General features: G+C 63.4%; 54 protein-coding genes and 1 riboswitch (2 of these 55 only partly in view). Of the genes, 22 read left to right on the forward strand and 32 right to left on the reverse strand.

Annotated features, from left to right (window positions below):
• Window positions 1-595: the 3' end of an ABC transporter substrate-binding protein gene (locus NKI25_RS19925; protein WP_352569314.1), read on the forward strand. It extends 665 nt beyond the left edge of the window; 595 of the gene's 1,260 nt are visible here — the last part of the coding sequence; the start codon falls outside the window, past its left edge; its stop codon occupies window positions 593-595.
• Here the strand turns inward: NKI25_RS19925 and NKI25_RS19930 are convergent.
• The 4 genes from NKI25_RS19930 to NKI25_RS19945 form a co-directional block, all read right to left on the reverse strand.
• Window positions 567-1,586 carry a sigma-70 family RNA polymerase sigma factor gene (locus NKI25_RS19930; RefSeq protein ID WP_352999142.1) on the reverse strand — a complete coding sequence of 340 codons (1,020 nt, stop codon included), beginning with the start codon at window positions 1,584-1,586 and terminating at the stop codon, window positions 567-569. The two genes, NKI25_RS19925 and NKI25_RS19930, sit on opposite strands and share 29 nt — an antisense overlap.
• A gap of 10 nt (window positions 1,587-1,596) precedes the next feature.
• Window positions 1,597-1,875 (reverse strand): dihydrofolate reductase family protein, encoded by a 279-nt coding sequence (locus NKI25_RS19935; protein WP_352621251.1) that lies wholly within the window; start codon window positions 1,873-1,875, stop codon window positions 1,597-1,599.
• Window positions 1,797-2,135: a dihydrofolate reductase family protein gene (locus NKI25_RS19940; RefSeq protein WP_352621262.1), complete on the reverse strand. Its 339-nt coding sequence runs from the start codon at window positions 2,133-2,135 to the stop codon at window positions 1,797-1,799. The genes NKI25_RS19935 and NKI25_RS19940 overlap by 79 nt, the downstream gene beginning before the upstream one ends.
• A 158-nt stretch (window positions 2,136-2,293) precedes the next feature.
• Window positions 2,294-2,833 carry an Lrp/AsnC family transcriptional regulator gene (locus NKI25_RS19945; protein WP_352621046.1) on the reverse strand — a complete coding sequence of 180 codons (540 nt, stop codon included), beginning with the start codon at window positions 2,831-2,833 and terminating at the stop codon, window positions 2,294-2,296.
• A 48-nt stretch (window positions 2,834-2,881) separates the two neighbouring features.
• Here NKI25_RS19945 and NKI25_RS19950 point away from each other — a divergent pair, with 48 nt between their 5' ends.
• On the forward strand, window positions 2,882-4,057 hold the full coding sequence (locus NKI25_RS19950) for an MFS transporter (protein WP_352621048.1): 1,176 nt from the start codon (window positions 2,882-2,884) through the stop codon (window positions 4,055-4,057).
• A 49-nt stretch (window positions 4,058-4,106) separates the two neighbouring features.
• Window positions 4,107-4,535 (forward strand): GNAT family N-acetyltransferase, encoded by a 429-nt coding sequence (locus NKI25_RS19955; RefSeq protein WP_352621050.1) that lies wholly within the window; start codon window positions 4,107-4,109, stop codon window positions 4,533-4,535.
• Here NKI25_RS19955 and NKI25_RS19960 read toward each other — a convergent pair whose 3' ends face one another.
• The 9 genes from NKI25_RS19960 to murA all read right to left on the reverse strand — a co-directional run bounded on the left by NKI25_RS19960 (window position 4,536) and on the right by murA (window position 15,193).
• Complete coding sequence (locus NKI25_RS19960; protein ID WP_352999145.1) at window positions 4,536-5,666, reverse strand: anhydro-N-acetylmuramic acid kinase; 1,131 nt, start codon at window positions 5,664-5,666, stop codon at window positions 4,536-4,538.
• 5 nt (window positions 5,667-5,671) lie between these two features.
• Window positions 5,672-6,673, reverse strand: a complete 1,002-nt coding sequence (locus NKI25_RS19965; protein WP_352999147.1) for a serine hydrolase domain-containing protein — start codon at window positions 6,671-6,673, stop codon at window positions 5,672-5,674.
• Window positions 6,674-6,742: 69 nt separating this feature from the next.
• On the reverse strand, window positions 6,743-8,491 hold the full coding sequence (locus NKI25_RS19970; protein WP_352999148.1) for an ABC transporter ATP-binding protein: 1,749 nt from the start codon (window positions 8,489-8,491) through the stop codon (window positions 6,743-6,745).
• The gene (locus NKI25_RS19975) at window positions 8,488-9,327 is read right to left on the reverse strand and encodes an ABC transporter permease (protein WP_352999149.1); all 840 of its coding nucleotides are present in this window, start codon (window positions 9,325-9,327) and stop codon (window positions 8,488-8,490) included. Before NKI25_RS19975 ends, NKI25_RS19970 begins: the two co-directional genes overlap by 4 nt.
• On the reverse strand, window positions 9,327-10,286 hold the full coding sequence (locus NKI25_RS19980) for an ABC transporter permease (RefSeq protein WP_352452397.1): 960 nt from the start codon (window positions 10,284-10,286) through the stop codon (window positions 9,327-9,329). The genes NKI25_RS19975 and NKI25_RS19980 overlap by 1 nt, the downstream gene beginning before the upstream one ends.
• A 34-nt stretch (window positions 10,287-10,320) precedes the next feature.
• Complete coding sequence (locus NKI25_RS19985) at window positions 10,321-11,841, reverse strand: ABC transporter substrate-binding protein (protein WP_352621058.1); 1,521 nt, start codon at window positions 11,839-11,841, stop codon at window positions 10,321-10,323.
• A 99-nt stretch (window positions 11,842-11,940) separates the two neighbouring features.
• Window positions 11,941-12,864, reverse strand: a complete 924-nt coding sequence (gene murQ / locus NKI25_RS19990; RefSeq protein ID WP_352999180.1) for an N-acetylmuramic acid 6-phosphate etherase — start codon at window positions 12,862-12,864, stop codon at window positions 11,941-11,943.
• A gap of 185 nt (window positions 12,865-13,049) precedes the next feature.
• Window positions 13,050-13,940 carry a glucosamine kinase nucleotide-binding domain-containing protein gene (locus NKI25_RS19995; RefSeq protein WP_352999152.1) on the reverse strand — a complete coding sequence of 297 codons (891 nt, stop codon included), beginning with the start codon at window positions 13,938-13,940 and terminating at the stop codon, window positions 13,050-13,052.
• A complete protein-coding gene (gene murA / locus NKI25_RS20000; RefSeq protein ID WP_352621062.1) occupies window positions 13,937-15,193 on the reverse strand; it encodes a UDP-N-acetylglucosamine 1-carboxyvinyltransferase in 1,257 nt (418 codons plus the stop codon). Before murA ends, NKI25_RS19995 begins: the two co-directional genes overlap by 4 nt.
• Window positions 15,194-15,379: 186 nt before the next feature.
• On the opposite strand from murA, the gene NKI25_RS20005 reads away from it, so the two are divergent.
• The 3 genes from NKI25_RS20005 to NKI25_RS20015 all read left to right on the forward strand — a co-directional run bounded on the left by NKI25_RS20005 (window position 15,380) and on the right by NKI25_RS20015 (window position 18,522).
• Entirely contained in the window at window positions 15,380-16,228 is an 849-nt protein-coding gene (locus tag NKI25_RS20005; protein WP_352999154.1) for a MurR/RpiR family transcriptional regulator, read from the forward strand.
• 242 nt (window positions 16,229-16,470) lie between these two features.
• Complete coding sequence (locus NKI25_RS20010; RefSeq protein WP_352999156.1) at window positions 16,471-17,580, forward strand: carbohydrate kinase; 1,110 nt, start codon at window positions 16,471-16,473, stop codon at window positions 17,578-17,580.
• Window positions 17,581-17,592: 12 nt separating this feature from the next.
• Window positions 17,593-18,522, forward strand: a complete 930-nt coding sequence (locus NKI25_RS20015; RefSeq protein WP_352999158.1) for a pseudouridine-5'-phosphate glycosidase — start codon at window positions 17,593-17,595, stop codon at window positions 18,520-18,522.
• A gap of 35 nt (window positions 18,523-18,557) precedes the next feature.
• Here NKI25_RS20015 and NKI25_RS20020 read toward each other — a convergent pair whose 3' ends face one another.
• The 7 genes from NKI25_RS20020 to NKI25_RS20050 all read right to left on the reverse strand — a co-directional run bounded on the left by NKI25_RS20020 (window position 18,558) and on the right by NKI25_RS20050 (window position 26,537).
• Window positions 18,558-19,973 (reverse strand): FAD-binding oxidoreductase, encoded by a 1,416-nt coding sequence (locus tag NKI25_RS20020; RefSeq protein ID WP_352999159.1) that lies wholly within the window; start codon window positions 19,971-19,973, stop codon window positions 18,558-18,560.
• An 80-nt stretch (window positions 19,974-20,053) separates the two neighbouring features.
• Window positions 20,054-21,334: an amylo-alpha-1,6-glucosidase gene (locus NKI25_RS20025; RefSeq protein ID WP_352621070.1), complete on the reverse strand. Its 1,281-nt coding sequence runs from the start codon at window positions 21,332-21,334 to the stop codon at window positions 20,054-20,056.
• 32 nt (window positions 21,335-21,366) lie between these two features.
• Complete coding sequence (locus NKI25_RS20030) at window positions 21,367-22,407, reverse strand: ABC transporter ATP-binding protein (protein ID WP_352999161.1); 1,041 nt, start codon at window positions 22,405-22,407, stop codon at window positions 21,367-21,369.
• Between the two features lie 21 nt (window positions 22,408-22,428).
• Complete coding sequence (locus tag NKI25_RS20035) at window positions 22,429-23,271, reverse strand: carbohydrate ABC transporter permease (protein ID WP_352621074.1); 843 nt, start codon at window positions 23,269-23,271, stop codon at window positions 22,429-22,431.
• Window positions 23,268-24,113 (reverse strand): carbohydrate ABC transporter permease, encoded by an 846-nt coding sequence (locus NKI25_RS20040; RefSeq protein ID WP_352621076.1) that lies wholly within the window; start codon window positions 24,111-24,113, stop codon window positions 23,268-23,270. The genes NKI25_RS20035 and NKI25_RS20040 overlap by 4 nt, the downstream gene beginning before the upstream one ends.
• A gap of 75 nt (window positions 24,114-24,188) precedes the next feature.
• Entirely contained in the window at window positions 24,189-25,457 is a 1,269-nt protein-coding gene (locus NKI25_RS20045; RefSeq protein ID WP_352999162.1) for an ABC transporter substrate-binding protein, read from the reverse strand.
• A 36-nt stretch (window positions 25,458-25,493) separates the two neighbouring features.
• Window positions 25,494-26,537, reverse strand: coding sequence for a LacI family DNA-binding transcriptional regulator (locus NKI25_RS20050; RefSeq protein WP_352452412.1), 1,044 nt, complete (start codon window positions 26,535-26,537; stop codon window positions 25,494-25,496).
• A 222-nt stretch (window positions 26,538-26,759) separates the two neighbouring features.
• Here NKI25_RS20050 and NKI25_RS20055 point away from each other — a divergent pair, with 222 nt between their 5' ends.
• The 10 genes from NKI25_RS20055 (at window position 26,760) to NKI25_RS20100 (ending at window position 38,496) form a co-directional block, all read left to right on the forward strand.
• Entirely contained in the window at window positions 26,760-27,734 is a 975-nt protein-coding gene (locus NKI25_RS20055) for a sugar-binding transcriptional regulator (RefSeq protein WP_352999164.1), read from the forward strand.
• A gap of 44 nt (window positions 27,735-27,778) precedes the next feature.
• The gene (locus NKI25_RS20060; RefSeq protein ID WP_352455241.1) at window positions 27,779-29,224 is read left to right on the forward strand and encodes an ABC transporter substrate-binding protein; all 1,446 of its coding nucleotides are present in this window, start codon (window positions 27,779-27,781) and stop codon (window positions 29,222-29,224) included.
• 152 nt (window positions 29,225-29,376) lie between these two features.
• Window positions 29,377-30,300 (forward strand): carbohydrate ABC transporter permease, encoded by a 924-nt coding sequence (locus NKI25_RS20065; protein ID WP_352452414.1) that lies wholly within the window; start codon window positions 29,377-29,379, stop codon window positions 30,298-30,300.
• A 9-nt stretch (window positions 30,301-30,309) separates the two neighbouring features.
• Window positions 30,310-31,167, forward strand: a complete 858-nt coding sequence (locus NKI25_RS20070; RefSeq protein WP_023676025.1) for a carbohydrate ABC transporter permease — start codon at window positions 30,310-30,312, stop codon at window positions 31,165-31,167.
• A gap of 4 nt (window positions 31,168-31,171) precedes the next feature.
• Window positions 31,172-32,290, forward strand: a complete 1,119-nt coding sequence (locus NKI25_RS20075) for an ABC transporter ATP-binding protein (RefSeq protein ID WP_023676024.1) — start codon at window positions 31,172-31,174, stop codon at window positions 32,288-32,290.
• Entirely contained in the window at window positions 32,287-33,411 is a 1,125-nt protein-coding gene (locus NKI25_RS20080) for an ABC transporter ATP-binding protein (protein ID WP_352621084.1), read from the forward strand. The genes NKI25_RS20075 and NKI25_RS20080 overlap by 4 nt, the downstream gene beginning before the upstream one ends.
• Entirely contained in the window at window positions 33,411-34,973 is a 1,563-nt protein-coding gene (locus NKI25_RS20085) for an FGGY-family carbohydrate kinase (protein WP_352590274.1), read from the forward strand. The genes NKI25_RS20080 and NKI25_RS20085 overlap by 1 nt, the downstream gene beginning before the upstream one ends.
• A gap of 7 nt (window positions 34,974-34,980) precedes the next feature.
• The gene (locus NKI25_RS20090; RefSeq protein WP_352621088.1) at window positions 34,981-36,021 is read left to right on the forward strand and encodes a 2-hydroxyacid dehydrogenase; all 1,041 of its coding nucleotides are present in this window, start codon (window positions 34,981-34,983) and stop codon (window positions 36,019-36,021) included.
• 19 nt (window positions 36,022-36,040) lie between these two features.
• Window positions 36,041-37,558 carry a glycerol-3-phosphate dehydrogenase gene (locus NKI25_RS20095; protein WP_352782093.1) on the forward strand — a complete coding sequence of 506 codons (1,518 nt, stop codon included), beginning with the start codon at window positions 36,041-36,043 and terminating at the stop codon, window positions 37,556-37,558.
• A complete protein-coding gene (locus NKI25_RS20100; RefSeq protein WP_023676019.1) occupies window positions 37,558-38,496 on the forward strand; it encodes a sugar phosphate isomerase/epimerase family protein in 939 nt (312 codons plus the stop codon). The genes NKI25_RS20095 and NKI25_RS20100 overlap by 1 nt, the downstream gene beginning before the upstream one ends.
• Before the next feature lie 47 nt (window positions 38,497-38,543).
• Here the strand turns inward: NKI25_RS20100 and fba are convergent, their stop codons facing one another.
• Window positions 38,544-39,608, reverse strand: coding sequence for a class II fructose-bisphosphate aldolase (gene fba, locus NKI25_RS20105; protein WP_023676018.1), 1,065 nt, complete (start codon window positions 39,606-39,608; stop codon window positions 38,544-38,546).
• 256 nt (window positions 39,609-39,864) lie between these two features.
• Between fba and NKI25_RS20110 the strand changes: the two genes are divergently transcribed.
• The 3 genes from NKI25_RS20110 to derI are packed head-to-tail and all read left to right on the forward strand — an operon-like array spanning window position 39,865 to window position 41,868.
• A complete protein-coding gene (locus NKI25_RS20110; RefSeq protein ID WP_352621091.1) occupies window positions 39,865-40,629 on the forward strand; it encodes a DeoR/GlpR family DNA-binding transcription regulator in 765 nt (254 codons plus the stop codon).
• A 10-nt stretch (window positions 40,630-40,639) separates the two neighbouring features.
• The gene (locus NKI25_RS20115; RefSeq protein ID WP_352621093.1) at window positions 40,640-41,398 is read left to right on the forward strand and encodes a triose-phosphate isomerase; all 759 of its coding nucleotides are present in this window, start codon (window positions 40,640-40,642) and stop codon (window positions 41,396-41,398) included.
• Window positions 41,399-41,424: 26 nt separating this feature from the next.
• Window positions 41,425-41,868 carry a D-erythrulose-4-phosphate isomerase gene (gene derI, locus NKI25_RS20120; protein WP_023676015.1) on the forward strand — a complete coding sequence of 148 codons (444 nt, stop codon included), beginning with the start codon at window positions 41,425-41,427 and terminating at the stop codon, window positions 41,866-41,868.
• On the opposite strand, the gene dhaL is transcribed toward derI, so the two are convergent.
• The 10 genes from dhaL to mtnK form a co-directional block, all read right to left on the reverse strand.
• Window positions 41,865-42,503, reverse strand: coding sequence for a dihydroxyacetone kinase subunit DhaL (gene dhaL / locus NKI25_RS20125; protein ID WP_352999167.1), 639 nt, complete (start codon window positions 42,501-42,503; stop codon window positions 41,865-41,867). The two genes, derI and dhaL, sit on opposite strands and share 4 nt — an antisense overlap.
• A gap of 9 nt (window positions 42,504-42,512) precedes the next feature.
• Window positions 42,513-43,520, reverse strand: coding sequence for a dihydroxyacetone kinase subunit DhaK (locus NKI25_RS20130; protein ID WP_352621097.1), 1,008 nt, complete (start codon window positions 43,518-43,520; stop codon window positions 42,513-42,515).
• Window positions 43,521-43,586: 66 nt separating this feature from the next.
• The gene (locus NKI25_RS20135) at window positions 43,587-44,060 is read right to left on the reverse strand and encodes a 6,7-dimethyl-8-ribityllumazine synthase (protein ID WP_352621099.1); all 474 of its coding nucleotides are present in this window, start codon (window positions 44,058-44,060) and stop codon (window positions 43,587-43,589) included.
• A 77-nt stretch (window positions 44,061-44,137) separates the two neighbouring features.
• Window positions 44,138-44,284: riboswitch (FMN riboswitch) on the reverse strand.
• Between the two features lie 116 nt (window positions 44,285-44,400).
• Entirely contained in the window at window positions 44,401-46,662 is a 2,262-nt protein-coding gene (locus tag NKI25_RS20140) for a xanthine dehydrogenase family protein molybdopterin-binding subunit (protein ID WP_352621256.1), read from the reverse strand.
• Window positions 46,663-46,808: 146 nt separating this feature from the next.
• Entirely contained in the window at window positions 46,809-47,279 is a 471-nt protein-coding gene (locus NKI25_RS20145) for a nuclear transport factor 2 family protein (protein WP_023676010.1), read from the reverse strand.
• Window positions 47,280-47,350: 71 nt separating this feature from the next.
• Entirely contained in the window at window positions 47,351-48,337 is a 987-nt protein-coding gene (locus NKI25_RS20150) for an FAD binding domain-containing protein (RefSeq protein ID WP_352999169.1), read from the reverse strand.
• Between the two features lie 3 nt (window positions 48,338-48,340).
• A complete protein-coding gene (locus tag NKI25_RS20155; protein ID WP_023676008.1) occupies window positions 48,341-49,000 on the reverse strand; it encodes a 2Fe-2S iron-sulfur cluster-binding protein in 660 nt (219 codons plus the stop codon).
• Window positions 49,001-49,130: 130 nt separating this feature from the next.
• Window positions 49,131-50,015: a helix-turn-helix domain-containing protein gene (locus NKI25_RS20160; protein WP_031211585.1), complete on the reverse strand. Its 885-nt coding sequence runs from the start codon at window positions 50,013-50,015 to the stop codon at window positions 49,131-49,133.
• A 181-nt stretch (window positions 50,016-50,196) separates the two neighbouring features.
• Window positions 50,197-51,291 (reverse strand): S-methyl-5-thioribose-1-phosphate isomerase, encoded by a 1,095-nt coding sequence (gene mtnA, locus NKI25_RS20165; protein WP_352455228.1) that lies wholly within the window; start codon window positions 51,289-51,291, stop codon window positions 50,197-50,199.
• On the reverse strand, window positions 51,288-52,559 hold the full coding sequence (gene mtnK / locus NKI25_RS20170; RefSeq protein ID WP_352590258.1) for an S-methyl-5-thioribose kinase: 1,272 nt from the start codon (window positions 52,557-52,559) through the stop codon (window positions 51,288-51,290). The genes mtnA and mtnK overlap by 4 nt, the downstream gene beginning before the upstream one ends.
• A gap of 135 nt (window positions 52,560-52,694) precedes the next feature.
• Here mtnK and NKI25_RS20175 point away from each other — a divergent pair, with 135 nt between their 5' ends.
• From NKI25_RS20175 to NKI25_RS20185, 3 genes are all read left to right on the forward strand, one after another.
• Complete coding sequence (locus NKI25_RS20175; RefSeq protein WP_352590255.1) at window positions 52,695-54,206, forward strand: sugar ABC transporter ATP-binding protein; 1,512 nt, start codon at window positions 52,695-52,697, stop codon at window positions 54,204-54,206.
• A gap of 83 nt (window positions 54,207-54,289) precedes the next feature.
• Window positions 54,290-55,285, forward strand: coding sequence for an ABC transporter permease (locus tag NKI25_RS20180; RefSeq protein ID WP_023676003.1), 996 nt, complete (start codon window positions 54,290-54,292; stop codon window positions 55,283-55,285).
• A gap of 46 nt (window positions 55,286-55,331) precedes the next feature.
• Window positions 55,332-56,387, forward strand: coding sequence for a substrate-binding domain-containing protein (locus NKI25_RS20185; protein WP_352455225.1), 1,056 nt, complete (start codon window positions 55,332-55,334; stop codon window positions 56,385-56,387).
• Window positions 56,388-56,455: 68 nt separating this feature from the next.
• Here NKI25_RS20185 and NKI25_RS20190 read toward each other — a convergent pair whose 3' ends face one another.
• Window positions 56,456-56,896: the final stretch of a bifunctional aldolase/short-chain dehydrogenase gene (locus NKI25_RS20190; protein WP_352999171.1), read on the reverse strand. The gene runs 1,617 nt beyond the window's last position; 441 of the gene's 2,058 nt are visible here — the last part of the coding sequence; its start codon lies off the right edge, out of view; its stop codon occupies window positions 56,456-56,458.

Below are 56,896 nucleotides of genomic sequence, written 5' to 3' on the forward strand. Positions count from 1 at the left end.
TGGCGAGCCCGACGGGCTTTATCTCGTCAGCACGCCTGTCGACGGCGCAACCATCGCCCGCACCTGGATTTCGCAGGGCGGTGTCCAGAAATTCCTGCTCAATGACGGCATGAACAGCCCGGACTTCATCGAATCCGTTGGCGCGGATTACCTGAAGGATGCGTACGGCACTTCCTCCGGCACCAGCCCGACCGCATCGACCGAGTATTTCACCAAGAACTACAAGGAATTTTCGGGCATCGAACCGTCGAACCCGGCGGCCGACCGGTCCTATGATGCCGGCGCCATCGTCGGCTTGGCCATCGCGATTGCCGGCTCCGAGGATCCGGCCAAGATCAAGGAGGCGATGTACAAGGCGGTCGACCCGGCCGGCACGCCGATCTATGCCGGCAAGGACGAGTTCGCCAAGGCGCTCGGCCTGATCAAGGATGGCAAGCCGATCCGCTACGAAGGCGTCATCGGCCCGGTCGCCTTCGACAAATACGGCGACATCACCGGCCCGTTCCGCCTCTGGAAGATCGTCGACGGCAAGGTGACGACCGACGGCGAAATGACCACGGATGACGTCAACGCCCTGCAGGCGAAGCTTCAGTAAGCCGCCTATGTCTTGTTCGGCATCGATCCCATTCCATTGAGGTTGATGCCGGACACTTGCATGTCCTGCTGCTGGCTAGGCCGGCCTGGAAACGACCACCGCACCAGCCGCCGATGATCCAGGGGCATGCATAGTAATCAGTGATGCGATTTTTGATCCCGCCGGCGGCTTCGATCCGAACCGGATGGGCAGGCTTCCGACCGTCTTCGCCATGGTGGAGCACGAGCAGCACCGCCTGGCCATCGATCTCGCCAATCGCCATTTTCCAGGTCGTCGAGGCTCTTTCATATTCGACGAAGTAAGGTGATTCCGACAGCCTGCCATTGAAGCAATCCGCGACACGCAATTGTGCGTCGGCGCTGGTCAACGCCCGAACCCCGTCCCAGTCGCGGCGGTTGAACAGTTCGACATAGCGGCTGAGCAATTCCAGGAGTTCCGGATCGCGTTGGGGCTCCGAACGGACGATTGGCTCGCCTGACAAGGCGGCCAATTTCGAACGGCCACGGCTCAACGCAGCCTTGACGCCACCCACGGTCGAGCCGACGAGGTCGGCGATCTCTTCCAGCGAATAGTCGAAGACGTCCTTGAGCAGGACGCAGGCGCGTTCTTTGGGCGGCAGGTGGATCACCAGCCGTTCGATCGCGCGATCCGCGCCCTGGCCCGCCGGCTCGACCGGCAGGATGATCTCGTCTTCGGCGAAATTGGCCTCCGCATGCAGACGCACCTGCCGGCTTCGCAGAAAATCGATGCAGCGATTATGTGCAATGCGAAACAGCCAGGGGCGAAGAGCACTCGCATCGTCCAGCTTCTCGATCTTCCGATAGGCCTCGAACAGCGCCTCTTGCATCACGTCTTCGGCGTCGAGCGTTGAACCGGTCATGCGTGCACAGTAGCGGTGCAGCCGTCCACGCAAATGCGCGACTGTCTCCAGAAAACCGGCGTAACGGACGTCGAAAAGCCCGGTCGGGTCAAGTCTTGGCTGCATCTTCATGGCATACGGATCATAGCGGGACATAGGTCAACGTAATGACGCCGTTCTTGAAACGGTGCGTATCTATAAGCTCCAGCCTGACCAGGGACGGGTCGACATCCTGGAAAGCGCGTTTGCCATGGCCGACGCGGGTCGGCACGATCGAGAGCTGATACTCGTCGACAAGCCTGTTGGCGAGCAGCGTCTGGTCGAGATTGCTCACTCCGTACTTCAAAATGTTGCCGCCGGCCTGCCGCTTGATCCTGGCAATTTCGGCAGCGATGTCGCCTTCGATCGCGACGCGTTCCAGCTCACTTCCTTGAGGCTGCGCGACGCGACGAGCTTCTTCAGCCCGTTCATGCGGTCCATGTACTTGCTGCCTTTGACCTGCGGCCAACGCGCCGAAAACATTTCATAGGTGACGCGGCCGAGCAGGAAAAAATCCGCCTCGCCGGCCTTTTCATAGGAGTGTTCCTTCATCTCCTCGTCGAAGAACGGTGACGCCCATTCCATTGGTGCTTCGATAACGCCGTCCAGCGAAATGAAGCTGCCTACGATCAATTTTCTCATCGCGTGTCTCCGGTTGCGCAACAGGCATCCCGTCGGATCCAAGAACCGGCGCAAACGAACCGGCCCGACGGATGACCACAGGATGCAGTGCCTAAGACGTTTCCGGTTCGACTTTGGATACGCGTGAGGACCGTTTGAGCTAATGAGGACCGTTTGAGCTAATAAAGCGGCTTGGCCATGTGCCGGGGCGTCGGCCACTCCGTCGTTATCCCCGGCTGCACCGGCCGCTCGAGATAAGTCGAGAGCACGACGTAGCTTCGCGTCGAGGTGACGCCGCGTGTTTCGTAGAGGCGCGACAGTAGGCCCTCGAGCGCCCGCGTGTCCTCGGTGCGGACCTTGATCAGCATGCATGTGTCGCCGGCCACCGAATGGATCTCCTCGACTTCGGGGTGTTCGGAGATTGCCATCAGCTCCGGCGTCTTTCCCCACCCCTTTGTGTCGATATGGACAAAGGCAAGCAGCGGCTTGTGCACCGCCTTGGGATCGATGATGACCGCGGTGTTGCGGATGGCGCCGCTGCGCCGCAGGCGCTTGACGCGTTCATGGGCTGCCGGCGGTGAAAGGCCGACGCGGTCGCCGAGCTCGGCATAGCTGATCGTGGCGTCGTCGACCAGAACGCCTAATATTTTTCGGTCGGTTGCATCGATATCGCGGGCGGCGGGCCTGTTCTGCGGAATGCCATCTGTTTCTTCATCCATATTAAAATTCCCGATTGATGCAGAATTTAATACGGCCATTATTGCCATATGTCGAACACTGATCAAGTCGCCACATTTACGGCAAGGCCGCCTATCCCGGCGCTCGCTTACCTCCTCACCGGATGCATTGCCGTGATCGGCTCGAACTCGCTGGTGCTCGGTCCGATCGCACCGGCGGTGGCCGAGTCCTTCGGCACAAGCGTGCCGGCGGTTATGATCGCGTCCGCCGCGTTCGGGCTCGGGACGTCGGCGAGCGCCTTGTTCCTGGCGCGCTATATCGACCGGCTTGGTGCCCGCCGCATGCTGCAAGGAGCGTTGCTGCTGCTGGCGATAGCGCTCGTCGCCAGCGCTGCTGCGCCGACGGTGACGGCGCTGGTCGCGGCCCAGCTTCTCGCCGGCATCGCTGCAGGTGTCGCCATGCCGGCAATCTACGCCAGCTCCGCCGCGATTGCACCGCCCGGCCGCGAAAGCGGCACCATAGGCGTCGTGCTGACCGGCTGGACGCTGAGCATGGTCGCCGGGGTTTCGCTGTCGGCCGTAGTTGCCGACCTGGTACATTGGCGCGCCGTTTTCGCGGCGGTCGCGGTGCTCGCAGCACTCGCATTGGCAAGCCTGGCGCTGACGTCGCTGAGCGATGTCAGGAAGAGCGGCCCGGCGCCGACGCCGCTGGGCGCCTTGAGCGTCCCCGGCATAGTGCCGCTTCTGGTTGCCTGCGCCGCATTCATGACCGCGTTCTACGGTGTCTATGGCTATCTTGGCGATCACCTTCACAATGGCTTGGGACGGCCGGTCAGCGCCAACGGGCTGGCCGCGCTCGCTTATGGCGCCGGATTTGGTGCGGCGGCACTTCTTGACGGCGTTATCGACCGCCTGGGCGCGCGGCGTGTCATGCCATTTGCCTACCTGCTCGTCGCGGCCGTCTATGTCGCGATTGCCGCGGCGAGCAGTAGTTTCCATCTGACTATAGCGATGATAGCCGTCTGGGGCCTTGCCAATCATTTCGGGCTGAACGTCCTGGTGATGCGCCTGTCCGCGCTCGATCCTGCGCGGCGCGGCACGATCATGGGCTTGAACAGCGCGGTGACCTATCTCGCGGTGTTCGTCGGCACCACGGCGTTCGGACCGCTTTATTCCACATTCGGTCTTGCGGCGTCGGCGGTGGTTGCAGCCTTGCTCATGCTGATCGCTGCTGTTGCAGCGGCGTGGCGTTCGCCGAAGCTATAGCGCAGCAAGTCTTGCGTCTCGGCCCCGTCCTTCGATAGATGCTTGGTGGATGGACAATACAACGCTTGAGACAACCGCCGATCCCTTGCCGCACGAGCTGGCTTTTCTCGGAGAGCAGCTTGCGGCGTTCAACGACAGTGATGTCGGCGCCTCCTGCAGGAAGGCATTGGCCGTGTTCGTGCGCGACGAGCACGGCGCTATTGTCGCCGGCATCTCGGGATATACAGCCTGGGGCTGGCTCTATGTGCAATGGCTCTGGGTCGATGAAAAACTGCGCGGTCACCGCATGGCTGGCAGGATGCTCGAGGCGGCCGAGAGGGAGGCGATCGCGCGCGACTGTCACGGCGCCTGGATCGACACGTTCAATCCCAAGGCCGCCAAGGCCTATGAGCGCCAGGGCTATTTGCCCTTCGGCGTGCTTGCCGATTTCCCCATTGGCCGCAGCCGTGTCTTCCTGCAGAAGAAATTGTTGGCTTAGTTAGCCGGCAAGGCGTCCGCCGCGCATCGGCTGGGGCACGCCGGTCGTACTGGGGAAGCTGATCGGCAAGCCTCTGAGCACGCGCACTGCCAGGAACGCAAAACACTCCGCCTCCACCGCATCGCCCTTCCAGCCAAGCGCCTCGGCCGGAACCGCTTCGACGCCAGCGCGGCTGGCAAGCATGGCCATGATCGTTGGGTTGTGTCGACCGCCACCGCTGACCACCAGCCGCTTCGGCCGGCGCGGCAGAAGATCGAGCGCCTTGCCGACGGCGGCCGCGGTGAAGGCCGTCAGCAGGGCTGCGCCATCCTCGGCGTTCATTCCGTCCGCCATCGAGGCGCCGAAATCGAAACGGTCCAGCGATTTCGGGTAGGGGTTGGTCAAATACGGGTGCTGCAGGAGCTTGGCCAGCCGTGCCTCGTCGACCGTCCCGGCGCGGGCCAGCGCGCCGTCGCGGTCCATTTCGCCGAGCCCCTTCGATTTGATGAAATCGTTCAGCGGTGCGTTGGCGGGCCCGGTGTCGAAGGCAACAACATTGTCCGTGCCGTCCCACCAGGTGATGTTGGCGACGCCGCCGAGATTGAGCACCGCCGTGTCGCCGCTGGCGTCGGCTTCGCGCAGCAGCGCGGCGTGATAGGCGGCCGACAGCGGCGCACCCTGGCCGCCGGCGCGCATGTCGGCCGAGCGGAAGTCATAGGCGACTTTGGTGCCAAGGATGGCATGCATCAGCTCGCCGTCGCCGAGTTGGCGGGTCTGGCCCAGTCGGCCCACTTGCGGGGCACGGTGCAGCACGGTCTGGCCATGGAAGCCGACGACGCCGATATCGGCCATGGTCAGACCGTGACTTTCGACAAGATCCTTGACCGCGGCGGATTGGGCGCGCGTCAGCGCCTCCTCTGCCTCACGAAAAATCGCCGGTTCCGGTCCGGTGAAATTCCAGATCCTGGCCTGGCGCAACGTCTCCTCCAACAGACTGCGGATCGACCTGGGGTAAGGCGCCAGCGTGTAGGTACCGAAATCCACGATCCGTTCGCCGTCGGTCTTGATCAGCGCGACGTCGATATTGCCGTCCAGCACGGTGCCGGTCATCAGGCCGACGGCCCACATGGGTTCGCCATTTTTCGCAATCATGGTTGTCAGGCTCCGTTGACGAGATCGCCGACCGCTTGGCGAAGCGCTGCGATCCCGCTGTTGAAATGACGTGTCGGATGGATCCGGTTGGTGAGCAAGGTCCAGGCACTGCATTTGTCGAAGTCGACCCACAGCCCGACACCGGTAAAGCCGGTATGCCCGATGGTTTCGGGGCTGCATAACCGGCCGCCGGACCAGCCTTCGTAGGGTCGCTCGCAGCCATGGGTGCGGGTTGCCGACAAGGGCGTGCGCATCAGCGCGATCGAACGCTGCGACGCGCCGGTCCCGTCCAGCAGCCCTTGCGCAAAGTCGAGGACCGAAGCCGCCGTTCCGAACAGGCCGGCGTGACCGGCACCTTGCAAGGCCGAGCAATTGTCGTCGTGGACTTCGCCGCAGAGCACGCGATGGCGCCATGTGCAGTCTTCGGTCGCCGCCGCTTGATCCGGTTCGGCGGAGAACGCGAAGCCCGGACCGGAATCTATGTCGCGAATGGTCTTGCCAGACAGGCGCTCCAGGACGAAGCCGAGCAGGATGAAGTTGATATCGGAATAGACCGGCTCGCCAGCCTGCCATTCGCGCTGCAGGATGAAGGCGCGCAGCAGCTCGGGGTCGCGCCCATAGGTGTAGATTGGCGCGACGGCGGGAAACGGTGTCTGATGGCCGAGACACTGGCGAAACGTTACGTTCCGTTCCCAGGCTTTTTCGTCATATTGGCGAAGGTCGGACAGGACGGAAATCAGCGGCGCGTCGAGGTCGATGACGCCTTCTTCCGCCAGTGCCAGGATACGCGACGTGGTGAAGATGACTTTGGTCAGGGATGCCAGGTCGAACCATGTCCCGACATGCATCGGCCGTATCTTGGGCACGACTTGGGCTGAGCCGATTGCCCGGACGATGCGTTCGCCGTCCCCGTCAACTATGCCGAGCACGCCGCCCGGAATGCGCGATGCGGCCACGGCCGCTTCGAGCGGGACGAATGCGCGGGAGAAGAGATCATGGTCGATCAACTACGCCTCCGTTTGGAAGGCAGCGATGGGGCTGTCCCTCCGGCCTTTCATATCCTTGGGCGACAATCATCACGCTTCCACCCGTGCTCTATGATCCGGCCCGAATTGCTGCCAATTGGCCGGGCCCGGCTCAAACCCCAGCGGACGCACGAGCGAGGGGACCTGGCGCGTGTCCAGCTCGAAACGTTCATGCCGCCGGTCTATAGTAGGAACGGCCGCGATAAGCTGTTTGGTATAGGAGTGCTTCGGCTCCGAGAGCACCGATCTGGCATCGCCGATCTCGACAATCTGGCCGGCATAGATGACCGCGATGCGATGGGCGATCCGCTCGACGACAGCCATGTCATGCGAGATGAACAGATAGGCCAGCCCGAATTCACGCTGCAGCTCGATCAAAAGCTCCAACACCCTGGCCTGCACCGACACATCGAGCGCCGAAACCGCTTCGTCGAGGACGACAACCGAAGGATTGAGCATCAGCGCGCGAGCGATGCACAGGCGTTGCCGCTGGCCGCCGGAGAATTCGTGCGGATAGCGCTGCAGGCTGTTTTCCGGAAGGCCGACGCGTTTCAGCAGCGCGGCCATTTTCGCCCGCGTTTCAGCAGTTATCCGTCCGCCGGTAGCGATCACCGGCTCCGCGAGGAGGTTTTCGACGGTGAGTCTGGGATTAAGCGAGCCGTAGGGATTCTGGAACACCATCTGCACGGGAAGGGCGCTCTGCCCGACGGCGACCTTGCGCGCGCTGGCCGAGATTGTGCCGCGCGTCGAGCGCACCAGCCCCAGAATCGCGCGGGCGGTGGTGGACTTTCCGGAACCGCTCTCGCCGACGACCGCCAATGTCTCGCCCGGCATTAGCTCGAAATCCACACCGTCCACGGCATGGACGGCACCGCTGGTACGGCTGAGAAAACCACCCTTGACCGGAAATCGCACTACGAGGCCATCGACCTTCAGCGCCGGCTCGGCAGCTTTTTGCTTTTCGCGTTGCGCGTCCCTGCGTGTCGCGCTGCCGCCGGCGAAATGCGGAACCGCATGTAGCAGATGCCGCGTATAGGGATGCTGCGGATCGTCCAATATCTGGTTCAATGCGCCCTGCTCGACAGCTTCTCCGCCTTGCATCACCATCACCTTGTCGGCGATGCCTGCAACCAGACCGATGTCGTGGGTGATGAAGATCATCGACATCCCGGTTTCCTGCTTCAACTCGGCGAGCAGCGCCATGATCTGCGCCTGCACCGTAACATCCAGCGCCGTCGTTGGCTCGTCGGCAATGAGCAGGCGCGGGTTGCACGCGAGCGCCATGGCGATCATCACCCGCTGCAGCATGCCGCCCGACAGCTGGTTGGGCGTGTATTTCAACCGCCGTGCAGCGTCGGGAATACGCACGCGGTTGAGCGCGTCCTTGGCCGCCGCCGTTGCTTGTCGTCCGGTCAGGCCGCGATGCAGGCGAAATGATTCCTCGATCTGCCAGCCAATGGTCAGCACCGGATTGAGCGAGCTCATCGGCTCCTGGAAGATCATGCCGATTTCGCCGCCGCGGATCTTCGTCAATTGCGGCTCGGCTGCGGCGGTCAGGTCGAAGGTGCTGCCGTCGGCCCGCCTCAGCTTGATCGACCCGCCGGTGATGCGGCCGCCGCCATAATCGACAAGGCGATTGATCGACAGCGCCGTAACCGATTTGCCCGAGCCGCTTTCGCCGACGATGGCCAGCGTTTCGCCGTCGGCGAGATCGAAGCTGACGCCGCGCACGACCTCATTGGCTTGCGGGTTGCGACCGAAGCCGACGCGCAATCCGCTGACGGACAGCAGCGGGATCATGCGATCGATCTCCGCATCTTCGGGTCGAGGACATCGCGCAACGTATCGCCGAGCAGGTTGAAACCGAGAATGCCGATCATGATCGCCACGCCCGGGAAGATCATCAGCCAGGGAGCTGTCTCCATCAGATTGCGGCTGTCGCTCAGCATCAGGCCGAGCGACGCGGCGGGCGGCTGCGTGCCGAGCCCGAGGAAGCTTAAGCCGGCTTCGGTCAGCAGTGCCCAGGCCAGCGCCAGCGTCACCTGAACCGTCAGTGGCGCCACCAGATTGAGCAGCAGATGCCGTGTTACGATATAGCCCGCACTGCTGCCGAACGTGCGGGCCGCGTCGACGAACTCGCGCGCCTTGAGCGACAGAGCCGGACCTCGCACGACGCGCGTGAAGATCGGTGTGTAGACGATGGCGATGGCAATGACGCTGGTCGAGGTTCCCGGTCCCGCAACCGCGACGATCAGCAGCGCCAGCAGGATCGCCGGGAACGCCAGCACAACGTCCATGATGCGCATCACCAGGCCGTCCCAGCGGCGCCCGAACCAGGCTGCCGCCAGCCCGAGCACGGTGCCGGCCAGTGTCGCGACGGCGACCGAAAAGAAGGCCACGATGAAGGACTGGCCGATCCCGGTCATCAGGCGGCTTGCGACATCGCGGCCGAATAGGTCCGTGCCCATCCAGTAGGTGCTATCAGGCGCATGCAGCCGTTCGACCCGGTGCTGCGTCAGCGGATTGTGCGGCGTCAGCCCCAGCATGCCAAGCACGGCAAGCAGCAGATAAAGCGCAACGATCGCACCGCCGATGCGGCCGCTGGGATGCGCAAATATAGCCCGCAATGTCGCCATCAGTGCTCGCTTAGCCGGATACGCGGATCGAGCGCGACATAGGCGAGGTCGACGAGGAGATTGACGATCATGAAGTTGAAGGCGATGAACAGCACGCTTCCCTGCACCAGCGCGTAGTCGCGTTGCAGGATGGCATCCAGCACCATGCGGCCGAGACCGGGCAGCGCATAGATCTGCTCGACGATGACAGCTCCGCCCAGGAGGTAGCCGAACTCTATGCCGCTCAGCGTCACGACGGGGATGAGCGCGTTGGGCAAAGCATGCCGCCAGATGACGCCGCGCGCCGAAACGCCCTTGCTGCGCGCCGTCCTGACATAGTCGTCGCTGAGCACGTCGAGCATCGCCGAACGCGATATGCGGGTCACCGAAGCCGCGAAGGCAAATCCAAGCGTGACCGCAGGCAGCAACAGCTGGCCGAGATTGCGCAGCGGATCCTGCCACAGCGGCGAAAACTCGCCCATCGCCGGCAAAACGCCAAACCCCGCCGATAGCGTGTAGATGATCAGCAGGGCAAGGACGAAGTTCGGCGTCGACTGCCCGATCATTGCGACAACGCGCACGCCGAGGTCGGACAGCTTTTCGTTATGGGTGGCGGCAAAGATCCCCGCCGGCATGCCGACAAGCAGGGCGATGACCATCGACAGCAGGGCGAGTTCCAACGTTAGCGGGAAACGCTCGAGGATGACGTCGAGCACCGGCCTGCCATAGGTGGACGAAATGCCGAGATTACCTTGGAAAAGACCAAGCAGCCAGCGCCAGTATTGGATGAACCAGGGCTGGTCGATGCCGAAATAAGCTGCAAGCGCATCGCGCTGCTGCGGCGTCAGCAGGCCGGCTTCGGTCCCCAGCATTGCCGTGATCGAATCGCCCGGAACCATCCGGATCGCCAGGAACACCACGATGGACACGCCAAGCAGGACGAGAGGGAAGGTCGCCAGTCGCCGCATCAGATAGTTCACGCGAACAATATCCTCTCGTCCGGCATCAAAGCAGCTACTGGATCGTCACCTTGGCGAGGCTGAACAGCGAACCTGTCGGCACCGGTTCGAATCCTGCGATATTCTTCTGCTGTGCCGTGTAGCTGTAGGACGTGTAGAGCCAGATCCAGGGCGACATCTCAGTGATGTGCTTCTCGAAGTCGGCGAAGATCGCTTTGCGCGCTGCCGGGTCGGTCTCGGTGCGGCCCTTCTGCATAAGACTGTCCAGCGTGTCGTCGATATAGTTCGCCACCTTCTGCAGATTGCCCGTCTTGGTCCAGTAGCGGTTGTACATAGTGTAGGGATCGGCCCTGCCGCCGTTCAGCGCGACGGCCATGTCGAAATCGCCCTTCAGCCAGGCGTCGACATAGACGTTGAGCTCCATCATCTTGATGTCGAGCTTGACGCCGATTTCTGCGAGTTGCGACTGGATGACCTGGGCTTCCGCCGCTGCCGTCGGCGGCTCGCCGGTGGCGCCGATCACGGTCGCCGAAAAGCCGTCGGCATAGCCGGCTTGGGCCATCAACTGCTTGGCCTTCTCAATGTCGCGCTTATAGCAGAACAACTGCTTCGGATCGGTCGCCAGTGCCGGGATGGTCAGCGGGCCGGTGATCTTGCCTTCGCCGAGCGAGGCGGTGTCCAGCACTTCCTGCCGGTCGATGGCGCAGGAAATCGCCTGACGCACCTTGAGCTCGGTCATCGGCTTGCGGGAGGGATTGAGCTGCAGCACGTGATAGGCAAGCACCGGCACGCGGTTCAACTGCAGGCTGGCTTCCTTGGGCACCAGCGTGGCGACAAGCGGATCGTTGAGCAGGGCAAAATCGATCTGCTTGGTGCGCATCGCCGCCAGAATCGCCGTCTCGTCCGGCAGCACGCTGATATCGATGCCGTCGACGCCGGTCGCGCCGCCTGCCCAGTCCTTGTTGGCGACAAGCACTTCCTTGGAATTCGGATCCCATTTTTCGAGCTTGAACGGACCCGAGCCGATCGTTGTCGTGCCGATCGAGCCGGCCGCGATTTCGCTTGCCGGGACGATCGCCGCGTTGACGTCGCTCATCGCCGTCAGGATCGGCACGTCCGGCTGCGAGAGGTGGAACACGACGGTGGCTGGATCGGGCGTGTCGATGCTGGCGATCGAGAGAAAGTTCGCGCGCGCCGCAGCACCCGTCTTCTCGTCGAGTATGCGCTCGAACGATGCCTTGACGTCGGCCGAGGTCACGGCGGCGCCGTTCTGGAATTTTGCTTTCGGATTGAGCTTGAAGCTCAGCTCCTTGCCGTCCGGCGAGAACTGCCATGAATCGGCAATCGCGGGCGTGATTTGCAGGTTTGCGTCGAGCCGCACCAGCGGTTCGTAGATCAGCTCCAGCAGCCGCAGTGAGGAGAATGCCGTCTGCTTGTGCGGATCAAGACCGGTGGCGTCCTGCGACCACGCCATATGCAGCGTCGCCGCACTCGCCTGCACCGGTAGCGCGGCGATGCCAACCATTGCCGCGAGCGTCATGCCGGAAAGCAGATTCTTGCCAATGTGCCGTACCATTGTCGTCTCCCATTATTGTTAAACCAGATGCCTTGCAGTTCCCCGGACCGCTTCCAAGGGACACACGCCCCGGAACATCGGCCCAGTATCCATGCGGTCTTACACCGTCTTTTCGCCTATCGCCTTGCGCAGGAAACCTCCCGCGTTGGCAAGCGCCTTACGTGCTTCTTCGACACCCATGCCGGTGATCGTCACCAGGATTGCCAGTTTTACATCATTGCCGGTCTGGTCGAGTGCCTGTCGTGCCTGCTGTGCCGCGCAGCCGGTGGTCTGCATCACGATCCTGACCGCCCTTGCGACAAGCTTCTTGTTGCTTGGATTGAGGTTAACCATCAGGTTCTGATAGCTCTTGCCGATGCGGATCATGCTGGCGGTAGACAGCATATTGAGCACCAGCTTTTGCGCGGTTCCCGATTTCAGCCGGGTCGAGCCGGTGAGGACCTCCGGGCCAACCACCGGAGAGATGCCAATATCGGCAATGCCGGCAATGGTCGATCGAGGATTGCAGGACAACGCCACGGTGGTGGCTCCCACTTCCTTGGCATAGGTCAGGCCACCGATGACATAAGGTGTGCGTCCGCTGACAGCGATGCCGACCACCACGTCGCCAGCGGTCAGCTTGATGGCCTGCAGCGCCTTTATTCCCTGTTTCGGATCGTCCTCGGCGCCTTCCGCAGAGTGCACCAGCGCGTCGACGCCGCCGGCGATCAGGCCCACCACCATGTCCTCGGGTACGCCGAAGGTCGGCGGACATTCCGAGGCGTCGAGGACGCCGAGCCGGCCGCTGGTGCCAGCCCCCATATAGACAAGGCGCGCACCGTTCTGGAACGCGCTCACGATCCGGTCCACGGCCGCAGCAATATCGGGGATGACCTTATCGACGGCTGCCGCAACGCCTTTGTCCTCGTCATTGATCTTGCGCAGCACCTCGAGGGTCGGCAACAGATCGATGTCCATGGTTTTCGGGTTCCGGTCCTCGGAAACCAGCCGCTCCAGCTCCGACATCAACCCTTGTTCGACCACTTCGCATACTTTCAAGTGCGACTGCGAGCAGGACTTTGATGCCCGCGGCAAGCGGCGTCCAGTGCCTGCACCTGGCCGTCGGCTCCGTACCGGCTGCGCCGGTTCTGTTTCGTTAACTTTTTAGAATTCGATATTCTCTCTGTCAACGGAAAGTAGGAATATTATATTCCTTGCCGAGCAAGGCATCACTGGCGGCAGAGGGATTTTCTGGCCAGGATTATGGCTCCCGAAACCGCATCGCCGTCGGCCGGCTTCAGCCGTCGGCGGACGTCGGCAGCGAGCCATGGCTCAAGCGGGCTGGACAACCCTCCGAGCAACGTAACCCGCGGCGCGCCTTTTTCGAACAGCACCCGCACGAAGGTGTCGATCTGCTCGGCAGCGCCTTGCACGATCCGCCGACCGGCCGGATCGCCCTGGTCGGCATGGCGGATCACCATCGGCGCCATGGCGGCATAGTCCGTCGCGCTGGCGCGGTCCATCCAGGCCACCGCCTCGAACGGATCGTCCTTGAAGCGCTGCATCACCTCGGCCAGCAGCGCCGTCCGCTCATGCCGACCGTCATGGGCTCGCAAGGCGAACTGCACTGCCTTCAGTCCGAGATCGGCGCCGCTGCCCTCGTCGGAAATCGGAAAACCGTAGCCGCCGACGCGCAGGTCGCGCCCTTCGACAAAGCCGAGCCCGATCGAACCGGTCCCGGCTATGACGATGGCGCCGTCTTGACCCGAATGCGCGCCAAGGCAAGCCGCGACGCCGTCGCTGACGAAGTCGATGCTCGCAAAGGGTTGATCGATGCCATGAAACGCCTCGAGCGCACCCTTACGGCCGATGCCGGCAACACCGATACCCACCCGGATCCTGGCTATTTCCGCCGCCGCGAACCCTGCCTCTTCGATCGCCGCGCCAAAGGCTTTGGCAATCGAGGCCCAGGCCACCTCTATACCGAGTCGCGTTGTCGCCGGGCCCGACAGGCCTTGCCCGAGCACGATTCCTGCCTCGTCTTCGATACGCGCCCGGCAGCCGGTTCCGCCGCCATCGACGCCCAGGAAATAATGCGGAGACGCCCCACCGGCACTCATTGCCTTATTCGTTCGATCTGGGCGCCGCACAGCCGGAGCTTGCGGTCCAACTGCTCGTACCCGCGGTCGAGATGATAGACGCGATTGATCGTCGTCTCGCCCTCCGACACCAGCGCTGCTAGCACCAGCGAGACGGAGGCGCGCAGGTCGGTCGCCATCACTTGCGCGCCCTTCAGCTTCTCGCCTCCGCGCACCAGCGCCATGGTGCCTTGCAGCTTGATATTGGCGCCGAGCCGCATCAGTTCAGGCACATGCATGAAGCGGTTCTCGAAGATCGTCTCGCGCAACAGCGAAGCGCCCTCGGCACAGCACATCAACGCCATGAACTGCGCCTGGAGATCGGTCGGAAAGCCCGGATAGGGCTCCGTCGTCACGTCGACCGCCTTGAGCGGCCCGTCTCTCGATATGATCAGCCCGCGGTCGCCCGGCCATATTTTCACACCGGCTGCTTCGAGCAGCTGGACGATGGATGCCATGTGCTCGAGCCGTGCGTGGGTCAGCTCGAGCTGACCGCCGGTGATGGCCGCTGCGACGGCATAGGTGCCGGCCTCTATCCGGTCCGGGATGATGTCGTGCGTGGCGGCGCGCCAGTCTGTGCTGCCCCCGATCAGGATGCGGTGCGTGCCGGCGCCCTCGATCCGCGCGCCCATGTCGTCCAGGCAGGCGGCAAGATCGGCCACCTCCGGCTCGCGGGCCGCGTTGAGGATCTCGGTCTCGCCGTTTGCCGTCGTCGCCGCCATCATCGCCGTTTCGGTCGCGCCGACCGACGGCGAGCTCAAAACGATGCGCGCGCCTTTCAGTCCGCCTGGCGCAGACGCGACGATCAGTCCGTTTTCGATCGCGATATCGGCGCCAAGTGCGGCAAGTGCGGCGACATGCATGTCGACCGGCCGTGCGCCGATCGCGCAGCCGCCAGGCAGCGAGACCCGGGCATGGCCGAAGCGGGCAAGCAGTGGACCGAGAACCAGCACCGTCGCGCGCATGCGCCTGACGGTATCGTAGCTTGTCTCCCTGGAAGCGGCAGCACTGGTATCGATTGTGGCGGCATGCTCCGATCTGGTGACTTCGGCCCCATGAAGGCCGACGACGCTAAGCATGTTGTCGACATCCGTCACCTCAGGCAGGTTGGTCAGCTGCAGCGGATAGGGGCTGAGCAACGCCGCCGCTATTTGCGGCAAGGCCGCGTTCTTGGCGCCGGAGATCGTCACCGCGCCCTCAAGCCTGTGCCCGCCGACGATCCGCAATTTGTCCATGGCTCTGACCTAATCCCGAGCTGTCGGCGAGTCTACGATCTTTCATGTCCGAATCGTCGACATGCCCGAAGGCTGGGCCGCAACCGCACCAGTCGAGATTTGATGGTTCATTCTTGGCTGTCAATCAGAGACGGAATAATTTATTCCTTGGCTTGGCATTGTCGATGACAGGCAATGGAGGAACGCATGTCCGTCCTGAAGAAGATCGAGGCCAAGCTCGAAGTGATGGCGCCCGGCGACCGCGAGATCGGTCGGTATATCGTCGATAATCCCGACCAGATGCTCCGCCTGTCGACGGCGGCGCTTGCCGCCGAGATCGGCCGCAGCCAGTCGAGCGTCGTCAAGTTCAGCCAGAAGCTCGGCTATTCCAGCTATCAGGAGCTTAAGCTCGCCGTCAGTGAGGCCAAGTCGCAGGAATGGCACGTGTCGGCCGGCATGATCCACGGTTCGATCGAGGTCGACGACAGCTATCTGGTCATCTTGCGCAAGCTGATCGGCAGCAAGCTCTTGTCGATGCAACAGACCGTCGCCGCCAACACCGAGCAGGAAATCGGCAAGGCCCTCGAAGCGTTGAACGGTGCGCGCCGCATTCATTTGGCCGGCGTCGGCGCATCCTCGCTGGTGGCGCGCGATTTTTCCTACAAGCTGATGAAGCTCGGCCGCAACGTGCTGCACGACAGCGACAGCCATGTGCAAATGGCCAATGTCTCGACGCTTGGACGAGGTGACGTGCTGTTCGCGCTCTCCTATTCCGGGGCGAGCATCGAAACCCTGCGGATGGCTGAACTTGCCCGCAAACGTGGCACCACCGTTATCGCCGTCACCGGACTTCGCGACAATCCGCTGAGCCGGGTTGCCGACATTCGCCTCCACACGATCGCCGATGAAGAGCGCGCGCGCTCGTCATCGATAACTGCGCGTGATGCACAACTGACGCTGACCGACCTGCTGTTCATCCTGCTCGTGCAGAAGCAGCCTGACGCCAACGAATACGTCCACAACAGCGAATTGGCCGTCTCGGTGCTGAAGGCTTAGCGCTCTTCGCCGTCTCGCGTTAAGGCCTCAGTTCCTCCCTGGCGCTGCACGCCGACAAGAGCAACTTTCGTCCTCCTTGGTGAAATAGCTTTCTTCAATGTGCTCACCCGCTTTCTTCGTCCGGCTGGCAGAGAGTCGCGGGAGCGCCGATTGGTCAAATGCCGCCGGTCGAAACAAATGTTGACAATGTCATCTGTTGTTGCGAAAGCGTTCAGCCTCGAATTTGACGGCCGGGTGAGACAATGGACGACCTTGGAGCACAGGAACAAGCGGTTCTCGACCTCATTGCGGCGAACCCATTCGCCGGCCAGCAGGACATAGCAACGGTGCTCGGCATCGCCCGCTCGACGGTCGCGGCCCACATCGTGCAACTCGTCAACAAGGGATACATTCTCGGCCGTGGTTACGTCTTGCCGACGTCCAAGCGCATGGTCTGCGTCGGCGGCGCGGTGCTCGACCGCAAATACCACGCCAAGAAGGATCTGATTTTCGAGACGTCGAACCCGGTCGACGGCTATCGCAGCTTCGGCGGGGTTGCCCGCAACGTCGCCGAAAACCTTGCCCGCCTCGGCGTCGACATAAGCTTCGTCTCGATCGTCGGCGACGATGAAACCGGCCGCTCAATGGTGCGGCATCTGCGCGACCTCGGCGCCGATGTCAGCCAGGTCATCACCACCGCGGAACGGCCGACGGCGGAATACGCGGCCATCCTCGACCGCAACAACGACCTCGTGCTCGGCATTGCCGACATGGAGATCTTCGATCTGTTTTCGTCGTCCTATCTCGACCGCTTCTGGCCGCATCTGGCTTCGGCGACATGGGTGTTCATCGACTGCAATCTGCCGGCCGCGACCCTCGCGGCACTGATGTCGCGCAAGCAGGGTGCGCGCTTCAAGCTCGCAGTCGACACGGTATCGGCGCCGAAATCAGCGCGCCTGCCGAAGGACCTGACCGGCATCGATCTTCTGTTCACCAATCATGACGAGGCCAATACGATGCTCGGCATGACGGATGCCGACAGGCGGCTGACGCCGGAGCAAGCAGCGGCAGCGCTGCGCGCGGCCGGCGCCGGCGAGGTGATCGTGACCGTGGGCGCGCATGGATTTGCCGTTGCGACCGAGAGCGGTGTGACGACCATGCACTCCGTCCCGGCGCAGCCCGTCGATATCACCGGCGCAGGTGACGCGATGATGGCAGGCACACTGTACAAGGTGCTTTCGGGTGAGCCGGTCGCTCATGCCGTGCGCACCGGCGCGCTGCTTGCCACACTGACCACCGAGAGCGAATCCAGCGTCCATCCCGATCTGTCGCCGCGCTTCCTTGCCGCCGGCACGTACCGCATTCCTGCCTGAAAGCGAGATGATATGAAACCTTTCCTTGTCCACCTGAACGATGAAGTCGCTGCTGCGCTTGATGAAGGCCGCGCGGTGGTGGCATTGGAATCAACGATTATCACCCACGGCATGCCATATCCGGCCAATCTGGAAACTGCCCGTGGTGTCGAGACCGTAGTGCGTGAAAACGGCGCCGTGCCCGCCACGATCGCAGTGGTCGCCGGCAAGATCAAGGTTGGCCTCGACGACCGTGAACTGGAAGAGCTGGCAGCGGCAAAGGGCGTGGTCAAGGCTTCCGGGCGCGATCTCGCCGCCATCATGGTGCGCGGCGGCTCGGCCGGAACCACCGTCTCGGCGACGATGCGGATCGCCGCTTTAGCCGGGATCGGCATTTTTGCGACCGGCGGTGTCGGCGGCGTGCATCGCGGCGCCGAAGCCACTTTCGATATCTCCGCAGACCTGACCGAACTCCGCCAAACCGGCACGACCGTCGTCTGCGCCGGAGTTAAGTCGATCCTCGATATTGCGAAGACGCTGGAATACCTGGAGACCCAGCGTGTGCCGGTGATCGCCTATGGGAGCGATGATTTTCCGGCTTTCTACACCCGCTCCAGCGGGCTCAAGGCCGATCATCGCCTCGACACGCCCGACGAGATCGCGCGAGCCATGCTGCTGCATGACGAGATGGAATCCGGCACCGGCATTCTCGTCGCCAACCCTATTCCCGAAGCGGACGCGCTCGATCCGGCGTTCATCGACGGCACGATCGCAGCGGCCGTGGCTGAGGCCGAGAAGCGCGGCATCGGGCGCAAGGAACTGACGCCGTTTCTGCTCGCCCGCATCAATGAGCTTTCGCAAGGCCGCAGCCTGAAGGCCAACATCGCGCTTGTCCGCAACAACGCCGCGCTTGCTGCCCGCATCGCGGTTGCGCATGCGGAATTGAAGGGCGCGACCAGATAGAGACAGCGCCCGGCCAGCGCTACGTACCTTCGATTTCAGCCCGGCGCGAGGTCGAAGATGCGCCCGGCATTGAGGATGTTGTTCGGGTCGAAGGCTGCTTTCAGGCGGCGCATGGCCGCGATCTCGGCGTCGCTGCGCACAAGGTGCAGCCATTCCTTCTTGTCCAGGCCGATGCCATGCTCGGCCGAGACGCCGCCGCCAGCCGCGGCCACACCCCGGTAGATGATCCCGTATGCGGCCGCCGGATCCGCGGTGCGGACCTGATAATGCAGATTGCCATCGCCGAGATGGCCGAAGACGTAGATGTCCGCGCCAGGGTCGACGGCCCTGATGGCGGCTTCTGTTTCGCCCAGGAAAGTCGCCATTCTCGCCAGTGGGATGCTGATATCGACGCCGATCAGGCCTGCCATCGAAAACAGGAAACGGTTGGCCTCTTCTCGCACCGCCCAGAGCGCCCGGAATTCGCGCGGCGATTGCGAGACGACCACGTCGTCGATCACGCCATCTTCAACCGCCTGCATCAGCACCGCGGCAAAACGTTCGCCGTCGCGGTCGGGCTCGCTGCCCTGTATTTCGGCCAGTACATAGACTGGTGAGCCGACCGCCAGCGGCGCCGGCGCCTCCATGCCGGCGATCATGGCGCCATAGAGCGGTGCGAAATTCACCTCATAGGCCGATAGCAAGGGCCCGAGCTTCCGCCTGAGCAGCGCAAGCAACGTGATCGCCGCGTCCAGCGAAGCAAGCGCGCAGAAGGCATTGATCTCGGTGGCCGGCTTCGGATGCAGCCGCAGGCATGCGCGCGTGACCACGCCGAGCGTGCCTTCGCTGCCGATGAACAATTGGCTGAGGTCGTAGCCGGAGTTGTCCTTCGCCAAACCCTTGAGCGAGGTCAGGATACTGCCGTCGGCAAGCACCGCTTCTAGGCCAAGCACCTGAGCCCGGTACATGCCGTAGCGCAGCACGCGGATGCCGCCGGCATTGGTGGCGACATTGCCGCCGATGGTGGCCGTGCCGCGCGCTCCGATGTCGACGCCGAACAGCAGGCCGGCCGCATCGGCGGCTTCCTGCACCGTTTGCAGCGGTGCGCCGGCCTCGGCGATGATCGTCGCCGCCTCGCGGTCGGGAGCTTCAACGGAAGTCATACGCTCCAGCGACAGCACAGCTTCGCCGGGTTGGATGCGAGCGCCGCCGGCAAGCCCGGTCCGGCCGCCCTGGACCACAAGCCTCTGCCCCGCCTCATTGCACAGGCGCAGTATGTCCGACACCTCGCCGGCAGTGCGCGGTCGCAGCACGACCTCCGGCCGCGCACCGGTTTTGCCGTCGGGGTCTTCCCTGTAACGCGGCCCGGCCTCATCTGCCGAGACGATCGCCGACCGATCCAGCCGCTTTTCCAGCCGCGACAGGAGTTCGCCGATCAGTGGGGACAGAGCGCTCACGGATGCTGTCGTCATGCGCCGCTCCTGTAAAAGGCCGACGATAGACACGAACTGCTGTTTGTCAAACCTTGCGGGACTGCAATCGCCGCCGGCGTTCAGGCTCTGCCCTTCAGGAACTCGATCACCATTGCCGCGGTCCAGGTGAAGCGGCTGCCGCCGAGCGGTTCGCCGGTGAGCGGGTCGTAATATTCGGCGAAGCCGCTCTCGGCGATCAGCTCGAGACTGGATTGCGTGATCCGTTGTGCGATTTGGCTGTGGCCGGCGGCGGCAAGGCCGTCGGCGATCATGTAGTTGACCACCAGCCAGACCGGGCCGCGCCAGTAGCGCTTTGGGTCGAAGCGCCCATCCTCTGGATCGTGCGACGGGACGATGTAACGCGCTTTGCCGGCCATGCGCTCGATCGTTGCAGCGATGGTCGCTGCCCGGCTTTCCGGGATGGCCGAAAATACCGACAGAATGCCGCCGACCGACGCGCTGTCAACATGCTTTCCGGCCACTCGGTCGAAACAAATGTACTGGCCATGCGCGTCGCTCCACAGCCGTTCCATTGCCGAAAGCCCCTTTTCGGCACGGGCGCGATTGGCTTCTGCGATTTCGGTTTCGCCAAGTGCCTCGGCGAGATCGGCAAGGTCGGCGGCGGAACGGATCAGGATGGCGTTGAAGCCGGGATCGACGACCTGGAATGGCGAGGCATCGTGCAGCCGGGCATTATCCCAGCCAAGCCCGCGGAAATGCTGCAACAGCCAGACATAGCGGTCATACTGTGCCTTGGTTGGACGATGCGCCGGATCGGCGTGCAGGATGTCGCGGCGGGTGTAGGGCTCGACGCCTTCGGTCGGCACGCGCTCGAACGCCTCGTCCCAGTCGATCGAGTTGTCGCGGCCGGACTCCCATGGGTGGATTATGGCGACCAGCCCTTCGCCGTCCGGGTCGCGATTTCCGTAGAACCAGCGGTGCCAGGCATCGATTTTCGGCAACAGCGCGCGGGCGCGCTCGGCCGCCAGGGTCTTGTCCTTGGCCTGGTCGAACAAGCGGCGCACGGCAAAGCCGGCGACCGCCGGCTGGGTGATGCCGGAGGTGGCAGTCGGGCGGTTGGTTCGCCAGACCTCCGGCCCGGGGAAATAGCCGTCGCTCCAGACATGGAAGACGATGTGCGGCACCATGCCGTCTGGCCATTGGTGGGCGAACAGCGTGTCGATCTCGGTCCAGGCGCGCGCCTCGTCATAGTGGGCAAGGCCGAGCGCGGTCAGGCAGGAATCCCAGTTCCACTGAAACGGGTAGAGGCCCTTGGTCGGTATGGTGTAGGTGCCTCGGTCATTTTCCCTGAGCACCTCGACGGCGCGGGCGATGGTTTCGTCGACAGCAAGAGATATCATTGGGGCGTTCGTACTTTCAGAATCGAAGGGGATCAAAGGGCGTTGGTGGTTTCGGGATCGAACCAGCGGATGCGATCGGGTTTGAGCGAAAGCCGCAAGTGATCGCCGACGGCGACCGTGGCATTCGATTCGAGGATGGCGCGGAACACGCCGCCCTCGACGTCGCAGGTGACCAGCGTGTGCGGTCCGAGCGGCTCGACAACGCGCACGGTGGCGTTAATACCTTCGTTGCCGGCGTCCACATCCTCGGGGCGAATGGCGAATTCTATCGTCTGCTTGTCCGATTTGGGGCCGGGCAGCGTCAGCCCGGCGACGGTCCAACTGCCGTCGGCCGTCTTCGTCGCCGGGATGAAATTCATCGGCGGGTTGCCGATGAAGGAGCCGACGAAGCGGGCCGCCGGATTGCGGTAGACCTCTACCGGCGAGGCGGCCTGGACGATACGGCCCTGATGCATGACGGCGATGCGGTCGGCAAGGCTCATCGCCTCGACCTGGTCGTGGGTAACGTAGATGGTGGTGGTCTTGGACGCCGCGAGCACACCTTTGAGCTCGGCGCGCATTTCGAGCCGCAGCAGCGCGTCTAGGTTGGACAGCGGCTCGTCCATCAAGATCACGTCAGGCTCCATCGCCAGGGCCCGGGCCACAGCCACGCGTTGGCGCTGACCGCCGGAAAGCTGGCCCGAATAGCGCTTCAAAAGCTGTTCGATATGCATGAGCTCGGCGGTGCGGTTGACGCGCCCGTCGACCTCCTGCTGCGGCAGCTTCTTCATGCGCAGGCCGAAGGCGATATTCTCGAATACCGTCAGGTGCGGAAACACGGCGTAATTCTGGAACACCATAGCGATGCCGCGTTCGCGCGGCGGCAGATGGTCGACGCGGCGCCCCCCGATCCAGACTTCGCCCTGGCTTGGCGTTTCCAGGCCGGCGACGATCCTCAGCAGCGTGGTCTTGCCGCAACCTGAGGCGCCGAGCAGCACCATGAATTCCTGGTCGGCGATGGTCAGGTCAATCGAATGCAGCGCGGTGAAGCCGCCGAAACGTTTTGCCACCTGCTTGATGACGATCTCAGCCATCGGCGTTCTCTTTTGTGCGCGTCATCGATTGGCGATCCCCCACATGGCGAACAAATATTTGCGGACGGCAAAAATGAAGATCAGTGCCGGGATAACCAAGGCAGCACCGCCGGTGAATTTGAGGTAGAGCGGCGATTCGCCAAGGCTCTGCAGCAGGAAGGCGGTCAGCGTCCGGTTCTCGATGGTGAGCACGGCGGCGGCAAACACCTCGTTCCAGGAGATGGTGAAGGCAAACACCGCGGACGCCGCGATGCCCGGCAGCGCCAGCGGCAGAATGACTTTTCGGAATGCCTGCAATCTCGTGCAGCCGAGCGTCCAGGCCGCCTCCTCCAGCTCGACGGGAATGCCGGAGAACAGCGAGAAGGTGATCAGCACCGCAAACGGCAGCGCCAGCGTGGTGTGGACCAGCGCCAGCCCGATCGCGGTGTCGTCGAGGCCGGTGCGGATGAACATCACCGCCAGGGGCAGCGCCAGCAGCGGCAGCGGGAAGGCGCGGGTCATCAGCACGAGGAAACGGAACGTTTCCTTGCCTGGGAAATCGAAGCGCGACAGTGCGTAGCCCGCGGGTGCGCCGAAGCCGATCGAGAGGAGCATCGTCAGCGTGGCGACGAGAACGGAGTTCCACAGCGCCTTGGCGACGCCGGCGAAATTGATGAAGAAAGAAAGGCTGCCGAAATCGAATGACGGGAAGAAGCGCCTGGGGAAGGCGGTCACCTCTTCCGGCGACGATAGCGCGTTGACGATCAACAGATAGATCGGCAGCAGCACCCAGACGCAAAGCAGGATGACCGTTGCGACCAGCAACCAGTTGCCGGCTTTGCGGGCCTCAGGCGCGGCGATCGAGAGCTCCGCGACAGTGCTCATATGCGAGTCTCCTTCGGCACACGCAGCACCCGCAGGAAGAACAGCGTGAAGCCGATCGAGATGGCGAGGATGAACAGCGCCATGGCGGCGGCGACATTGTGGTCCTGCAGTGTGAACTGCCAATTGTAGGTCTCGCCCATCAGCACCGGCAGATTGGTGCCGCCGAGTGCTGCAACCACGGCAAAGACCTCAAAGGCAAGGATGACGCGCAGGATGATCGCCGTCTGCAGGCTTGGGCGCAGCAGAGGCAGCGTGATCTTGATGAAGCGCTTCCACGGGCTAGCGCCAAAAACCTCCGCCGCCTCGTAGTATTCCCGGGGGATCAGCCCCATGCCGGCGACCAGAATGACCATCATGATGGCGGTCGCGCGCCATATCTCGGCCAGCGTCACGGCGATGAAGATCGTCAGCTTGCTCTGGTAGCCGAGGAACATAACCGGCCTGTCGATGACGCCGAGATTGGAGAGCAAGGTGTTCAGGAAGCCGGACTGGTCGAAGATGGCGAGCCAGATCAGCCCGGCGGCGAGATCGGAGATGCCGAGCGGAATGGCGAAGATATAAAGCGCGGCGCTGCGCCCGGTTTCAAGCCGCGACACCACCGTTGCCATCAGCAGCGCCATTACCAGTTGGATCGGCACGACGATGGCGCTCAGCAGCAGCGTATTGCGGACAGTGACCGGAAACTTCCAGCTGCCCGCCATGGTGCGGAAATTGTCGAGCGTAAAGCCGCCGTCGCGGGTGAACGCCTCGAAGGCGACCAATACGAACGGGTAGAGGAAAAAGACACAGAGGAACAGCGTCGCCGGCGTCAGCAGCAGATAGGGCAGGGCCTTGCTGTGCATGGAGCGCTCTCTATTCGAAGCTTCAAAAGGGGTGGGCGCCCGGCGCGCTGGAAATCCGGACGCCCGGGAGGATTCTTAATCGACCGGGCAGGCGCCTTGCGAGGGCTTGTCGGGCGCCCAGCATGGCGCCTTCGCCTGGTCGATGATCACCTTCAGCGCCGTCGCCTGTTCGTCGAGCACGCCGTGCACATCCTCGCCGCCGAGCACGATGCGCTCGAAGCTGTCGGTGTAGATCTGATTGAACTTGCCGCCGAGGCCGCCAAGTCCCATCGGCAGCAGCGCCGGCAACGCGTCGGGAGCTCCGGTCATGGTGGCGATCACTGGGCTGAAGGCCTTCACCGAGGCCGGCATGTCGTCGGGCAGCTTGACGTCGACGATGGGGAAGAAGTTTGTCGCCTTCAGCGTCGCGATCTGGGTTTCCGGCTTCAGCATATAGGCGACCAGCGCCTTGGCCTTGTCCATGTCAGGCGAGGTCTTCGGGATAGCGACACCGGCCACCACCGGCATGTAGCCGCGGCCTGCCGGGCCAGCCGGCGCCGGGAAGGCGACAAACTCGTCGGGTTTCTGGTTGAAGGCGTCGGCGAGGCGCGCCACGTGATCGAATGCCACCCAGACTTCGCCGGTCAGCAGCGGCTCCTGCATGAAGGCATAGTTAGTCGAATTCGGGTTGGTGTATTGCCACAAGTCCTTGAACTTATTCCACGCCGTCTCGGCCTCCGCCGAGCGGAACTTCGTCACCATCGAGCCGGTATACGATGGAAGGAGAAAACCCTCGAAGAAACGGTGCTTCAGCCCTTTCGGGCCGGCCGGAAAACCGAATTTGGGCGAACCGGTCTTTTCAGCGATGTTTTTCGCCCACTCGATCAGTTGGTCATAAGTGATGGTGTTGAGATCGGTGCCGGCCGGCAGATATCGCAGCGCCTGTTTGTTGGCCGCCATCAGGAAGGTGGCCTGCATCCATGGCAGGTACTTCTGCTCGCCGGTGCCGAGCATGCCGAGCTTCTTGTAGGTCTCGTTGACCTTGACGCCACCGAGATCGACGCCAGAGAGATCGACAAGGTTCGCGCCGACGGTGGAGAAGTCTCCGTGCAGGCCGCCGAGCACGCCTATGGTGCCGGAGCCGGCCTGCAGTTCGGCCTGAAGGCGGGTGAGCCAGGGCCCGTCCTCGGCGACCTGATAGTCGACCTGGCCGTCAAACCCCTTCAGCACTTCGCTGCGCATCTTCTGTGTCTCTTCCACTGGTCGCGCCTGTGTCGACCAGAACAACACCTGCTGGGCTTGTGCTGCGCCGGCAGCAAGCGACAACGCCAGCACCGCACCTGCCAATGTCCTCAACGCATTCATCGTCGTCTTCCTCCCTGGTTGTGCGCCGCTAAGGCGTCAGTTCCGTCCTGTGGGTGCCGGGCCATGGCTTGCCCGCGAGACAAGTGTCGGCCGGACCAGCCGCGTCAGTGGCGCGTCCGGCCTGTCGCCGATGACGGTCAGCAGCATCTCGCCGATCTCGCGCGCGCACCGGCGGATCGAGGCGTCGAAAGTGGTCAGCCCCGGCGGCGCATAGGCGGAGGCGGCTATGTTGTCGAAGCCGATCACCGAAAGGTCGCGAGGAATGGCAAGTCCGGCGCGCCCCGCCTCTTCCATCACAGTCAGCGCCAGCTCGTCGAACAGCGCGACAATCGCCGTCGGCCGCTCGGTGGCGTGCAGAAGCCGGATGATTGCCTGGATGCGGGCACCGCGATCGAAACGCGGCGCCGTCGCCACATCGAGCCTGACGGACGGATCGCCCCGGCGGGCGATCGCGGCGGCGAGCCCGTCCTGTCTGAGATGGCGAAATGTCATCGGCTCGGAAATCGTCACCAGGCCGAAATGGCGGTGTCCGAGATCGTAGAGCATGTCGAAGGCCTCGCCGAATGCGTGCGCGCCATCGGTATCGAGCCAATGGTAGGCAAAGTCGCCGTCGAGCAGCCGGCCATGCGCGACGAACGGGAAATTGCGGTGACGCAGATAGGCAAGTCGCTCGTCGACCTCGGCGATGCGGGTGACGACGACGCCGTCGGCGCGCCCGGATTCGACGACATGGCGAAGCACGGAAAGTTCCGACTGGCCCTGCGCCGCTGCGGCCAGGATCAGGTCGGAGCCGTGCGAAACCAGCCCTTCGCCCAATCCGGTGACGAATTCGCCGAGGAAGGAATCGACCAGATTGGGACCGCGGATCGGCAGTACCATGCCGACGAAGCCGCTGCGGCCGGAGACCAGCGTGCGGGCTGCCGTGTTCGGCACGTAGCCGGCCTGGCGCGCGGCCTCGGTGACACGTTGGCGCGTTTTCAAGGCGATCTGCTCGTGGCCGGCAAGAGCGCGCGAAACGGTCGTGATCGACAGGCCGAGCTGCGCAGCAAGTTCCTTGAGGGTGGTAACGCGGGCCGGCATCGTTCCTCCCGAACGAAGTTTCGTTGTAATCACTTCAAGCGAAATTGCAAACGTTTTAAATGGCGCGCGGTCAGTGTTGTTTCTTGCCCATTGGTTAGCGCGGCTCTATTCGGCCCCGGCCGGCAAGCTCCTGGCCGGAGATTTAAACGCAGCGGTTGCTTGACTCGGGCGACGCCTTGTGAAAAATTTTGCAGCAACTGATAAAAATATCAAAGGGCGGAAATGGTTGGTTTTGGCAACGGCCTGCTGCGCGACGATGAGACCGGCATGGCAGCCCGTGCCGCCTGGCTTCACTATGCCGGCGGCCTGACCCAGTCGGAGGTCGCCAAACGGCTTGGCCTGACCAGTCTCAAGGCGCATCGCCTGATCACCAAGGCCAATCAGGAAGGCCTGGTCAAAGTCTACATCGACGGCGAAGTCTCCGAATGCGTGGAGCTTGAGGATGAGTTGTCCGGCCGCTACGGCCTCGACTACTGCGAGGTGGTTCCGGACTTCGATGCCGAAGACCTGCCGCTCAAGGCGCTCGGCATTGCTGGCGCGCAGTTTCTCAAGCGCGAGATCGAACGCGGCGAAGAGGCGCTGATCGGCGTCGGCCACGGCCGCACGCTTGCCGCCTGCGTGGAATATCTGCCGCGCATATCGGCCGGCAGGATCCGTTTCGTCTCGCTGCTTGGCGGCCTGACGCGCAAGTTCTCGGCCAACCCCCATGACGTCATCCACCGTGTCGCCGAACGCACCGGCGCGGAGGCCTATGTGATGCCCGTACCGATGTTCGCCAACACGGTCGAGGATCGAACAGTATTGCTCGGGCAGAAAGGCGTCAGCGATGTCTTCGACCTCGCCAAGTCCGCCGACTTGCTCATCGCCGGCATCGGCACCGCCGAACGTGAGGCCTCGCTTGTCGCCACCGGCATGATCGAGAAGGGCGAGATGGAGGAGATCCGCCGCAACGGCGGTGTCGGCGAACTGCTCGGCCATTTCTTCGACGATGCCGGAAAGGCCGTTGCGACGACGCTTTCCAACCGGGCGCTGGCACTGGCGCGCGAAGACATCAGCAACCGCAGGATTGTCGCCGTCGCCGGCGGCAAGGTGAAGGTTCGCGCCATCAAGTCAGTGCTGGAGGGCCGTTATCTCAAAGGCTTGATAACCGACGAGCGGACGGCGCGATCGCTCGTGGAACAGACGCCGGTCGGGTAGCCGGCAACCATTTCGTTGAAACTACCCTGTGGAGGAGAAGAGAAATGCATGAGAAAGAGAAAGACCTCATCGACGCATTCCTGCGTGGACAAGTCGACCGCCGTGGGCTGATCAAGGGCCTCGGTGCAATGGGCCTTGCCGCCAGCACCGCCGGCACACTGCTCAATTTCGGGCAGACCCGCGCCCTGGCGGCTGATTTCGACTGGCAGGCGCATAAGGGCAAAACCATCAAGCTGTTGCTCAACAAGCATCCTTACGCCGATGCGATGATCGCCAACCTCGACAATTTCAAGAAGCTGACCGGCATGGAAGTCGTCTATGACGTGTTCCCCGAAGACGTCTATTTCGACAAGGTTACCGCCGCGCTGTCGGCCAGCTCGCCCGAATACGATGCCTTCATGACCGGCGCCTACATGACCTGGACCTACGGTCCGGCCGGCTGGATCACCGACCTCAACGAATGGATCAAGGATCCGGCCAAGACCAACCCGAAATATGCCTGGGACGACTTCCTGCCCGGCGTCAAGAACTCCTGCGCCTGGAACGGCCAGCCGGGCGGCGCCCTCGGTTCGGCGGACGCCAAGCAATGGTGCATTCCGTGGGGCTTCGAGCAGAACAACATCACCTACAACAAGGGCATGTTCGACAAGGTCGGCGTCAGCGTTCCCGGCAATATGGATGAGATGGTCGCTACGGCGGCGAAGCTCACCAAGGACGTCGGCGGTGGCGTCTACGGCATCGGCGTGCGCGGCTCGCGCTCCTGGGCAACGATCCACCCGGGCTTCCTGTCGGCCTACGCCAATTTCGACCAGAAGGACCTGAACGTCTCGGCTGACGGCAAGCTGTCGGCCGCGATGAGCACCGCCGAATCCAAGGCTTTCCACAAGCAGTGGGTCCAGATGATCCAGGAGAGCGGCCCGAAGGACTGGTCGACCTACACCTGGTATCAGGTCGGCACCGATCTCGGTGCAGGTGCTTCGGCGATGATTTACGACGCCGACATCCTTGGCTACTTCATGAATGGCGGCGACAACAAGATGGCCGGCAAGCTCGCCTTTTCGGCATTCAAGGCCAATCCTGCCGCCAAGGCGCCGACGCCCAATATCTGGATCTGGTCGCTGTCGATGTCCAACTTCTCCAAGGACAAGGACGCCACCTGGTACTTCATGCAATGGGCATCCGGACCCGAGCATGCATTGTTCGGTGCGACCAAGATGGACTTCGTCAATCCGGTTCGTCAGTCGGTCTGGAACGACGAGATGTTCCGCGAGAAGCTGAACAAGAGCTATCCGGGTTATGTCGAGATGTTCGACGTCTCGGCACCGGGCGCCAGCATCAAGTTCACCCCGCAGCCGCTGTTCTTCGATCTCACCACCGAATGGGCGGCGACGCTGCAGAAGATGGTGGCCAAGGAAGTGCCGGTCGACGAGGGCCTCGACAAGCTGGCCGAGAGCATCAACAGCCAGCTCAAGGAAGCCGGGCTCGGCTAAGCCGCGGCCAAGGCTGACCCGTCCGCGGGCTAGCCTTTGAGATGTGATACGTTTGCGACGCGGTCCCGAAAGGTGCCGCCTGCTCGCCCGACCGGCCGCCTTGCTCCCTTGGGCGGCCGGGACGGCGAAGCAACAGGATGACGGAGCAGCCGATGACTGCGGCGACAATACAAAGAAACAGGCCGTCGGGCTTCAGGATCAGCAAGCGGGTGCTGCCCTATCTCCTTAGCCTGCCGGCTCTGCTGGTCTGCATCGGCATCCTGATCCCGTTCCTGACGTCGGTGGTCTATTCGTTCCAGCGCTACCGGTTGAGCCAACCCTGGGCGCGGCAGTTCAACTGGGGCGACAACTATATCTCCTTCTTCACCGACCCGAAGTTCTGGAACACGCTGGAAATCTCGCTGCTCTACGCCGGCATCACCGTCGTGCTCGAGCTGCTTCTCGGTCTCGGCATCGCCATGCTGCTGCAAAAGCGCTCGACGCTGAACAACTTCATCTCGATCATGCTGCTGATGCCGCTGATGACGGCGCCGGCGCTCGCCGCGCTGATGTGGAAGCTGATGACCAATCCCGGTTTCGGCGTGCTCAGCTATCTCGCCAGCCTGATCGGGTTGCAGGATTTCCGCTGGGCCTCGTCTCCGTCGACGGCACTGCTCACCGTCGTTCTTGTCGACATCTGGGTCTACACGCCCTTTATCATGATCCTGCTGCTTGCCGGCCTGCGCAGCCTGCCGACGCAGCCCTTCGAGGCGGCAGCACTCGACGGCGTGCCACGCAGCTTCGTCTTCTTCCGCATCACACTGCCGATGCTGACCCCCTACATCTTGACGGCGACCTTGTTCCGCCTGCTCGATTCGATCCAGCAATTCGACATCATCTACGCTATGACCCAGGGCGGTCCGGGCGACACGCTGACCGTGTTCCAGGTCGAGGCCTATCTCAATTTCTTCCAGTCGACCAATGTCGGCCGCTCGGCGGCACTGATGATCATCCTGTGGGCGATCACCTATTTCCTCTCGAACATTTTCATCAAGAACTGGCTGCGGCTGCGCGAACGCGCCCGCGGCCAGGCATAGGAGGCTGGCGTGGAACACACCTCGCTTCTCGAACGCATCCTGCGCGGCATTGCCCTGGCGCTGGTCGTGATCTTCTTCATGTTCCCGATCGTCTGGATCCTGATGATGTCGTTCCAGACCAACGAGACAATCCTGCGGATTCCGCCGCAGCTTGTCTTCGAGCCGACGCTCGCCAACTACACTGCCTTGATCACCGGCAAGCTGATGACGGCGGCCGGCACGCTCGATATCGCCTTCATGCGCAACCTCTGGAATTCCGTCTTCCTGTCGGTCACCTCGGTTGCCGTCGCGTTGCTGCTCGGCGTTCCGGCGGCCTACGCCTTTGCGCGGCACAAATTCCGCGGCTCGGAGGACATTGCCTTTACGCTGCTGTCGTTCCGGTTTGCGCCGGCGCTGCTGGTGCTCCTGCCGCTCACCCTCTATTTCCAGAAGCTCGGGCTGGCCAACACCTATATCGGGCTGATCTGGGTCTATCAGCTGATCTGCCTGCCGTTGATCCTGTGGATCGTGCGCGGCTATTTCGAGGACATTCCCGCCGACATCGAATACGCCTACCGCATCGCCGGACATTCCTGGTTTGCCACCTTCCGCAAGATCGCGCTGCCGCTCGCCGGCCCAGGCATTGCCGCTGCCGGTCTGCTCGCCTTCATCTTTGCCTGGAACAACTTCGTCTTTGCGCTGGTGCTCGCCTCGGCCGACAAGCAGCCGGTGACGGTCGGCGCGCTCGCCTTCATCACCTCCTCGGGCATCCAGTATGGCCAGATCTCGGCGGCGATCGTGCTGTCGATCACGCCAACGCTGGCGCTCGCGCTCTATGCGCAACGCTATCTCGTCGAAGGCCTGTCGCTTGGCGCGGTGAAAGGATAGTCCGATGGCAAGCCTTGAACTGCGAAACATCGTCAAGCGCTATAAAAGCCAGACTGTTCTCGACAATCTGTCGCTGACCGTCGCCGACGGCGAAACGCTGGTCCTGTTCGGGCCGTCCGGCGCCGGCAAGACCGTGCTGCTGCGGCTGGTGGCCGGCGTCATCGACCCCGACGAGGGAAAGATACTCATCGGCGGCGAGGACATGACCGATCTCGACGCCGAGTTCCGCGGCGTCGGCATGGCATTTCAGAACTTCGCGCTGTTCCCGCATATGACGGCGTTCGATAACATTGCGACGCCGCTGCAGGCGAAGCACTCATCGCAAGGCACGATAAAGACCGGCGTCGAGAGCGTCGCCAAGCTGTTGAAAATCGGCCATGTGCTCAGCCACAAGCCGCGGGCGCTGTCCAATGGCCAGAAGCAACGCACCGCGCTTGCCCGCGCCCTGGTCGGCTCGCCGCCGCTGCTGCTGCTCGATGATCCCTTGCGCAACGTCGATGCCAAATTGCGCTTCGAAATGCGGCTGGAATTGCCAAGACTGCTGGCGGATCGTGGCGCGACCGTCATCTATGTCACCCAGGACTACAAGGAAGCGATGGCGCTCGGCGACCGCATCGCGGTGATGTCGCAGGGCGTCGTCAAACAGCTCGGCACGCCCGAGCAGATCTATCGCGAGCCGGCCAACGTCGAGATTGCCCGGCTGTTCGGCGACCCGACCATCAACCTTCTGGACGTCAAGCCGGCGCGGGACGCCAAGGGCATCTATGTCGGCCTGTCCAACGTCCAGGTCCATCTTGCCGGCGCGCATGAGGCGGCGGTCGGCCGCGACTGCGTGATCGGGCTGCGGCCCGAGGCGCTGGCGTTTGTCGATGAACGCACGCCCGGCGCCATCCCGGTGACGGTCGAGGCCGAGACGCCGCTCAACGAGAAGATCGTCACGCTGGTGCGCACCGTGCGCGGCCGTGAAATCCTGGTTTCGCGTCCGTCCGGGACACCGGGCCAATCCGAGGGCAAGGTCTACATCGCCGTCGACAGCAAAAGCGCCCTTTTGTTCGATCGCACAAGCGGCGAGCGCATCGGCTCGAAAAACGTCGTCAATTTGCGCAGCGGAGAAGCGGCATGAGCCCGACCGCAATCACCATTTCGGGCGTCGACAAGTTCTACGGTCCGATCGACCGTGGCGTACACGCCGTCAAGAACCTGACGATGGAAATCGCCAAGGGCGAGATCGTGGCGCTGCTCGGCTCGTCCGGCTGCGGCAAGACCTCGACATTGCGCATGATCGCAGGCTTCGAAGAGGTCTCGCGGGGTAGCATCTCGGTTGCCGGCCGCAAGGTGCACACGTTGCCGCCGGTCAGGCGCAACGTCGCAATGGCCTTCGAGGGCTATTCGCTCTACCCGCCGCTGACCGTGCGCGAGAACATGGCCTTCGCCCTCAAGGCCGCCAGGCTGGCGAAGAGTGCGGTCGATGCAAAGGTTGCCAACATCGCCAAGCTGCTCGAGATCGAGGACATTCTCGAGCGCTATCCGAGCTCGATCTCCGGCGGCCAGCAGCAGCGCGCCAGCCTCGGCCGGGCGCTGATCCGCGAGGCCGACCTGCATCTGCTGGACGAGCCGATGGGCCAGCTCGAGCCGCAGCTTCGCGCCGTGCTGCGCGGCCGCATCAAGCATTTCATCAAGGAGCGTGGCCTGACCGCGATTCTGGTCACCCACGACCAGACCGAGGCCAATGCGCTGGCCGATCGCATCGCTGTCATGGAGGGCGGCGTGCTGCAGCAGTTCGATACGCCTGACAGGCTCAAGGAGCGGCCGGCAAACCTGTTCACCGGCACCTTCGTTGGCGAGCCGCCGATGAATGTCTTCGAGGCCTATGTCGGCACGGCTGCCGGCAAGATCAGTCTCAAGCTTCCCGACGGGCTTTCGCTCCACTACGACAAGGATGCCTTCAGCGGCCCGGTTCGCGACGAATTGCTCAACCGGCAGCGCGTCGTCATCGGCGTCAGGCCCTATGCGGTCCGCCGCTCCAAGGATGGTGTGCCGGCGACGGTTTCGGCCAATCAATGGCTCGGCGACCAGACCCATATCGCCGCCGATTTCGCCGGCGGTTCGCTGGTCCTGGTCGAACATGACCGAACCCGCTTGGAGCTTGGCGCGCCGATCAAGATCAGCATCGATCCGAAAAACCTTCACGTCTTCGATCAGGCGAGCGGCAATGCCATTTCGCACGGCACGGAGCTTGCTTGATGCAGGATGTGCTGATCGGCATCGACGCCGGCACGTCTGTCATAAAATCCGTCGCCTTTGACACGGCGGGCAGGCAGATCGCGTCCGCCGCGCTGCCCAATAAATACGAGACACTGCCGGGCGGCGGCGCCGAGCAGGACCTGACACGCACCTGGGCCGATACCGCGACGACCTTGCGCGAGCTTGCCGACAAGGTGCCGGATCTCGCCAGCCGGACCATTGCCATCGCCGTGACCGGGCAGGGCGACGGTACCTGGCTGATCGACAAGGATGGCGAGCCGGTTGCCAAGGGCTGGCTGTGGCTCGACGCGCGCGCTGCCGCGGTCGTCGAGGAGATCCGCGCGCGGCCGGAGGACCGGCTGCGCTTCGAAAAGACCGGCAGCGGGCTCGCTGCCTGCCAGCAGGGATCGCAGTTCGTGTTCATGAAGCGCCACATGCCCGCGATGCTTGCCAATGCAGCGACGGCGTTCCACTGCAAGGACTGGCTCTATTTCAAGTTGACCGGCCACCGCGCCACCGACCCGTCCGAGGGCACCTTCACCTTCGGCGACTTCCGCACGCGCGGCTATTGCGATGATGTGCTCGAGGTACTCGGCGTCACCGATCTCCGGCATCTGTTGCCGCCCATCGTCGATGGCACCAGGCAAAGCACCTCGCTGTCGGTGGCAGCAGCCGATGCGACCGGCCTGCTCGCCGGCACACCGGTCGTTCTGGCCTATGTCGATGTCGCCTGCACGGCGCTCGGCGCCGGCCTGTTCGATCGCGAACGCAAGCCGGGATGCTCGATCATCGGCTCCACCGGAATGCATATGCGGCTTGCCGAAACGCCGGACGAGGTTCTGCTCAACGAGGCTGCAACCGGCTACACGATGACGATGCCGGCACCCGGCGTCTTTGCGCAGATGCAGTCGAACATGGCGGCAACGCTCAATATCGACTGGGTCCTTGGCCTCGCTTCCGGCATTCTCGCCTCGCAAGGTATTACGCGGACCAATGGCGAGATGATCGCGCTGGTCGACCAATGGATATCGTCGTCCGAGCCAGGCTCGCTGCTCTACCAGCCCTATGTCTCGGAGGCCGGCGAGCGCGGGCCGTTCGTCGATGCCAATGCCAGGGCCGGCTTCATCGGCATTTCGTCCAGGCACGGCTATGCCGACATGGTCCGCGCGGTGTTCGAGGGGCTGGCTTTCGCGGCACGCGATTGCTACGCCGCCATGGGGCCGCTGCCCAAGGAAATCCGCCTGACCGGCGGAGCGGCCAGGAGCCCGGCTCTGCGCAAGATCCTGGGTGCTGCGGTCGGCGCCGACATTCGCACCAGCGAGCGCGAGGAGGCCGGTGCTGCGGGCGCCGCAATGATTGCTGCGGTCTGCGTCGGCCAGTACGCATCGATGGACGATTGCGTCAGTGAATGGGTCACGCCTTTGCTCCGTGCGGCCGAGCCCAGCGACCGGAAACTTGCCGGTGCCTATGAGGCGATGGCTCCGTCCTACACATTGGCGCATGAGGCGCTGCGGCCGGTCTGGCGTTCGATGGCCGCGTCCAGGCAAACTGACGTGAATTGAGAAGAGCATGCCCAAGAAAATTGCGATCATCGGCGACCGCTTCATGCTTCCGGAAGTGTTTCGCGAGAAAATCGAGGCGGCCTGCGGCGACAACCTCGACATCCGCAGCATTGAGACCGCTTGGCCCGACGAGCCGATGCAATTCGGCAATGCCGCGCTTGGTCTGGACAAGGTCAAGGAGTATTTCGGCGATCCCGACGAGGTGGTGGATTTCATCGGCGACGCCGAAATCTTCGTCACCCAGCTTGCGCCGCTCTCCGAAAGCATGATGCAGCGCCTGCCCACGCTCAAGCTGGTTGCGGTCTCGCGCGGCGGACCTATCAACATCGACATGGCCGCCGCCAAGGCCCACGGCATCACCGTGGTCAATGTGCCCGGCCGCAATGCCAGCGCCGTAGCCGAGTTCACCATCGGCGCCATTCTCGCCGAAACGCGGCTGATCCGCGTCGGCCACGAAGCCTTGCGCAAGGGCGAGTGGCGCGGCGATCTCTACCGCGCCGATCGTACCGGCCGCGAGCTCAACGAAATGACCGTCGGCGTCATCGGCTACGGCAATATCGGCACCAGGCTGGTTCGGCTGCTGCGCGCCTTCGGCTGCCGCATCCTGGTCTGCGATCCCTATGTGCAATTGAGCGCCGAGGACCGCAATGCCGGCGTCGAGCTGGTTGCGCTGGACGATCTGCTGTCGCGCTCCGATGTGGTCACGCTGCACTCCCGGGTCACCGAGGAGACGCGCGGTCTGATCGCCAAGGACACCATCGCCCGGATGAAACCCGGCGTGATCTTCGTCAATACCGCGCGCGGACCGCTGGTCGACTACGATGCGCTCTACGAGGCGCTCGTCTCGGGGCAGATCGGCAGCGCTATGCTGGAGACGTTCGCCGTCGAGCCGGTGCCTGCCGACTGGCCGCTGTTGCAACTGCCGAACGTGACGCTGACGCCGCATATCGCCGGCGCGTCGGTACGCACCGTGACCTACGCGGCCGAGCAGGCGGCCGAGGAAGTGCGCCGCTTCATCGCCGGTCTGCCTCCGGTCAATCCATGCTGACGACAGGGCATAGAGCGAGATGAGCGGTGAAACCGAAATCGTCGACCTCTTCGTCATCGGCGGCGGCGTCAATGGCGCCGGGATCGCGCGCGATGCGGCAGGCCGGGGCCTGTCGGTCATTCTTTGCGAAAAAGACGATCTCGCCGAGGGCACCAGTTCGCGATCGGGAAAGCTCGTTCATGGCGGTTTGCGCTATCTCGAATATTACGAGTTCCGCTTGGTGCGGGAGGCGCTGATCGAACGCGAGGTGCTGCTCGAATCCGCGCCGCACATCATCTGGCCGATGCGCTTCGTGCTGCCACACAGCCCCGATGACCGGCCGGCCTGGCTGGTCCGGCTCGGCCTGTTCCTCTACGACCATCTTGGCGGCCGCAAGCGGCTGCCGGCCACGCGTACGCTCGACCTGCGCACCGCGCCCGAAGGCGCGCCGATCAAGGACGCCTTCAAGCGCGGCTTCGAATATTCCGACTGCTGGGTCGACGACGCCCGCCTGGTCGTCATCAATGCGCTCGACGCCGCGGAGCGTCGGGCCAGGATATTCACCCGCACTGCCTGCACCGCCGCCCGCCGCGAAAACGGCCTGTGGTCGGTGGAGATGCGCGACGGTCGAACCGGCGTCAGGACCACAGTCCGGGCACGGGCGCTGATCAACGCCGCCGGACCCTGGGTCAACGACGTCATCAACCGCGTCGCCGGCCAGAATTCCAGGCGCAACGTGCGCCTGGTCAAGGGCAGCCACATCGTTGTGCCGAAATTCTGGGAAGGGCGGCAGGCCTATCTCGTTCAGAACAGCGACAAGCGGGTGATCTTCATCAATCCCTATCAGAACGATCTGGCGCTGATCGGCACCACTGACATTCCCTATGAAGGGCGGCCGGAGGACGTGACCGCCGATGCGAGCGAGATCGATTACCTGATCAAGGCAGTCAATCGCTACTTCAAGCGCCAGCTCGCACGAAGCGACGTCGTCTACTCGTTTTCCGGCGTCAGGCCGCTCTATGACGACAATGCCGACAATCCGAGCGCGGTGACCCGCGATTACATATTCGAACTCGACGCACCGGCTGGGCAGGCGCCGCTGCTTTCGGTCTTCGGCGGCAAGATCACCACCTTCCGCAAATTGGCCGAGCACGCGCTCGACCGTATCGCCCCGTTCTTTCCGAAAATGGGCAAGCCGTGGACCTCGAAAGGGCACCTGCCGGGCGGCGATATCGCCAATGCCGATTTCGAGCAGTTTCTGGGCGACCTCGGCCATGAATTTCCCTGGATGCCGGCATCGCTGGTCAAGCATTACGGCAGGCTCTACGGCACAAGGACGCGCGATCTGGTCGGCGCGGCCACCTCGCTCGCCGAACTGGGCCGGCGCTTCGGCAAGGATTTTTTCGAGCGCGAAGCCAATTACCTGTTCGAGCATGAATGGGCCGAGACCGCCGCCGATATTCTCGAAAGGCGCACCAAGCACGGCCTGCATCTGTCCGCCGCGGAAAGAACCGCCTTCGAGGACTGGTGCTCGAGCCGGCTGGCAAAGGCCGGCTGATGGCCTTTACGCTTTCGCTCAACACCAATCCGCTGGTCAACCGCTTTGCGGAGCCGGACGACCTGATCGACGCGATCGCCTATCAGATCGGTATCAGGGACGTCCAACTCACCCATGAATTCGTCAATCCCGGCTGGCCGGCGGCGACGATCGCCAAATTCGTCCGCCTGTTCCGCTCCGCGCTCAACCGCACCGGTGTGCGCGTGACCTCCGCGATGACCGGCCCTTACGGCCGGCTCAATCATTTCGGCCATCCCGATGCCGACGTGCGGCGCTACTACGTCGACTGGTTCAAGACCTTTTCAGAAGTTTCGGCCGAGCTCGGCGCCGCGGGCATGGGCACGCAATTCGCGATCTTCACCCACCGGGACTACGACAATCCTGAACGTCGCGCGCGGCTTTTCGACATCGCGCTGGAATGCTGGCGCGAGGTCGCCGAGCATGCCAAAGCAGCCGGCTTGACCTACCTGTTCTGGGAGCCGATGTCGGTCGGCCGCGAATTCGGCCATACGATCGAAAGCTGCCGGGCACTGCAGCGCGAGATCGAAGCGGCCGGCATGGCCGTCCCGCTCAAGATGATGGTCGACATCGACCATGGCGACGTGACCTCGAGCAATCCGGCGGACACCGACCCTTATGCCTGGGCCGAAGCCTTTCCCAGGCAATCGCCGATCATCCACGTCAAGCAGTCGTCGATGAACAAGGGCGGCCATTGGCCGTTCACTGCGACCTACAACAACGACGGCCGTATCACGCCGGAAAAGCTCCTTCAGACAGTGCGTCGCGGCGGCGGCGTCGACAACGAGATCTGCCTGGAATTGTCGTTCCGCGAGCGCGAGCCCGTCGACCACGAGGTCATCGCCATGATCCGCGAGTCGGTCGACTACTGGGCACCATTTATCGAGACCGGCAGGGCCGATCTCTTGCCGCGAGCATGATCGGATGAGCAGGAGCTGAGGCAGCTCCTGCTCAGAACCGGAATACGTCAGCCAAATTTCGGATCGAGGCTTCCAGACTTGTAGCGCTTGGCCATTTCCGACAGCGGCAGCGGCTTGATCTTCGGTGCGTTGCCGGCGGTGCCGAACTGCTCGAAGCGCTCCTTGCACAGCTTCCGCATCGCGGCCATTGCCGGCGTCAGATATTTGCGCGGATCGAATTCGCTCGGGTTCTCGGTCAGCACCTTGCGGATTGCGCCGGTCAGCGCCATGCGGTTGTCGGTATCGATATTGATCTTGCGCACCCCGTGCTTGATGCCGCGCTGGATCTCTTCGACCGGCACGCCCCATGTCGGCTTCATCTGGCCGCCATATTTGTTGATGATCTCCTGCAACTCCTCTGGCACCGAGGACGAGCCGTGCATGACGAGATGCATGCTCGGCAGACGGCGGTGGATTTCCTCGATGACGTTCATGGCCAGCACAGCGCCGTCCGGCTTGCGGCTGAACTTGTAGGCGCCGTGGCTGGTGCCCATGGCGACGGCCAGCGCATCGACACGGGTGTCGCGCACGAATTGTTCGGCCTGCACCGGGTCGGTCAGCAGCTGGTCGTGGCTGATGACGCCCTCGACGCCATGGCCGTCTTCCTGCTCGCCGCCGCCCATCTCAAGCGATCCAAGGACGCCGATCTCGCCTTCCACCGAGACGCCGCCCCAATGCGCCATGTCGACGACGCGGCGGGTGATGCCGGAATTATAGGCGTAGTCGGCCGGCGTCTTGCCGTCTTCCCTCAGCGATCCGTCCATCATCACGGAGGTGAAGCCGTGCTGGATCGCGGTGACGCAGGTCGCTTCGTTGTTGCCATGGTCGAGATGCATGCAGACCGGGATATCGGGATGGATTTCGACCAGCGCGTCGATCAGCTTGGCCAGCACCACATCGTTGGCGTAGGCTCGCGCGCCGCGGCTCGCCTGCAGGATAACCGGCGATTTGGTCTCCTCGGCTGCCTCCATGATGGCGAGGCCCTGTTCCATATTGTTCATGTTGAAGGCAGGCACGCCGTAGCCGTATTCGGCGGCATGATCGAGCAATTGTCTCAGTGTGATGCGAGCCACTCAGTAGTCTCCCGTATCCGGTTTCGAGCCAGTGTTTGCGGGCCGTTCGGTTGTCGTCGAGCCCCTGATGCTTCTGGCCGGATTTCCGCGGCACCGCAACCGCTGGGCGCTCGGCCGGCAGCAATTCTTGTTACAGGACGCGACCAGAAGCGTCATGACATCCCATAGAGATATAACATTATCACAAAAAATTTGGTGGCTTGTGCAACGTTTGCTGTTATATCTCGGAACCGGATTGCACGAGGAAGCCGCGGAAATGAAGAGCGACGGCCGTCGGCAAGGCATCATGGATTTTCTGATGGACATCGGCACCGCCAGTGTCGACGATCTTGCCTCACGCTTCGGCGTGTCAAAGATGACTGTCCACCGCGACCTCGACGAGCTCGAGGAAAGCGGCTTCCTGCGCAAGGTGCGCGGCGGCGCCTCGATCCAGCCGAGCAGCCTTTTCGAGAGCGATTTCCGCTACCGCCAGCGGCTGGCCGGCGACGAGAAGAAGCGCATCGCCGCCGCTGCCGTGACGATGATCGAACCGGGTCAGACGGTGATCATCGACGACGGCTCAACCGCGGGCGGCGTTGCTCGGCATCTTGCCGATCTGCGTCCGCTGACGGTAATCTCGAACAATCTGGCTGTCATCCAGGATTTGGCGGGCGTTGCCGGCATCAACCTGATTGCGCTCGGCGGCCAATACAACAAGAAGTTTCACGGCTTCTTCGGCCTGCTCGCCGAGGACACGCTGAAATCATTGCGCGCCGATGTCGCGTTCCTGTCGTCATCGGCCATCCATGGTGCCTCTGCCTTTCACCAGGATCAGGAAGTGGTCCAGACCAAACGGCTGATGATGGCCGCAGCAGCGCGCAAATATCTGCTGGTCGATCATGGGAAATTCGGCCGCACTGCCTTGCACTTCCTGACAGATCTCAAGGCCTTTGACACGGTCTTCACCGGCCGCGAGCCGCAGCCGCAGATGCGCGTCGCGCTGGATGGTGCCGGCGTTTCGCTGACAGTGATCGCAGAATAGGAGGGCACGTATGGTTTATTGGGTCGGCACCAGCTGGAAAATGAACAAGACGCTCGCCGAGGCGTTGGCTTTCGCCGAGGCGCTGGCGGAGTTCGTCCCCGGTTTCGACGAGTGCATCCAGCCTTTCGTCATCCCGCCCTTCACGGCGATCCGCGAGGTCAAGAAAGCGCTGTCGCCGACGCGCATCAAGGTCGGCGCGCAGAACATGCATTGGGCCGACGCCGGTGCCTGGACCGGCGAGATCTCGCCGGTCATGCTGAAAGACTGCGGGCTCGACATGGTCGAGCTCGGCCACAGCGAACGGCGCGAGCATTTCGGCGAGACCGACAAGGCTGTCGGGCTGAAGACTGCGGCGGCGGTGAAGCACGGTCTCGTGCCACTCATCTGCGTCGGCGAGACCTTGGCTCAACGCGACAGCGGGCAGGCCGCTGCGGTGCTGGCCTTGCAGGTGCACGGCGCGCTGCAGTTTCTCGAAGGCGCGGCGAAGGCGGCGACGATCCTGTTTGCCTATGAGCCCGTCTGGGCGATCGGCGACAAGGGCGTGCCGGCCAGTTCGGACTATGCCGACAGCCAGCAGGCGCTAATCAAGAAAATCGCACGCGACCTGCTGCCGGTGGTGCCGCCGGTGCTTTATGGCGGCAGCGTCAATCCGCAAAATGCCGCCGAACTGGTCGGCCAGCCCAACATCGACGGCTTGTTCATCGGCCGCTCGGCCTGGCAGGCGGACGGCTATATCGACATCCTCAAGCGCGCCTCGGCGGCGATCTGAATCATCAAACAGGAAGGAAACGGAACATGAAAATTGCCATTGGAGCTGATAGCGCCGGCAAGCCGCTGCTCGACGTCATTGCCGCTCACCTCGCTACCAAGCCCGGCCTCACGGTTAGCGACCTCAGCCAGTCGGGCTACTATGCCGACCTGTCACAGAAGCTCGCGCAGACCATCCTGGACGGCGAAAACGATCGCGGCATCCTGTTTTGCGGCACCGGCATCGGCGTATCCATATCCGCCAACAAGGTGCCCGGCATTCGCGCCGCACTCACCCACGACACCTATTCGGCCGAGCGCGCGGCAAAATCCAACAACGCCCAGATCATCACCATGGGCGCGCGCGTCATCGGCCCGGAACTGGCCAAGTCGATCGTCGATGCATGGCTTGCATCGGAATTCGATGAGAAGGGACCATCGGCCGGCAATGTCCAGGCGATCGACAGGCTCGACGCGGCGAAGCGGGGTTAAGCCAGACTGTTCCACATCGCTCTGATGATCGTCACGGCCGATGCGGCGCCGGGGTCCATATGCCCGAGCGAGCGCTCGCCGAGCCGCGATGATCGGCCCTTGGCGGCGATCATGTCCTTGGTCGCCTCGGCACCTCGTTCGGCCGCTGCAAGTGCAGCCTCCAGGCTCTCGGACAGGCTCGTGCCGGCTTGCTGCGCGGCACCCGCTGCTTGCGCCGCCGGCAGCCAGGCGTCGACCATGGTCTTTTCGCCGAGCTCGGCCTTGCCGCGATCCTGGATGCCTTGCGCCATCGCCCGGAGCATGGCGATGATGTCAGCGTCCTCCAGAATTGCCTTGCCTTTGACGGCGGCGGCACCGCGCATGAAGGCGGTCGCATAGAGTGGGCCTGACGAGGCGCCGACCGCGTTGAGGAAGGATTTCGCCGCAGTGTTGAGCAGCGCCGTCGGCTCGGTCGCCGCGAGGTCAAGTTGCGCTAGTGCATCGCGCGCAGCAGTGAAGCCTAGTGCCATGGCGATGCCATGGTCGGCGTCGCCGATGACGCCGTCGAGTTGGCAGAGCCTGTCCTTGTCGGCGTCGATCGCCGCCGCGATCTCATCGAACATTCTTTTCAAGCCGACTGAACCGATCGAGGTCATGATGCTTTCTCAGCCGGCGCGGAACATGGCGCAGTCGCAAGGATGATCGAGCATCGCCTGCAACTCGCCGTCGAGATGCATCAGCGTCACCGAGGCGCCGGCCATTTCGAGCGAGGTGCAGTAATTGCCGACCCAGGTCGCATGGACGGAAATACCGACGTCATCCAGCCTCTGCTTGACGCGTCGGTTCATGATGTAGAGCTCCATCAACGGCGTCGAGCCGAGCGAATTGACCAGAACGGCGACCTTATCGCCGCGCGCCGGCGCCATCTCGTCGAGGACCTTGTCCAGCATTTCGTCGGTGATCTCGTCGGCCGTTTTCAACTTTCCGCGCGCGATGCCTGGCTCGCCATGGATGCCCATGCCGATCTCCATCTCGTCCGGTCCGATCTCGAAATTGGGCCGGCGGGTCTGCGGCAGCGAGCAGGGCGACAGCGCCACGCCCATGGTGAAGGTGTGATCGTTGGCCTTCCTGGCGATACGCTCGCATTCATCGAATGACAGCATCTGGTCGCATGCGGCACCGGCGGCCTTGAAGATGAAGAAATTGCCGGCGACGCCGCGCCGCTTCTGCCTCTGGTCGCGCGGCGCCGAGGCGACATCGTCGGTGGTCAGCACGGTGCGCACCTCGATGTCGTCCATTGCCGCCATTTCGGCGGCCATGTCGAAGTTCATCACGTCGCCGGCATAGTTGCCGTACATGAACAGCACGCCGGCGCCACCGCTGGCCGCCTTGGCGCATTCGAGGATCGGGTGCGGCGGCGGCGAGGCGAAGACATTGCCGATCGCGGCGGCGTCGGCCAGCCCCTTGCCGACGAAGCCGAGGAAGGTCGGCTCATGGCCCGAGCCGCCGCCGATGACAAGGCCGACCTTGTCTGGGCGCGGTCCGTCGCGGGCGATAATGGCGCGCGGACTGCCGTCCGCGCTTCTGAGGTGGCGCGGATGCGCGGCCAGAATACCCTCCAGCATCTCGTCGACGGAGCGATTGCCGTCATTGATGATCTTCTTGGTCTGCACCGGCATCCTCCTGCTTCGTGAGATACTACAGCGCCTTACCGGGATTTCCACCCGGCGGTGGAGGTTTCACGCCGCGATGTGTTCGCGTGCTGCCAGCAGTTGCATGCAGGCACTGGCCGCCTCTTTGCCCTTGACCTTGAAATGCTCGAAGAAGAAGCGGTGATGGTCCGCGCTGTCATGGTAGTTGTGCGGCGTCAGCACCGCCGAAAGCACCGGCACGCCAGTCGACAATTGCACATTCATCATGCCGTCGATGACCGCGCTTGCAACAAACTCGTGCCGGTAGATGCCGCCATTGACGACGAACGCGGCGCCGAGGATAGCGGCATAGCGGCCGGTCACGGCAAGCGTCTTTGCATGCAGGGGAATCTCATAAGCGCCAGGCACATCGAAGACATCGACGGCAAAGCGTTTCTCTCCGAGAACCGCCAGTTCCGCCTCGAATGCTTCAACGCATTGGTCGACGATATCGGCATGCCAACGCGCGCGAATGACGGCAACGCGGATCGTTTCATAGTCGTTGTGGGAATGCTGATTCATGGGTCCATCCTTCCGTTTCGAACCAGAATCAGGACGCACGATACGGAGTCCGAACCGCGAAAGCGGACCGTCTTCCATTTCGTTCTCTTCCATCCGGACTGTGACCGTCGGCTCCGGAATCACACCGGATCTGCTGACCCCTCCGGCTAACCGGAAAGCGCTCGCGGGCTTGGGCCGAGACCCTTACCGCCGGTGGGGACTTTCACCCCGCCCTGAGAACATTGACGGCGTTTGTATGGAAGGGCCGGAAAGCGCTGTCAACCACCGGCGTCGTCGTCGATGGCGCAGAAATAGCGATTCGTTTCGACCTGGTCACCGTTGAGGGCGAGGGAGGAGAGCGTCAAATGGCGATCACCGGTAAGGCAGGCAGCACCTTGTCCAAGGTGATGGGAAATTCACGCACTCGCACGCCGGCCGCGTTGTAAACGGCGTTGGCGACAGCAGCCCCCGCACCGCACACGCCGAGCTCGCCGAGACCCTTTGCGCCAAGCGGGTTGGCCTTGTCGTCGTCTTCCTCGAGGAAGGCGACCTCCATATCGGGGACATCGCCATTGACCGGCACATGATACTCGGCAAGATCGTGATTGACGAAGTGGCCGTAGCGCGGGTCGAGCACCGTCTGCTCCATCAGCGCTGCACCGATCCCCCAGGTCATGCCGCCGATGATTTGCGAGCGCGCGGTCTTGGCGTTGAGGATACGGCCCGCGCCGATCACAGCCAGCATCCGGCGCATCCGGATTTCACCGGTATCGCAATCGACAGCGACCTCTGCGAAATGCGCGCCATAGGAATGCTGCGAATAGGTCTTGTATGACTGGGTGGTGGCGCCCGCGGCTACGGAGCCTTCGGCTTCGAGCCCGTCGGGAGAGATCCCTCGGATAAGATCGGCCAGGCTCGCCGATCGCTGGCCGACCCTGACCTCGCCGTCGGCAAAGCTTGCCTCGGTGGCGTTCGCGCCGCGCAACGGCGAGGCTTCGTTCGACTGCGCCGCCTCCAGGATCCGTTCCTTGAGGACGTTGCACGCATTATACAAGGCCGAACCCGCACTTGCTGCGCCCCAGGACCCGCCGGAGCCGGCGGTACGCGGGAAGCGGCTGTCGCCGAGCTCCACCTTGACGGACGAGATCGGCAGGCCGAGGCTCTCGGCGGCAATCTGGGTCAGGATCGTATAGGTGCCGGTCCCAATATCGGTCATGTCGAGCCGCGCCGTCACCCGACAGTCCCGGTCGATCGCAACCCGCGCCGTCGCCGCGCCGATATAGTTCGGACGGATCGCCGCCGCCATGCCGTGGCCGATAAGCTTGCGGCCCTCCCGAGTTCGGCCCGGTGTCGGGTTTCTCCGCTCCCAGCCGAAACGGCGGGCGCCTTCCTCCATGCAGGCGACGAGATTGCGGGTGGAGAACGGCACGCCGCGCTCGGGATCCTGTGCCGGTTCGTTGCGGATCCTGAGTTCGATCGGGTCCAGACCGGCGCGCTCGGCGAGCTCATCCATGGCGCATTCGAAAGCCAGCATGCCGGGCGCTTCGCCGGGCGAGCGCATCCATTCGCCGCGGTTGATGTCCAGCGGAACCAGGCGATGGCGGGTGAGACGGTTCGGCGCGGCGTAGAGCGAGCGCGCAAAAACTGCCGTTTGTTCGCAGTACTCCTCGAAGCTGGACGTTGCGGACCAGACATCGTGCGCGATCCCGGTGAGCCGCCCGTCAGTGTCCGCGCCGAGACGTACCTGTTGGACCATCTCTGCGCGATGACCGGCATTGGCGAACATCTGTTGTCGCGTCAGCGCGATCTTCACGGGGCGCTGCAGCACCTGCGCTGCAAGTGCGGCCAGGATCGTGTCGGCATGGGCAATCAGCTTGGAACCGAAGCCTCCGCCGATGAAGGGGCTGACGATGCGCACTCGCTCGAGCGGGATGCGAAGCGTGCTGGCGACCCCGGCCCGGAAGTTCGCGAGGGTCTGCGCCGATGTACGGATCGTCAGCTCGTTGCCTGACCAGGCAGCAAGCGTCGCATGCGGCTCCATCGGATTGTGATGTTCGAAGGGGGTCCCGTAGGTGGAATCGATCTTGATCGGCGCCGTCGCAAAGGCGCGCTCGAAGTCGCCGACCACGCTGTCGGTCTCGAAGCCGGCATTGGTCCGCTTTGGCGCGTAGGCGTCGGCGATATGTCCCGGTAGATCGTAGAGGCCCGGCTCCTCGTCATAGCGTACTCTGATGAGGCCCGCAGCAGCGCGTGCCGCCTCGAACGTCTCCGCAACGACCAGCGCGACCGGCTCGTCGTAATACCGTACTCGATCGCTGTTGAGCGCGGGCCGGGGGCGCGTGAAGACCTCCGGCACCGTTGGCGTGACCGTTGGGCCGAAATCCGGCTGGGCCGGCGCATTGCGGTGCGTGATGACGAGCAGCACTGCCGGCGCCCGTTCGGCTTCGGTCGTGTCGATCTCGGCGATGCGGCCCTTGGCGACGGAGGCGCCGAGAATGTAGCCATAGGCTGTACCATCCAGCTCATTCTCGTAAGCGTATGTGGCGCCGCCCGTCACTTTGAGCGGACCGTCGATGCGGTCGATCGGCCTCCCGATGATGCCAGCATCGGGACGAGGTTTCATCCTTGAATGGGTGGCGGAGCCGGGCAGTCCGGGTATGGTCTCGTTCATAAGTCACCTAAAGATTTTTCATCTGGAGTTCGGAAGCATCGAGGCCGCGACGACGCCGCTTCCTCGCACCTTTATGTTCGTCGCGCGGCGGCCGGAGCTCACGCGGCGATCTCGCCGAAATACTCGCGAAATTCGACCAGCCTCCCTGTCGGGCCGGCCCGGATGAGGATCGCATGCAGGCCAGTGTAGGGCGCGCCACCGATTGTCCCGCTCCCGCGGTCGCAGACGATGACCCAGTCGGCGGCGAAGAGCTTGAGATCGACGGTCGATTTCGTGATCCTGTTTCCCTGCGCCTGATGCGCGGCGGTCCAGGCTGCGAGTGCCCGCTTGCCTTCCGGTGGTCCGTGTCGGCCTCGTTGCTCGCCGACAGGGAATTGGAAGGTCATCGTCTCATCGCAACAATCAAGGAATGCCGTCCAGTCGCCAGAGGCCCAGCCGGCAAAGAAGGCGTCGACGGCGGCCTCGAGCCCGTGACGAGCTCCCGGGTCGGATGTGGCGCCCCAAGCTGCTGCGGCAGAAACAAAAAGGCCGCCACCCGCGGCGGCAACGGCGCGTCGCGTGAGTTTCATATCGATCTCCTGCTCGTCGCCTGCATCTGGGAACCGCTGTTCGGGGTCGTCGTCTCTGTCATCGTGTCACCTCACGCACTCTCGACGGCAGCAGCGAGCGTGTGCCGCATCGTCCGTTTCGCCAGCGGGATCTTGAAATCATTGGCGCCATGCCCGACAGCTCCGGCGAGCGCGGCTTCGGCCGCGTCGATAAAGGCACCGTCGGACGCCGACGCTCCTGCGAGCGTGCGCTCCGCCTCCGTCGCGCGCCAGGGCTTGGCTGCCACGCCGCCCATGGCGATCCGAGCACTTCGAATACGGTCGCCGCCTTTCTCGACGATTGCTGCCACGGACACCAGCGCGAAGGCGTAGGAAGCACGGTCGCGCACCTTGCGGTAAAGCTGCCGGCCGGGTGGCGGCGGCGGCAGGACAACCGCGACGACCATTTCGCCGTGGCCGAGCACGGTCTCCACCTGGGGCATCGTCTCGGGCAATCGATGGAAATCGCCGATCGGGGTCGTACGGGTCTCGCCGCCGGGCGAGACGGTCTCGATCCTGGCGTCGAGCCCGGACATGGCGACCGCCATGTCAGAAGGATGGACCGCGATGCAGGCTTCGCTCGCGCCGAGTACGGCGTGCATGCGGTTGAAGCCCTGAAGTGCCGCGCAGCCCGAACCCGGCTGGCGCTTGTTGCAGGGCATGTTGCGGTCGTAGAAATAGGGGCAGCGCGTGCGCTGCAGGAGATTGCCGCTGGTCGAGGCCTTGTTGCGTATCTGGCCGGACGCTCCCGCCAGCAGCGCTTGCGTGAGCATCGGGTAGCGCGACCTTACCCGCGGGTCGGCGGCGAGATTGCTATTGCGGACCTGGGCGCCGACCCGAAGCCCGCCTTCCGCCGTCTCCTCGATCCGATCAAGCGGCAGCCGGCTGATGTCGACGAGATGCGCTGGGCGCTCGATCTCGAGCTTCATCAGGTCGAGCAGGTTGGTACCGCCGCTGATGAACTTGGCGTCCGGCCGGGCCCCAACCGCGGCCGCCGCCTGCTCAGCACTCGTCGCACGTTCATAAGTGAAGGACTGCATTGCTCATGCCTCCTCTGCCGCGTCGCGGATTGCAGCGACAATGTTCGGATAGGCGGCGCAACGGCAGATGTTGCCGCTCATCCGCTCGCGGATCTCGGCATCGGTGAGAGCGACGGAAGCCGCTGCCACGTCGGCGCTCGCATGGCTTGGCCAGCCGGCCCGCGCCTCGCCCAGCATGCCAACCGCCGAGCAGATCTGGCCTGGCGTACAGTAGCCGCACTGGAAACCGTCGCGGGCGACGAAGGCGGCCTGGACCGGATGCAGCCGGTCACCCTCGGCAAGGCCCTCGACCGTGGTGATCTCGTCGCCTTGATGCATTGCGGCAAGCGTCAGGCAGGAATTGATCCGGCGCCCATCGACGAGCACCGTGCATGCGCCGCACTGGCCGTGGTCGCAGCCCTTCTTCGAGCCGGTGAGGCCGAGATGGTTGCGCAGGGCGTCGAGCAGCGTCGTCCGCGGGTCGAGCTCGATGGCAAGATCCTTCGCGTTGATCCGTAACGACATCGTCATCGTCGGTAGTGGTGAGGACGACGCAGCCGCCGTGACGGTCTCGGCCGGCTCGGCGTCAACCGGTAGTCCGGTAGCCAGGAGCACCCCGGTCGCAACACCGCCTTCCAATACCATTCGACGCGTCGGTCCGCTCCTGTTGTCCGTTTTGGCCATGCATGATCTCCCAGTCGCAATGAAGCGCAGACGGCAACTTGACCCGAGCGAACCCTCGGGTTCTGTCACCCAACGACACTGGAGGTGGGAGTGCGGGCGGCGGCTTTCTTTCAAGAAACCGGCGGCACTATCAGGATTCTGGAGAAGAATTCACCCGATAGGCACGAGGCGTCATGCCCCTCAGACGTCGGAAGGTCGTGGTGAAGTGGCTCTGGCTTGAGAAGCCGAGCCGAAAGGCAATGACACCGATCGACAAACCCGTTTCGCGCAGCAGCGCCTCCGCTCGCCGCACCCGTTCCTCGATCACATAGGCGTAGGGTGCAAGGCCGGTCGTCGCCTTGAAGCGACGCGCAAAACTGTCGACGGCCATGCCCGCGGCGGCTGCCAGCTCGCTTAGCGAAATGTCGGAATTCATATGCGCATCGATGTAATCCCGAACGCGACCAAGTGCCCGGCGGCTGAGACAGCCGTGACGTACAAACCGCGGTTGCTCCCGGCTCAGGTTGGCCACGCGGAGACTGACGAGGGCGACCAGATGCTCGACATAGGCAGTGTCTGGCTTGTGGCCGAGTGCCATCTCGTCACGAAGCGAACTCAAGAGCGTGGCGACGACCGCGTCTTTCTTGTTTACCAGTATAGGCAGGTTCCTCAGGCGTTCGCATCCGGGAAGCCCGATATCGGGATCGATCCACAGGGCTGAATAGGAGAGGTTTACATCGCGATAGAAGCCCTGTCGTTCCGCGCCTGCCGGGACGAAGGTGAGGGCTCCGGGACGGTCCATTCCGTCGTAAAGGGATCGTGCCTCGTGCCGGATGGATGTATGGGACGTGCCGCCTTCTTCGGTCAGCACGATCAGATGATGAGGGGCTGTCCAGCGGAGCTCCGCCTCCCGGCACGCCCACCGCCGGTTGTCGAAGACGATCGAGGAGCTGACCCATGACGCGGTTTGCAGGGGCTCCGACTTCTCGTCCTGGCTCCGAACCCGTCCGTCACCAAGCAACGGTCTGAATGACATCGCGGTATCCCGCTGGTTCACTCGCCGAGCCGTGGGCAACCCCGGCTTCGAGCGTTGGGCGCCGCCCCGCCGCTACGCATACGGCCGTCCATGTGGGACAGGCAACGGGCGTTTTTAACCGTGCCGCGTTCAAGAAATCGTGAGATCAGGCAAATCCGGAGCGCCCTCTCGGCAAAGCGGATCATCCGCGCTCGGGAAACATCGCCCTCAGGCCTTCGCGCGAGGCCGTAGCGACACCGCGTTCGGTGATCAAGCCGGTGACCAGCCGCGCCGGCGTCACGTCGAAGGCCGGATTGGCCGCCGGCGTGGCTTCCGGCGATACGCGGACCTGGGCGATCTCGCCGGAAGCGGTCTTGCCCCAGACCAGTGAGACCTCGTCGGGCGAGCGCTGTTCGATCGGGATGTCGGCCAGCCCGTCGCCCACAGTCCAGTCGATCGTCGGCGACGGCAGCGCGACATAGAACGGCACGTCGTTGTCGTCGGCGGCAAGCGCCTTGAGATAGGTACCGATCTTATTGCAGACATCGCCGTCGGCGGTGGTCCTGTCGGTGCCGACGACGACCATATCGATCTGGCCGCGCTGCATCAGATGGCCGCCGGCATTGTCGACGATCAGCGTATGCGGCACGCCGTGGCCGGCCATCTCCCAGGCGGTCAATTGGGCACCCTGGTTGCGGGGTCGTGTTTCGTCGACATAGACATGGACTGGAATGCCGGCTTCCGTCGCCAGATAGATCGGCGCGGTGGCGGTGCCGTAGTCGACCGTGGCCAGCCAGCCGGCGTTGCAGTGGGTCAGAATATTGACCGGTTCGCCCGGCTGCTTGCGCGCCGCGATCGCCTTGATGATTTCGAGCCCATGGGCGCCGATGGCGCGGTTGAGGCCGACATCCTCGTCGGCGATCTCGCCGGCACGCCGATAGGCAGCCGCGGCACGTTCTGCCAGGGGAAGCGTCAGCAGGAAGCGCTGCATTTCGTTCAGCGCCCAGCGCAAATTGATCGCCGTCGGGCGCGTTTCGTGCAAGGTTGCCCAGACGGCGTCGAGTGCTGCATCCGACGGATCGTCGGCCATCTGCATGGCGACGCCATAGGCCGCGGTGACGCCGATCAGCGGCGCCCCGCGCACCCACATGTCGCGGATTGCCGTGGCGATGCCGGCGACGGTATCGATCTTTTCGATGCGGAAATCATGCGGCAGCCAGCGCTGGTCGATGATCTCCACCGAACGCCCGTCGTCACTCGGCCAGATGGTGCGGTAGTGGCGGTCGCCGACGTTCAAATCCTGCTCTCCCGTTCGATCAGCGCGGCCAACCGGTTGACCTCGTCGATGCTGTGGATCTGGCGCCGGTTGACGGCGAGGTGACGGCCGAATTTCAGCGCCTTTGCCTCACATCTGGCGCGCAGATCCGGATCGGCAATAGTCTCGAAATCGGCATTGTGGGCAAGTCCGAGAATTCGCCGGTGAACCTCGACGCCGGCAAAGCCAAGCAGATCGGTCCAGATCGAATGCAGCATGTGGTCTAGCGCCTGCTCGGCGCCAAGCCTGTCGCCCTGATCTTCGAATAGGCTCTTCTGGTAGAGCATGCCGGTACGCTCGGTTCGCCACAGATGCGAGAACTCGGCGCGAAACACCGACCATGTCTCGACCGTAACGCCGAGCAGATAGTCACGCATGGCGTCGCGGCTTCCGTCCTGTTCATGGCCGCGCTGCGAGAAGAACGCCATCCAGAAATTGGCGAGCAGCATGCCGACGTCGAAGGCGATCGGCCCGTAGAAAGCGAATTCGGGGTCGATCATCCGCGTTTCGGTGTCGGTGACCATGATCGAGCCGGAATGCAGGTCGCCATGCAGCAGCGTCTCGGCATTGGCAGCGAAGATGTGCTTCATGCGCTGCGCCTCGACCTTGAGGTCGCGGTCGGCGCGCAGCTCGGCGACAATGCCATCGAGCTGCGGGCTGGTGTGCCGGTTCATCTTGGCATCGAAATACGGATCCGAGAAAACCAGGTTCTCGGTGATGTCGCAGAGTTCGACATTGTCGGCGAACAGTGCCAGATCGGCCTTGCGGTCCTTGGTCGCCATATGCAGGTCGGAGCCGCGAAACAACGTGTGGGCCATGAACAAGCCGATGTCTGTCGCGATATTGGGCAATTGCCGGCCTTCGATCAGCGCCCGCCGCAGGATAATGTGCGGCGACAGATACTCCATGATGATCAGCGCCTGGCCTTCGTCGAAGTGATAGATATCGGGCACCGAACCCGGCGCCCGCGCCTGTTGCCGCGTCAGCGCATGGTATTCGAAGAAGGAGCGTTTTAGCGGCAGCGGCCAGCTGTCGCCGACCAGCCGGACGTAGGGCAGGGCCTGCTTGACGACGGCCGCACCCTCAGCACCCTCGACGATGAACACCAGGTTCAGATTGCCGTCGCCGACTTCACGAACCTTCCACTGGCTCGTATCCTTGCCGATCTGCGAACACAGGGGCTCGTTGGCACCGAGACGGCCCGCCAGTGTCTCGACCGACAGTGCTTCGAACGGCGATTTCCCAGTCATCCTCACCTCCCGCTCATGTGCTCCGATGATAGCGGAGCCAACGCGGTCGGGCCAAGCTAGGAAGCCTGCTGGCAATTGTCAATCGTGTTGACAATTGCCGATATAGCCCATAGCGTCATGGTCAGGGAGGAACGAATGGGCAATGATGCCGTGTTCCGCGTCGACGGCCTGAGGAAATCCTTTGGCCATATCGAGGTGCTTGGCGGCGTCTCGCTCGAATTGCATGCCGGCGAAGTGACCGTGCTGATGGGCGCCAACGGCGCCGGCAAATCCACCCTCGTCAAGATCATCAGTGGCGTCTACGACCATGGCGGCGGCTCGATGTCGCTTGCCGGTCATGAGTTCGACCCGAAAACGCCGGCGGAGGCGATCCGCGCCGGCGTCGTTACCGTCCACCAGAACATCAATGACGGTGTCGTCGCAGACCTCGACGTCGCCACCAATCTTACCCTCGACAGGTTGAGCGGCAGCGGCGTGCCGACCCTGTTCAATCCAGGCCGGGTGCGTCGCGAGGCAAAGGCGGTGGCCGACCGCATGGGACTGGCCATGGACCTCAAGGCCCGGATCAGCGATCTCTCTCTGGCCGACCGCCAGATGGTGGCGATCGCCCGCGCCATGGCGCACCGGCCGAAAGTGCTGATCCTCGACGAGCCGACTTCCTCGCTGTCCAGCGCCGAGGCCGACCGGCTGTTCGCATTGCTCGACCGGCTTCGCCAGCAAGGCGTGGCCATCCTCTACATTTCGCACCGTATGTCTGACATCAGGCGGCTTGCCGATCGCATCATTTCGATGCGCGATGGGGTCATCTCAGGCATCTTCGACAAGAAGCCGCTGGATTACGAAGGTGCGGTCAACGCCATGCTCGGCCGCAAGATCCAGCTCGAGCGGATCGTCGCCAGGAATTCGGCCAAAGCAATTTTTGCCACGGACGGGTTGCGGGTTGCAGAAGGCGCCCGGCCGATTTCGCTGACCCTCGGCGACGGCGAGGTCGTTGCCATCACCGGCCTCGTCGGCGTCGGCAAGACCGCGCTCGCCGAGACGCTGTTCGGCCTGCGCCAGCCGCTGGGCGGGACCATGATGCTGAACGGGAAACCCTATGCGCCGGCATCGACCGGCGAAGCGATTGCCGCCGGTGTGTTTCTCGTCGCCAAGGACCGGGGCGAAAACGGCATCGTCGGCGACTTCAACGTCCAGGAGAATATCAGCCTGCCGTTCCACAGGCGCATGTCGCGTCTCGGCGTCCTCAAGCGCCGTATCGAACGCGCCATTGCTCGCCAGCAGATCCAGGAGTTGGGCATCGTCTGTCGCTCCGAGAGGGACGAGATGGCGTCGCTTTCCGGTGGCAATCAGCAGAAGGTGATGGTCGCCCGCTGGATGTCGCAGGCGGCAAGGCTTTTCATCCTCGACGAGCCGTTTCAAGGTGTGGACATCTCGGCCAGACGCGATATCGCCGCCAAGCTGCGGACCAGCGCCCACGGCCGCGCGACGCTGCTGTTCGTCACCGAACTCGACGAAGCCCTGGAGACGGCCGATCGCATCCTGGTGATGTCGGAGCAGACGATCGTCGGCGAGCACCGCAATACCGATGTCGATCTCGAGCGTCTGCTGGCCGAAGTGGCGGGCGGGCCTTTGCACAGCGCAGCCTGAGAGCGGGAAGACGATGAGAATTGGAATGGAGAGGGCATGAATTCGGGTCGGATAAAGACGGTGCCAGCGTGCGGGAGCGCTGAATGATCCTGCGCGACAATGCTATTCGCTACGGCTTCATCGTTCTGTTGTTCGGGCTGATCGCCTATTTCGCTGTTGCCGCCGATGGTTTCGTCTCGCCGCAAAGCGCCGTCTTCATCTTCCAGTCGGTCGCCATCACCGGTGTTCTGGCGCTCGGCGTCACCGCCACGCTGGTCGTCGGCGGCTTCGACCTGTCGATCGGCTCTGTCGCCACCAGCGCCATGATGGCGGCTGCCTATGTCATGGTGGTGCTGGGGCAGAACGCCGTCGTGGCGGTCGTCGTCTGTCTTGTGATCGGCGCCGTCGTCGGCCTGATCAATGGCTGGCTGATCGTCTATATGCGGGTTCCGGACCTTTTGGCGACGCTCGGCATGATGTTCCTGCTTGTCGGCCTGCAGCGCATACCGACCGAGGGCCGTTCGATCGCCACTGGCATGACCATGCCCGACGGCTCGGTCGCCAACGGCAGTTTCGGCGCCGCGTTCCTGGCGCTTGGCCGCCATCGCTTCGATTTCTTCATCCCGAACCTCATTCCGGTGTCGGTCGTCGTCCTGCTCGTGCTGGCGGTGCTGATCTGGTTCTTTCTCGAATACACGCGTTTCGGGCGCATGATGTATGCGGTCGGCAGCAACGAACGCGCCGCAGAACTCGCCGGCGCGCCTGTCAAGGCATACAAAATCTGGGCCTATGTGATTTCGGGAGTTTTTGCCTCGATCGGCGGCATTTTGCTCGCTGCCCGGCTTGGACGCGGCGACATCGCCTCGGGTAATAATCTGTTGCTCGACGCGGTGGCTGCGGCACTCATCGGTTACGCGGTTCTCGGCGCCGCCAAGCCGAACGCCTTCGGCACGGCTGTCGGCGCGGTGTTTGTCGGCGTGCTGTTGCAGGGCCTGACGATGATGAACGCGCCTTACTACACGCAGGATTTCGTCAAGGGCGTGGTTCTCGTGGTCGCCCTTGTCTTTACCTTCGCCCTTTCCGGCAGGGGCAGGAGATAGGGTTCGACCGGGTCACATTTTGGGTTCAACAAGTGGAGGAAACGACGTGAACATCACAAGAAGGCTTTTAGGGAAGGCAGCGCTCGGGCTTGCCGGCGCAACATTGCTTATGCAGTTGCCGGCGATGGCGCAGGACAGGCCGGCGCCGTTCGACAAGCCGGGCGCCGTCAAGATAGCGCTGGTCCGCTATCTCTCGACTGGCGACTTCTTCCAGGCGTATCTGTCCGGCGTCGAGGCGCAGGCCAAGGCACTCGGTGTCGACCTGCGCGTGCTCGACAGCCGCCAGGACGCGGCGCTTCAGGCGGACATGGTCGACCAGGCCATCGCGCTCGGCGTCCAGGGCATCATCATCCAGCACGGCCTGACGGAATCGATGAAGGACGCCGCCCAGCGCGCGGTCGACGCCGGCATCAAGGTCGTCGCCTTCGACGTCAATGTCGAAAACCCCAAGATCCCGCAGATCGAACAGTCCGACCGCGACCTCGCGCGCCTGGCGCTCGAACAGGCGGTCAAGGACAATGGCGAGAGCTGGAAGGCCGGCTATGTCTATGTCGCCGGCATCGCGCCGCTCGACCGCCGCAACGAGACCTGGGTCGAATTCAAGAAGAAATATTCGGGCATCAACGAAGCCGCCATGTTCGGCACGCTCGACAATCCGATCGCCAATTCGGTCGCCAACCAGGCCCGTTCGGTGCTATCGGCCCATCCCGACATCAAGGTGATGTTCGCGCCCTATGACGAATTCGCCAAGGGCGTGAAGATCGCAGTCGACGAGGCCGGGCTGAACAAGGACATCAAGATCTATTCGGCCGACATTTCGACCTCGGACATCGCCGCGATGCGCGAGCCGGACAGCGCCTGGGCGGCAACCGCCGCCACCAACCCGGCCGTCGTCGGCCAGGTCTCGGTGCGTGCGCTGGCGCAGCTCTTGGCCGGCGAGGATCCCGGCCACAACGTCATCGTGCCGCCGACGCTGATCACCCAGAAGGATCTGCTCGACAAGGACATCAAGAACATGGAGGACCTCTCGGCCAAGCTGCCGCAATTCGCCCATGCCGATGTCGCGATGCCGACCTGGATGCCGAACCCGAACGCGAAGTAGTCTTTCGCTATAGGCAAAGGAAAAGAGCGGCTCGCGGGCCGCTCTTTTTGTTGGTCCGGTGTTTAGATCTACCGCAGCGCCGCCGCGATGTTGCCGCCATCGACCGTCGTCACATCGGCGGTGGTCCGCTCGGCCAGCGCCTGATGCAGGAAGGCTTGGGCGACGTCTTCTGCCGTCACTTCCTGGCCGAGCAGGTTGCCGGACATGTACTCCTTCTCCGACACGCCGCGTGCGCCCGAGCGGCTGGCGATCATGGCATCGGTCAACAGCCCCGAACGGATGCGGTCGGCGTTGACGGCATTGGAGCGGATGCCATGGGCGCCGTAGTCGAGCGCATATTGCCTGGACAAAAACAACGTTGCCGCCTTGGGAATGCCATAGGCGCCGAACTTCGGCCCCGGATTGACCGCCTGCTTGGAGGTGTTGAACAACAGCACGCCGCCGGTGCCCTGTTCGAGCATGATGCGCACGGCATTCTGCGCCGCCGACTGATGGGCGAAGAAATTGAG

Source organism: Mesorhizobium sp. M0808 (assembly GCF_040320025.1).
Lineage (GTDB): Bacteria > Pseudomonadota > Alphaproteobacteria > Rhizobiales > Rhizobiaceae > Mesorhizobium.

Coding starts and splice junctions, on each gene's coding strand:
- NKI25_RS20150 (WP_352999169.1), bottom strand. CDS start 48,337: ATGCAGTCCTTCACTTATGAACGTGCGACGAGTGCTGAGCAGGCGGCG.
- NKI25_RS20100 (WP_023676019.1), top strand. CDS start 37,558: ATGGCCTTTACGCTTTCGCTCAACACCAATCCGCTGGTCAACCGCTTT.
- NKI25_RS20135 (WP_352621099.1), bottom strand. CDS start 44,060: ATGAATCAGCATTCCCACAACGACTATGAAACGATCCGCGTTGCCGTC.
- NKI25_RS20030 (WP_352999161.1), bottom strand. CDS start 22,407: ATGGCTGAGATCGTCATCAAGCAGGTGGCAAAACGTTTCGGCGGCTTC.
- NKI25_RS20180 (WP_023676003.1), top strand. CDS start 54,290: ATGATCCTGCGCGACAATGCTATTCGCTACGGCTTCATCGTTCTGTTG.
- NKI25_RS19960 (WP_352999145.1), bottom strand. CDS start 5,666: ATGATTGCGAAAAATGGCGAACCCATGTGGGCCGTCGGCCTGATGACC.
- NKI25_RS19930 (WP_352999142.1), bottom strand. CDS start 1,586: ATGAAGATGCAGCCAAGACTTGACCCGACCGGGCTTTTCGACGTCCGT.
- mtnK (WP_352590258.1), bottom strand. CDS start 52,559: ATGACTGGGAAATCGCCGTTCGAAGCACTGTCGGTCGAGACACTGGCG.
- NKI25_RS19975 (WP_352999149.1), bottom strand. CDS start 9,327: ATGGCGACATTGCGGGCTATATTTGCGCATCCCAGCGGCCGCATCGGC.
- NKI25_RS19995 (WP_352999152.1), bottom strand. CDS start 13,940: ATGAGTGCCGGTGGGGCGTCTCCGCATTATTTCCTGGGCGTCGATGGC.
- NKI25_RS20035 (WP_352621074.1), bottom strand. CDS start 23,271: ATGAGCACTGTCGCGGAGCTCTCGATCGCCGCGCCTGAGGCCCGCAAA.
- NKI25_RS20060 (WP_352455241.1), top strand. CDS start 27,779: ATGCATGAGAAAGAGAAAGACCTCATCGACGCATTCCTGCGTGGACAA.
- NKI25_RS19940 (WP_352621262.1), bottom strand. CDS start 2,135: ATGAGAAAATTGATCGTAGGCAGCTTCATTTCGCTGGACGGCGTTATC.
- NKI25_RS20155 (WP_023676008.1), bottom strand. CDS start 49,000: ATGGCCAAAACGGACAACAGGAGCGGACCGACGCGTCGAATGGTATTG.
- NKI25_RS20160 (WP_031211585.1), bottom strand. CDS start 50,015: ATGTCATTCAGACCGTTGCTTGGTGACGGACGGGTTCGGAGCCAGGAC.
- NKI25_RS20175 (WP_352590255.1), top strand. CDS start 52,695: ATGGGCAATGATGCCGTGTTCCGCGTCGACGGCCTGAGGAAATCCTTT.
- NKI25_RS19950 (WP_352621048.1), top strand. CDS start 2,882: ATGTCGAACACTGATCAAGTCGCCACATTTACGGCAAGGCCGCCTATC.
- dhaL (WP_352999167.1), bottom strand. CDS start 42,503: ATGACCTCGATCGGTTCAGTCGGCTTGAAAAGAATGTTCGATGAGATC.
- NKI25_RS19955 (WP_352621050.1), top strand. CDS start 4,107: ATGGACAATACAACGCTTGAGACAACCGCCGATCCCTTGCCGCACGAG.
- NKI25_RS20045 (WP_352999162.1), bottom strand. CDS start 25,457: ATGAATGCGTTGAGGACATTGGCAGGTGCGGTGCTGGCGTTGTCGCTT.
- NKI25_RS20110 (WP_352621091.1), top strand. CDS start 39,865: ATGAAGAGCGACGGCCGTCGGCAAGGCATCATGGATTTTCTGATGGAC.
- NKI25_RS20040 (WP_352621076.1), bottom strand. CDS start 24,113: ATGCACAGCAAGGCCCTGCCCTATCTGCTGCTGACGCCGGCGACGCTG.
- NKI25_RS19945 (WP_352621046.1), bottom strand. CDS start 2,833: ATGGATGAAGAAACAGATGGCATTCCGCAGAACAGGCCCGCCGCCCGC.
- NKI25_RS20090 (WP_352621088.1), top strand. CDS start 34,981: ATGCCCAAGAAAATTGCGATCATCGGCGACCGCTTCATGCTTCCGGAA.
- derI (WP_023676015.1), top strand. CDS start 41,425: ATGAAAATTGCCATTGGAGCTGATAGCGCCGGCAAGCCGCTGCTCGAC.
- NKI25_RS20050 (WP_352452412.1), bottom strand. CDS start 26,537: ATGCCGGCCCGCGTTACCACCCTCAAGGAACTTGCTGCGCAGCTCGGC.
- NKI25_RS20095 (WP_352782093.1), top strand. CDS start 36,041: ATGAGCGGTGAAACCGAAATCGTCGACCTCTTCGTCATCGGCGGCGGC.
- NKI25_RS20015 (WP_352999158.1), top strand. CDS start 17,593: ATGAAACCTTTCCTTGTCCACCTGAACGATGAAGTCGCTGCTGCGCTT.
- NKI25_RS20140 (WP_352621256.1), bottom strand. CDS start 46,662: ATGAAACCTCGTCCCGATGCTGGCATCATCGGGAGGCCGATCGACCGC.
- NKI25_RS20145 (WP_023676010.1), bottom strand. CDS start 47,279: ATGAAACTCACGCGACGCGCCGTTGCCGCCGCGGGTGGCGGCCTTTTT.
- NKI25_RS20065 (WP_352452414.1), top strand. CDS start 29,377: ATGACTGCGGCGACAATACAAAGAAACAGGCCGTCGGGCTTCAGGATC.
- NKI25_RS20010 (WP_352999156.1), top strand. CDS start 16,471: ATGGACGACCTTGGAGCACAGGAACAAGCGGTTCTCGACCTCATTGCG.
- NKI25_RS20115 (WP_352621093.1), top strand. CDS start 40,640: ATGGTTTATTGGGTCGGCACCAGCTGGAAAATGAACAAGACGCTCGCC.
- NKI25_RS20005 (WP_352999154.1), top strand. CDS start 15,380: ATGTCCGTCCTGAAGAAGATCGAGGCCAAGCTCGAAGTGATGGCGCCC.
- murA (WP_352621062.1), bottom strand. CDS start 15,193: ATGGACAAATTGCGGATCGTCGGCGGGCACAGGCTTGAGGGCGCGGTG.
- NKI25_RS20080 (WP_352621084.1), top strand. CDS start 32,287: ATGAGCCCGACCGCAATCACCATTTCGGGCGTCGACAAGTTCTACGGT.
- NKI25_RS20025 (WP_352621070.1), bottom strand. CDS start 21,334: ATGATATCTCTTGCTGTCGACGAAACCATCGCCCGCGCCGTCGAGGTG.
- NKI25_RS20020 (WP_352999159.1), bottom strand. CDS start 19,973: ATGACGACAGCATCCGTGAGCGCTCTGTCCCCACTGATCGGCGAACTC.
- NKI25_RS20085 (WP_352590274.1), top strand. CDS start 33,411: ATGCAGGATGTGCTGATCGGCATCGACGCCGGCACGTCTGTCATAAAA.
- NKI25_RS20055 (WP_352999164.1), top strand. CDS start 26,760: ATGGTTGGTTTTGGCAACGGCCTGCTGCGCGACGATGAGACCGGCATG.
- NKI25_RS19985 (WP_352621058.1), bottom strand. CDS start 11,841: ATGGTACGGCACATTGGCAAGAATCTGCTTTCCGGCATGACGCTCGCG.
- NKI25_RS20075 (WP_023676024.1), top strand. CDS start 31,172: ATGGCAAGCCTTGAACTGCGAAACATCGTCAAGCGCTATAAAAGCCAG.
- NKI25_RS19970 (WP_352999148.1), bottom strand. CDS start 8,491: ATGATCCCGCTGCTGTCCGTCAGCGGATTGCGCGTCGGCTTCGGTCGC.